The 48549-nt window shown below is 65.0% G+C and carries 39 protein-coding genes and 1 pseudogene; 21 read left to right on the forward strand and 19 right to left on the reverse strand.

What is annotated here, in order from left to right; genetic code table 11:
- Positions 1–36: 36 nt before the first annotated feature.
- The 8 genes from L6D77_RS18215 to L6D77_RS18250 all read left to right on the forward strand — a co-directional run bounded on the left by L6D77_RS18215 (position 37) and on the right by L6D77_RS18250 (position 11298).
- Positions 37–702, forward strand: coding sequence for a response regulator (locus tag L6D77_RS18215; RefSeq protein ID WP_232884553.1), 666 nt, complete (start codon positions 37–39; stop codon positions 700–702).
- Entirely contained in the window at positions 678–2021 is a 1344-nt protein-coding gene (locus L6D77_RS18220; protein ID WP_232884552.1) for an ATP-binding protein, read from the forward strand. The genes L6D77_RS18215 and L6D77_RS18220 overlap by 25 nt, the downstream gene beginning before the upstream one ends.
- 298 nt (positions 2022–2319) lie before the next feature.
- A complete protein-coding gene (locus L6D77_RS18225) occupies positions 2320–2643 on the forward strand; it encodes a hypothetical protein (protein WP_232884551.1) in 324 nt (107 codons plus the stop codon).
- A 36-nt stretch (positions 2644–2679) separates the two neighbouring features.
- A complete protein-coding gene (locus L6D77_RS18230) occupies positions 2680–4377 on the forward strand; it encodes a phosphoethanolamine transferase (RefSeq protein WP_232884550.1) in 1698 nt (565 codons plus the stop codon).
- 209 nt (positions 4378–4586) lie between these two features.
- Entirely contained in the window at positions 4587–6773 is a 2187-nt protein-coding gene (locus L6D77_RS18235) for a TonB-dependent receptor (protein ID WP_232884549.1), read from the forward strand.
- Positions 6774–6912: 139 nt separating this feature from the next.
- Positions 6913–7425 carry a sigma-70 family RNA polymerase sigma factor gene (locus L6D77_RS18240; RefSeq protein ID WP_232884548.1) on the forward strand — a complete coding sequence of 171 codons (513 nt, stop codon included), beginning with the start codon at positions 6913–6915 and terminating at the stop codon, positions 7423–7425.
- Positions 7426–8403 carry a FecR domain-containing protein gene (locus L6D77_RS18245; RefSeq protein WP_232884547.1) on the forward strand — a complete coding sequence of 326 codons (978 nt, stop codon included), beginning with the start codon at positions 7426–7428 and terminating at the stop codon, positions 8401–8403. It abuts the gene before it with no gap.
- A 465-nt stretch (positions 8404–8868) separates the two neighbouring features.
- Entirely contained in the window at positions 8869–11298 is a 2430-nt protein-coding gene (locus L6D77_RS18250) for a TonB-dependent receptor (protein WP_232884546.1), read from the forward strand.
- A gap of 18 nt (positions 11299–11316) precedes the next feature.
- Here the strand turns inward: L6D77_RS18250 and L6D77_RS18255 are convergent, their stop codons facing one another.
- From L6D77_RS18255 to L6D77_RS18280, 6 genes are read right to left on the reverse strand one after another with little or no spacing between them, the layout of a single operon-like run.
- Positions 11317–12279 (reverse strand): SdiA-regulated domain-containing protein, encoded by a 963-nt coding sequence (locus L6D77_RS18255; RefSeq protein WP_232884545.1) that lies wholly within the window; start codon positions 12277–12279, stop codon positions 11317–11319.
- Positions 12276–13832, reverse strand: a complete 1557-nt coding sequence (locus L6D77_RS18260) for an ArnT family glycosyltransferase (RefSeq protein ID WP_232884544.1) — start codon at positions 13830–13832, stop codon at positions 12276–12278. Before L6D77_RS18260 ends, L6D77_RS18255 begins: the two co-directional genes overlap by 4 nt.
- A 3-nt stretch (positions 13833–13835) precedes the next feature.
- A complete protein-coding gene (locus L6D77_RS18265) occupies positions 13836–14108 on the reverse strand; it encodes a lipid-A-disaccharide synthase N-terminal domain-containing protein (RefSeq protein WP_232884543.1) in 273 nt (90 codons plus the stop codon).
- On the reverse strand, positions 14105–14848 hold the full coding sequence (locus tag L6D77_RS18270; RefSeq protein ID WP_232884542.1) for a glycosyltransferase family 2 protein: 744 nt from the start codon (positions 14846–14848) through the stop codon (positions 14105–14107). The genes L6D77_RS18265 and L6D77_RS18270 overlap by 4 nt, the downstream gene beginning before the upstream one ends.
- 35 nt (positions 14849–14883) lie before the next feature.
- Positions 14884–15858: an NAD-dependent epimerase gene (locus L6D77_RS18275; protein WP_232884541.1), complete on the reverse strand. Its 975-nt coding sequence runs from the start codon at positions 15856–15858 to the stop codon at positions 14884–14886.
- The gene (locus L6D77_RS18280; RefSeq protein WP_232884540.1) at positions 15846–17183 is read right to left on the reverse strand and encodes a UDP-glucose dehydrogenase family protein; all 1338 of its coding nucleotides are present in this window, start codon (positions 17181–17183) and stop codon (positions 15846–15848) included. The genes L6D77_RS18275 and L6D77_RS18280 overlap by 13 nt, the downstream gene beginning before the upstream one ends.
- A 231-nt stretch (positions 17184–17414) precedes the next feature.
- Between L6D77_RS18280 and L6D77_RS18285 the strand changes: the two genes are divergently transcribed.
- Together L6D77_RS18285 and ku are read left to right on the forward strand one after the other, a co-directional pair.
- A complete protein-coding gene (locus tag L6D77_RS18285; protein WP_232884539.1) occupies positions 17415–17552 on the forward strand; it encodes a PSPA7_2676 family Cys-rich small protein in 138 nt (45 codons plus the stop codon).
- Positions 17553–17561: 9 nt separating this feature from the next.
- A complete protein-coding gene (ku, locus tag L6D77_RS18290; RefSeq protein WP_232884538.1) occupies positions 17562–18398 on the forward strand; it encodes a non-homologous end joining protein Ku in 837 nt (278 codons plus the stop codon).
- 16 nt (positions 18399–18414) lie between these two features.
- Here the strand turns inward: ku and L6D77_RS18295 are convergent, their stop codons facing one another.
- From L6D77_RS18295 to ligD, 5 genes are read right to left on the reverse strand one after another with little or no spacing between them, the layout of a single operon-like run.
- Entirely contained in the window at positions 18415–19068 is a 654-nt protein-coding gene (locus L6D77_RS18295; RefSeq protein WP_232884537.1) for a glycosyltransferase, read from the reverse strand.
- Entirely contained in the window at positions 19065–19664 is a 600-nt protein-coding gene (locus L6D77_RS18300; protein ID WP_232884536.1) for an SAM-dependent methyltransferase, read from the reverse strand. The genes L6D77_RS18295 and L6D77_RS18300 overlap by 4 nt, the downstream gene beginning before the upstream one ends.
- 11 nt (positions 19665–19675) lie before the next feature.
- Positions 19676–20431, reverse strand: coding sequence for a PIG-L deacetylase family protein (locus L6D77_RS18305; RefSeq protein ID WP_232884600.1), 756 nt, complete (start codon positions 20429–20431; stop codon positions 19676–19678).
- Positions 20428–21468, reverse strand: coding sequence for an acyl-CoA dehydrogenase family protein (locus tag L6D77_RS18310; RefSeq protein WP_232884535.1), 1041 nt, complete (start codon positions 21466–21468; stop codon positions 20428–20430). Before L6D77_RS18310 ends, L6D77_RS18305 begins: the two co-directional genes overlap by 4 nt.
- 55 nt (positions 21469–21523) lie before the next feature.
- A complete protein-coding gene (gene ligD / locus L6D77_RS18315) occupies positions 21524–23986 on the reverse strand; it encodes a DNA ligase D (RefSeq protein WP_232884534.1) in 2463 nt (820 codons plus the stop codon).
- A 231-nt stretch (positions 23987–24217) separates the two neighbouring features.
- Here ligD and L6D77_RS18320 point away from each other — a divergent pair, with 231 nt between their 5' ends.
- From L6D77_RS18320 to pgm, 3 genes are all read left to right on the forward strand, one after another.
- Positions 24218–25867 carry a VRR-NUC domain-containing protein gene (locus tag L6D77_RS18320; RefSeq protein WP_232884533.1) on the forward strand — a complete coding sequence of 550 codons (1650 nt, stop codon included), beginning with the start codon at positions 24218–24220 and terminating at the stop codon, positions 25865–25867.
- Positions 25864–28119: an ATP-dependent DNA helicase gene (locus L6D77_RS18325; RefSeq protein WP_232884532.1), complete on the forward strand. Its 2256-nt coding sequence runs from the start codon at positions 25864–25866 to the stop codon at positions 28117–28119. Before L6D77_RS18320 ends, L6D77_RS18325 begins: the two co-directional genes overlap by 4 nt.
- Before the next feature lie 79 nt (positions 28120–28198).
- Positions 28199–29836 (forward strand): phosphoglucomutase (alpha-D-glucose-1,6-bisphosphate-dependent), encoded by a 1638-nt coding sequence (pgm, locus tag L6D77_RS18330; protein WP_232884531.1) that lies wholly within the window; start codon positions 28199–28201, stop codon positions 29834–29836.
- 167 nt (positions 29837–30003) lie between these two features.
- On the opposite strand, the gene L6D77_RS18335 is transcribed toward pgm, so the two are convergent.
- From L6D77_RS18335 to L6D77_RS18360, 6 genes are all read right to left on the reverse strand, one after another.
- Complete coding sequence (locus L6D77_RS18335; RefSeq protein ID WP_232884530.1) at positions 30004–31584, reverse strand: aldehyde dehydrogenase (NADP(+)); 1581 nt, start codon at positions 31582–31584, stop codon at positions 30004–30006.
- Between the two features lie 186 nt (positions 31585–31770).
- The gene (garD, locus tag L6D77_RS18340; RefSeq protein ID WP_232884529.1) at positions 31771–33324 is read right to left on the reverse strand and encodes a galactarate dehydratase; all 1554 of its coding nucleotides are present in this window, start codon (positions 33322–33324) and stop codon (positions 31771–31773) included.
- A gap of 82 nt (positions 33325–33406) precedes the next feature.
- Entirely contained in the window at positions 33407–34762 is a 1356-nt protein-coding gene (locus L6D77_RS18345) for an MFS transporter (RefSeq protein ID WP_232884528.1), read from the reverse strand.
- 136 nt (positions 34763–34898) lie between these two features.
- On the reverse strand, positions 34899–35816 hold the full coding sequence (kdgD, locus tag L6D77_RS18350) for a 5-dehydro-4-deoxyglucarate dehydratase (protein ID WP_232884527.1): 918 nt from the start codon (positions 35814–35816) through the stop codon (positions 34899–34901).
- A 433-nt stretch (positions 35817–36249) separates the two neighbouring features.
- On the reverse strand, positions 36250–37059 hold the full coding sequence (locus L6D77_RS18355) for a gamma-glutamyl-gamma-aminobutyrate hydrolase family protein (RefSeq protein ID WP_232884526.1): 810 nt from the start codon (positions 37057–37059) through the stop codon (positions 36250–36252).
- A gap of 289 nt (positions 37060–37348) precedes the next feature.
- On the reverse strand, positions 37349–38224 hold the full coding sequence (locus tag L6D77_RS18360) for a helix-turn-helix domain-containing protein (RefSeq protein WP_232884525.1): 876 nt from the start codon (positions 38222–38224) through the stop codon (positions 37349–37351).
- A 133-nt stretch (positions 38225–38357) separates the two neighbouring features.
- Here L6D77_RS18360 and pobA point away from each other — a divergent pair, with 133 nt between their 5' ends.
- From pobA to L6D77_RS18390, 6 genes and pseudogenes are all read left to right on the forward strand, one after another.
- Positions 38358–39545 (forward strand): 4-hydroxybenzoate 3-monooxygenase, encoded by a 1188-nt coding sequence (gene pobA / locus L6D77_RS18365; RefSeq protein WP_232884524.1) that lies wholly within the window; start codon positions 38358–38360, stop codon positions 39543–39545.
- A 491-nt stretch (positions 39546–40036) separates the two neighbouring features.
- Positions 40037–40540 carry a type VI secretion system contractile sheath small subunit gene (gene tssB / locus L6D77_RS18370; protein ID WP_232884523.1) on the forward strand — a complete coding sequence of 168 codons (504 nt, stop codon included), beginning with the start codon at positions 40037–40039 and terminating at the stop codon, positions 40538–40540.
- 33 nt (positions 40541–40573) lie between these two features.
- Positions 40574–42112 carry a type VI secretion system contractile sheath large subunit gene (gene tssC, locus L6D77_RS18375; protein ID WP_232884522.1) on the forward strand — a complete coding sequence of 513 codons (1539 nt, stop codon included), beginning with the start codon at positions 40574–40576 and terminating at the stop codon, positions 42110–42112.
- Positions 42113–42135: 23 nt separating this feature from the next.
- Positions 42136–43008 (forward strand): annotated as a pseudogene (gene tssK / locus L6D77_RS18380) (type VI secretion system baseplate subunit TssK); the annotation flags it as partial.
- 43 nt (positions 43009–43051) lie between these two features.
- Entirely contained in the window at positions 43052–43417 is a 366-nt protein-coding gene (gene tssE / locus L6D77_RS18385) for a type VI secretion system baseplate subunit TssE (protein WP_232884521.1), read from the forward strand.
- Positions 43418–43442: 25 nt separating this feature from the next.
- Positions 43443–44543, forward strand: coding sequence for an OmpA family protein (locus L6D77_RS18390; protein ID WP_232884520.1), 1101 nt, complete (start codon positions 43443–43445; stop codon positions 44541–44543).
- A gap of 97 nt (positions 44544–44640) precedes the next feature.
- Here L6D77_RS18390 and L6D77_RS18395 read toward each other — a convergent pair whose 3' ends face one another.
- Entirely contained in the window at positions 44641–45291 is a 651-nt protein-coding gene (locus L6D77_RS18395; protein WP_232884519.1) for an ankyrin repeat domain-containing protein, read from the reverse strand.
- A gap of 158 nt (positions 45292–45449) precedes the next feature.
- Here L6D77_RS18395 and L6D77_RS18400 point away from each other — a divergent pair, with 158 nt between their 5' ends.
- Positions 45450–46331, forward strand: coding sequence for a LysR substrate-binding domain-containing protein (locus L6D77_RS18400; protein WP_110996210.1), 882 nt, complete (start codon positions 45450–45452; stop codon positions 46329–46331).
- 10 nt (positions 46332–46341) lie between these two features.
- Here the strand turns inward: L6D77_RS18400 and L6D77_RS18405 are convergent, their stop codons facing one another.
- The gene (locus tag L6D77_RS18405) at positions 46342–47166 is read right to left on the reverse strand and encodes an aldo/keto reductase (RefSeq protein ID WP_232884518.1); all 825 of its coding nucleotides are present in this window, start codon (positions 47164–47166) and stop codon (positions 46342–46344) included.
- Positions 47167–47379: 213 nt separating this feature from the next.
- Between L6D77_RS18405 and L6D77_RS18410 the strand changes: the two genes are divergently transcribed.
- On the forward strand, positions 47380–48258 hold the full coding sequence (locus L6D77_RS18410) for a DMT family transporter (RefSeq protein WP_232884517.1): 879 nt from the start codon (positions 47380–47382) through the stop codon (positions 48256–48258).
- The last annotated feature ends 291 nt before the right edge of the window (positions 48259–48549 follow it).

The raw sequence follows: 48549 nt of genomic DNA on the forward strand, positions 1-48549 counted from the left end.
TATCGTTCCCTCACTCGCCTCACCTAGGGAATCGCGATGCGAATATTGTTGGTCGAGGACGACAGCATGATCGCGCAGGCGCTGCATTCGGCACTGGAAGCGGCAGGTTACGCCGTTGATTGGGTCGACAACGGCTTGACTGCCGAATCGGCCTTGCGCACGCAAACTTATGATCAGGTCCTGCTCGATCTTGGGCTGCCGGGGCAGGATGGCCTGCAACTGTTGCAGCACCTGCGCGCCGCGGACAACCCGGTGCCGCTGCTGATCATCACCGCCCGCCCCGGGCTGGATGACCGCTTGCGCGGGCTGGACGGCGGTGCCGACGATTTTTTGCAAAAACCCTTCGAGATGGCCGAATTGTTGGCCAGGATGCGCGCGGTCATGCGCCGTAAAGGCGGGCGCGCCGCCCCGGAGCTGGGCAATGGCACCGTCAGCCTGGACCCCGCCTCAAAATGTGCGCGGGTGCTCGATCAGCCAGCCGTGCAACTGTCCAACCGCGAATTCACCTTGCTGCAGGCATTGCTGGTCAGGCCTGGGGCGATCCTCTCCCGTGCCGAGCTGGAAGACCGCCTTTACGGCTGGGGCAACGAGGTCGAGAGCAACGCCGTGGAGTTTCTGATCCACGCCCTGCGGCGCAAGTTGGGCAAGGATGTGATCCGCAATGTCAGGGGGTTGGGATGGATGGTCTCAAAAGGCGCCTGAGCCATTCGCTGCAACTGCGCCTGTCGCTGGCGCTGTCGGTGGCGATCCTGCTGGTGGCGACCCTGACTGGCATTTTCAGCTACGTCTCGGCCTACGATGAAGCGTTGGAGTTCCAGGACAACAGCCTGCGCCAGGTGGCGGCGTTGTATCTGCGCCAGGGCATGGGGTTCCACTATGCTGGCAGCCAGCCAGCTGTGGTGGAGGATGACGAGGAAACCCGTATCGTCATTCAGTACCTGGCTGACGGTAACAGCGCCAGCCACGGCGATGACAGCCGGCTGCCGTTGCCCATACCCGTCACGGTGGCCGATGGCCTGTCGACCGTGGCGGTGGGGGACGAGCCCTTTCGTGTGCTGGTAGGCAAGGATGGCGCCGGTGCCCGTTTCGTCGTGGCCCAGGAAATCGGCAGCCGCAACCGTGATGCGCGGGAAAGCGCCTGGCGCGCGTTGCTGCCGTTCGCCATTCTGTTCCCGGTCCTGTTGCTGGTGGTTGCCGACCTGATCCGTAAATTGTTCAGGCCTGTTGCGACCCTGGCGGCGATGCTCGACAGCAGGGAAGACCAGGACCTGCGCCCGATCGATGACCAGGCGTTGGCCAGTGAGATTCGCCCGTTCGTGCAGGCGATCAACCGTCTGCTCGAGCGTGTCGCACGCACGCTGGAAGGGCAGCAGCGCTTCGTCGCCGATGCCGCCCACGAACTTCGCACGCCGCTGACGGCCCTGTCGCTGCAGGCCGAGGGGCTCGAGGCCGAGCCCATGTCCGTACGTGCCAAGGCCCAGCTGATGCAACTGCGTCGGGGGATTGGCAGGAGCCGTAAGCTTGTCGAGCAGTTATTGGCGTTGGCGGGCGCCCAGCTTGGTGCGCAACCTGCCGGCAGTGTGTCGCTGCACGGGGTATGCCGATTGGTATTGGAGGACCTGATGCCGCTGGCAGAGCTCAAGCACCTGGATATCGGCATAGAAGGCGAGGATGTTCACCTGGCTATCCGCGAAGTCGAACTGCGCGCGGTGATCAAGAACCTTGTGGAAAATGCCATTCGCCATGCGCCGCCAGGAGGGCATGTCGATGTGCAGATGGTGAGGACCCAAGGCGGTGTTGAGCTTTGTGTACGCGACGATGGCCCCGGCATATCCCCGCAGGAGTGGGAGCGGGTGTTCGATCCGTTCTATCGCGGTCAGGGCAATCAGGAGGACGGCTCCGGGTTGGGCTTGTCCATCGTGCGGACCATCGTTCAGCGCACAGGCGGGTCCATCGATGTAGGTTTCGTAGATGTCATCCTGCGCCGTGGCTGGCAGGTACGTTTGCGCTGGCCTGTGTGAGAAATGTCTGCGCGTTGCTGGCGGATGGCCACTGACCCGCTAGAGTATCGATAGCACTTTCTCAAACCTGGACAAGGACTGTCTGCCCATGCTCGCTACTTTCAGCTTTTTACAACCCCCCCCCCCGTGCCAACCGTTCTCGCGGTGCAATGACCGCTTGCGCTGTATTGCTCATTGCCCCCACCGACCTGCTTGGCAAACGAGCCCGGCATAAATATTCCCACTAGATTTTTTTAACAAGTTTTTCATCTTGGGAACTTTATAACGATGGCCGTGCGCCCCTAGGGGTATTTGTGTCGTGCCTGATTCTATGTTCGGTTACCGCCTTTTGTTTCTGATGCTGTTCATGGCGTCGATCATGACCTGGGTCTTTCTGTGGCTGGTGGGTTATATCCGCCACCATCCGCTGACACGTGCACACCCTGGTAATCCAGGCATGGTTGCGGCAACCGGTCTGGCTCTGGTGCTGGGCTGCGCGGTGCTGGACTTTATGCGGCTTGCCGAACGCAACACCTTGTTGTTCGCATTATCCAGCATCGGCCTGGTCATTCCGTGGGGCACGGTGCTGATCAATAAATGCCATGCACTTATTTGTAGGCAAAAACTTACAACACATCATTAAATCGACAGTGCCAAGCTGTTTTGGAGTAGTGGGTTCATGAACAAGGAAAGTGTACTTTCCCAGGTTTTGTCGCGGCTAAAAAAGGGTGTAAACCCATTGTTTGCCATTGCCTTGGTCGCACTCTGGATGACCGTGGTGGTCAACGCGGTGTTCTGGTCCACCGTGTGGCGGGCGATCGATGGCTTCGACAACGGTAATCCGCTGTTTCTGATCAGCCTGCCGCTGTTCGTGTTCGCCTGGCATTTCATCATTCTGTGGGCGCTGTGCTGGGGGCGGCTGTTGCGCCCGGTGCTGGCGGTGCTGATCGTTGTCGCCTCGGCGGCCAGCTACTTCATCGCCCGTTACGGCATTGTCATCGACGCCTCGATGCTGATGAACATGCTGCAGACGGACACCGCCGAGGCCATGGACCTGCTCAGCCCCGGCCTGGTGTTCTGGCTGCTGGCGACCGGTGTCTTGCCGGTGCTGGTGCTCTGGCGTCTGCCGCTGGCCCGGCCGCGCTGGCGCAAGCAGGCCCTCTGGCGCCTGGGCAGCCTGGCGATGGTGCTGGCCATGGTCGGGGTGATCCTGGCAACCCAGTACCAGTCGTATGCCTCGCTGCTGCGCAACAACCGTGAAGTGCGCCTGATCCTGGTGCCCTCGAATGTGCTGGGCGCGGTGCACAGCTACGCCAAGCACGCCCTGGACGAGCCCGAAGCCTTCGTTCAGGTGGGCCTTGATGCACATCAGCGTGCCGACGCCGGCGTGGGCGGGCGCAACAAGCTGCTGGTCGTGGTGGTGGGCGAAACCGCCAGGGCCATGAACTTCTCGCTCAATGGCTATGAGCGGGACACCAACCCTGAACTGGCCCGTCGCGACGTGCTGAGTTTCACCGATGTCAGCTCCTGCGGCACCGCCACGGCAGTTTCCGTGCCCTGCATGTTCCAGGACCTGGGGCGCAAGGACTGGAAGAACTCGTACGCAAACCACCGCGAAGGGCTGCTGGACGTGCTGCAGCGTGCAGGCGTTTCCGTGTTGTGGCGCGACAACAACTCCGGCTGCAAAGGGGCCTGTGATCGCGTGCCGAACGAGGACCTGTCCCATGCCGGCATCGCCCAGGCATGCAACACCAGCGAGTGCTTCGATGAAGTGCTGCTGTCGGGCCTGCAGGCCTACCTCGATGAGCGCACCGGCAATACCGTGGTCGTGCTGCACATGAAGGGCAGCCATGGCCCGGCCTACTACAAGCGTTACCCGGCGGCCTTCGAACGCTTCACGCCGGTGTGCCGCGACAACCAGCTCGACCAGTGCGACGACCAGGCGATCCGCAACGCCTACGACAACACCTTGCTCTACACCGACCATGTGCTGGGCCAGGTGATCGATGTGCTCAAGCGCAACGCCAACCGCTTCGACAGCGCGATGCTGTACGTGTCCGACCACGGCGAATCGCTGGGGGAGAAGGGCGTTTACCTGCATGGCCTGCCGTACGCCATGGCGCCCAAGGAGCAGACGCATGTGCCGATGGTGCTGTGGATGTCGCAGCAACTGGCCGCCAGGCGGGGTGTGTCCATGGGCTGCATGGCGCAGCGCAGCGGGGCTGAATTGTCCCATGACAACCTGTTCCACTCGGTGCTGGGGCTGATGGATGTGCAAACGTCGATCTACCAGCAGTCGCTGGACATGTTCCAGCCGTGCCAGCCCGGGCAGCTTGCCGGGGAGCTGCCAGCGCTGGGTTCGGTAGCTGAACACTAGGGCGGTTTGCGAACGGGCGGCAAGGTCATGAAAGCCTTGTCGTCACTGTTCTGAGGGGGGCGCTAAGTGTTACCCAGTATATGTAACTAAACATATGTAACTTAATTTGTGACATATAAAGTTACTTGGCGTAAATTTTGTAAATGAACTTTGTTCAATAATGCATCGCAAATAGGATTGCGCATCATTTCTCAGGTGATGGCAATCAAATGGCAAGCACTCCAACAACAACCCGCCGCGCGGAATCTCCACATCTTTACACGGCGCTCGGTCTGGCCCTGGCATCCTGCTCGACCGCGAGCCTGGCGCAAACCGCCGAGGCCGGCAAAACCAAGCCGGACTCGATCCTTGAACTGGATGCGACCGATGTAAAAGGTGTGCATCAGGCCGAGACGTTCAAAGTGGATGAAATGTCGTCGCCGAAGTTCACCGCACCGCTGCGCGAAGTGCCCAAGTCGATCACCATCATCAACGAAGCCCTGATCAAGGAGCGCGGCGCCACCTCGCTCACCGACGTGTTGCGCACCACCCCCGGCATTACCCTGGGCGCAGGCGAGGGCGGTACGCCACTGGGCGACCGGCCGTTCATCCGCGGCTTCGAAGCCAGTACCGATATCCAGATCGACGGTCTGCGCGACCTTGGCCGCATGTCCCACGAGGCGTTCAACGTCGAGTCGGTCGAGATCGTCAAGGGGCCGGGCTCGGCCTACAACGGCAGGGGCTCCACCGGGGGCTCGATCAACCTGGTGAGCAAGGCCGCCAAGGCCGAGGATTTCATCGCCGGCAGCGTCACGATGGGTACCGACCAGCTGTGGCGCAATACCCTGGACATCAACCAGTACCTGCCTGAGCAGGACCTGGCGTTTCGCCTGAACGCCATGAAGCACGAAGCCGATACTCCCGGCCGCGATGACGTCGAGGTCAAGCGCTGGGGCATCGCCCCGACCATCACCTGGGGCCTGCAGGGCCCGACGCGGGTCACGGCCAGCTACTACCACCAGGAAACCGACGACATTCCCGACCAGGGCCACCCGATTTCGTTGATCACCAACAAGCCTGTGAACGTCGACCGGGACAACTTCTACGGGCTGGTTGACCGTGACTTCCGCAAGACCTCCGCCGACCTGGCCACCCTGCTGATCGAACACGAGTTCACCCCAGAGCTGACCGTGCGCAACACCCTGCGCGGTGGGCGCAGCATGCAGAACTACGTGATGAGCCGCCCGGTGTTCGCCAACGTCGCGCAGGAGCAGGACGGCCTGGTAGGCCGGGGTTTCCGCCCGCGCAACGTAGTCAACACCTCGGTGCTCAACCAGACCGACCTGTTCGGCAGCTTCCATACCGGCGGCATCAAGCACAGCTATTCCGCCGGCCTGGAAGTCAGCCGCGAGACCATTACCGACAAGGACAAGCACGCTGGCAACAACGGCCGACCGGGTGACCTGTACAACCCCAATCCGCACGATGGCGGCTGGACCTTGCTGCCAGGGACGGGGCTTGTGACCAGCAAGTACCAGACCGAGGTCAAGTCGCTGCACGCCTTCGATACCCTGGCGCTGCATGAGCAGTGGGACCTGAACCTGGGGCTGCGTTATGACGACTACGACGTCAAGAACCGGGTAGAGGGCGGCGCCTCGTCTTCGAGCGAGCTGTGGAACTACCAGGTGGGCGTGGTGTTCAAGCCGATGCCCAACGGCAGCATCTACCTGTCCTACGGCACCTCGTCCAACCCCTCGGGCGAGAACACCCAGTCCGGCGGCGCCGACGGTGCCGGGGCCGGCAACCTCAATGGCAACAAGGCCAACCTCGACCCGGAAAAGTCGCGCAGCATCGAGCTGGGGACCAAGTGGGACGTGTTCAACGAACAGCTGTCGCTGACCGCTGCGGTGTTCCGTACCGAGAAGACCAACGCCCGGGTGACCGACCCGATCACCGGGCTGGTGGCCCTGGACGGCGACCAGCGCGTGACCGGCATCGAGTTCGGCGTGACCGGCCGCATCACCGACGCCTGGGCGGTCTGGGGCGGCTACACCTACCTGGATGCCGAAGTGGTCAAGTCGGGCGGCGATGGCAGCAACGACGGTAACCGCTCCAAGTTCATCGCGCCGAACAGCTTCAGCCTGTGGTCGTCCTATGACCTGGATGATCGATGGACCGTGGGCGCGGGGGCCAACTACATGGACCAGCGCTACATGAACGATGCCAACACCGTCAGCATCGATGACTACTGGCGCTACGACGCGATGCTGGCCTACAAGCTCAACAAGAACCTGGACCTGCAGTTGAACGTACTCAACCTGACCGACGAGACCATCTACGATGCCTCGCACGTCGGCCTGTTCGCCACGGTCGCACCTGGGCGCTCGGCGGAGCTGACCGCCAACTTCAGGTTCTGACCTCGGCTGCATTGGCAGCAATACCCTCAAGGCGCCCGGTTGTAGACCATCGGGCGCCTCTGTTTTCGGGCCTTGCATTGTGGTCTGGGTGTCACTTAGCATTGCTAACAATTCTCAGTTACATAAAAAGAATCGCCCAATGCGCGAAGCCCAGCCCGCACAAAACCATCACCTGGCTACTGTCGAAGCGCTGTACATCGACCATCACGGATGGTTGTACAACCGCTTGCGGCGGCGCCTGGGCAACGCGATGGATGCAGCGGACCTGGCGCAGGACACCTTCGCGCGCATCCTGGCGTCCAAGGTCACGGTGTTCAACGAGCCCCGCGCGTACTTGAATTGCGTCGCCGGTGGCATCCTCGCCAACTGGTGCAAGCGCAAGTCACTGGAGCGGGCGTACTTGGCCGCGCTGGAGCAGCTGCCAGCCCCCGAGGCGCCGTCGCCGGAAACGCGCTTGGTGATCCTGGAAACCCTGCATGAAATCGATGCGATGCTCGACACCTTGCCGGCACTGGTCAGGCGGGCGTTCCTGCTGTCGCAGCTGGCCGGGATGAAGTACGAGGACATCGCCGGGCAGCTCGGCGTCTCGCTGATTACCGTCAAGCGCTACATGAAGCAGGCATTTCTCCAGTGCCTGAAGTTGGTTGACTGAATGAGCGCCGAACATCCCCGCGTCGAGCCTGACCCCGAAGCACTGGCGGAGGCTGCCGAGTGGCTGATGTGCCTGAGCGACAGCGAAGTCACGCCAGGGCAGAAGGCTGAATGGGTGGCCTGGCGCAGCAGCAGTGCCGAACGTGAGCAGGCCTGGGCGCGTGCCGAATTGCTGATGGGTAAGCTGGGTGGCCTGCCGCCGGCACTGTCGATGTCGGCGCTGGATCGCCCAAGCGATCCGGGCCGGCGCCAGGCAATTACCCGCCTCGCAGTCTTGCTGGCCCTGGCTCCTGCCAGCTGGGCCGGTTGGCGTATGTACGAGCAGGCGGGATGGGCGGCGGACTATCGCTCGGCGGTTGGCCAGCGTCGCGATGTCACACTCGCCGACGGCACTCAGCTGATCCTCAATACCGACTCCGCCGTTGATGTGCGTTTTGATGGCAACGAGCGTTTCATCCGCCTGTACCGCGGGGAGATGCTGGTGCAGACCGCGCCGGATATCGTCGTCCCGCCGCGGCCACTGCGGGTAGGGACCGGGGAAGGGATGATGCAGGCGTTGGGCACACGGTTCACCGTGCGTGAACGGGCAGGGCGCACCTATCTTGCGGTGCTTGAAGGGGCTGTGCGGGTGCAGCCGGCCAGCGCCGGGCAGGGGCTGGCCCGGGTCGTGACGGCTGGCGAGCAGGCCGATTTCGATGGCCAGGCAGTGGGCCCGAGCCAGGTGCTGGACAGCGCCGGCACGCTCTGGACCCAAGGCATGCTGTTGGCCGACAACATGCGCCTGGACGAGCTGGCGGGTGAGTTGGCGCGCTACCAGCGCGGGTTCATCCGCTGTGACCGGCAGATCGGCGGCTTGCGGGTGTCGGGTGCGTTTCCGATCAGTGACAGGGGCCGCACATTGGGCATGCTGCAGGCGACTTATGGGCTGGAGGTCGAAGAGCGCATGGGCGGGTATTGGACGTTGATTTCTGCGCGGTAGGGCGGTGGGGCTGCAAGGTGTTCGACGTTGGATGTTCTGCGCCTATGAGATCGAGCGCCGCCCGCGCGGCGCATCGCTGGCAAGCCAGCTCCCACATTTGTTTCGGGCCAGTTACTCCTGGCCTATCTCCACTGTCCGCCTTGTTGGCATGACGCGGTATTGAAGTGGGCACCCCTGGCGCCCCACCTGACTTAAGACATGCACCAAGGCGGGCAGCGGTACCCTCACAGGCATGATTGGCCCGAAACAGATGTGGGAGCTGGCTTGCCAGCGATGCGCCGCGCGGGCGGCGCTCGATTTCATGAGCGCTGCAAACCTTCAGTCCTGCCCATGGCCCTCAAATACAAAAGGGATGTGTTTCAAACCGCCCCAGGAAAATCTTTAAACCCAAGCTGATACTTTTCCCCATCTCGATTGGCAACAGGAGTGAACCCCTCCTTATCCGGTCACAAGGACCCTCCTGTCATGCCTGTTGCAAGCCGTCCCCACGCTGAGCGTGCGCTCGCCACCGCAGTCCGTAACGCCCTGTTGAGCCTGGCCCTGGTGGCCGGCGCCGCAGGCACCCAGGTGGCACTCGGCCAAGCCGAAAGCGCCGTGGCCACCCAGGCCTATGCCATCAGCCCTGGCCCGCTGGGCCGCGTGCTGTCCAGCTTTGCCGTGGCGTCGGGGATCGCCTTGTCGTTCGAACCGGCGCTGACCGACGGCTTGCACAGCGCCGGCCTTGACGGCAGCTACTCGCTGCAGGATGGCGCCGCCCGCTTGCTGGCCGGCAGCGGCCTTGAGCTGGTGGCCCTGGGCAACGGCAACTACACCCTGGTCAAGCTGGCGCAGCAAGGCGATGGCCTGACGCTCGCCGCCACCAACATCGAAGCCAACAGCCTGCGCCACGACAGCTTGCCGGAAGCCTTTGCCGGCGGCCAGGTGGCCCGCGGCGGCCGGCTGGGGATGCTGGGCAACAAGGACGTGATGGACACCCCCTTCAGCGTCACCAGCTACACCGCCAAGACCCTCGCCGACCTGCAGACGGTGACTGTGGCCGACGCCCTGGAGCGCGACCCGTCGGTGCGCTCCACCGGGCAGACCGGCGGCATTGTCGACTCGTTCTTCATCCGTGGCTTTCCGGTGGGCGAGGGCAACCTGGGCGAGCTGGCCTTTGACGGCGTCTACGGCGTTGCGCCCAACTACCGGGTATTCACCGAGTACGCCGAGCGGGTCGAGGTGCTCAAGGGGCCCGGTGCACTGATGTACGGCATCTCGCCCAACAGCGGTGTCGGCGGCGTGATCAACATCGTGCCCAAGCGCGCCCTGGCCGAGGACCTGACGCGCTTCACTGCCAGCTACAGCTCGGACAGCCAGGCCGGTGGTCACCTCGACATCAGCCGTCGCTTCGGCGAAGAAAAGCAGTGGGGCGTGCGCTTCAACGGCAGTCTGGCCCAAGGTGACACGGCCATCGACAACCAGCAGCGCGCCCTGGATATCGGTGCCATCGCCCTGGACTACAAAGGCGAGCGTCTGCGCCTGAACCTCGACTTCATCAGCCAGAAAGAAAAATGGGACGCCGCATCGCGACCCTTCACCGTAGCCCCAGGTATCGACGTGCCTTCGGCTGCCAATGGGCGCACCAACCTGCCGCAGGACTGGGGCTGGTCCAGCACCCGCGAGCAGTCCGCTTTGCTCGGCGGCGAATACGACCTGAATGATTCCTTGACGGTCTTTGCCCATGCCGGCGGCGGCAAAGCCGATGTGAAGCGCATGTCCGACCAGGTGCCAAGAATCCTCAACGAGGCCGGCGATACCAGCAATATCCCCGGTTACTACAAGTTCAACGTCGACCGCTCCACCGCCGATGTGGGCCTGCGTGGTTTGTTCGAGACAGGCCCGGTGAACCACACCGTGACGATCATGGCCACCCGTTATCAGGACGAGATGTCCCGCGGCATCAACAATGGCACGGCCATCCTGTCGAACATCTACCACCCGGTCGATGTGCCCAAGCAGCACATCAATGCGCCCAAGGTGCTGCGCATTTCCGAGTCCGAGCTGACCGGCCTGGCCGTGACCGACACCCTGGCGGTGCTGGATGACCGGCTGCAACTGACCCTGGGCGTGCGCCGCCAGGACATCGAATCGCGCAACTACAACGCGGCCGGCGCGGTGTCGTCGCGTTATGACGACAGCGCCACCACACCAGTGGTCGGGGTAGTGGTCAAACCGTGGGAAAACGTTTCGCTCTACTACAACTACGTCGAGGGGCTGAGCAAGGGCGACATCGCGCCCGCTACCGCGGCCAACGCCGGTGAAGCCTTCGCACCCTATACCAGCAAGCAGCATGAGCTGGGGGTGAAGTTCGAACGCGACAGCTTCATGACCACACTGGCGCTGTTCCAGATCGAGAAGCCCAGCGGCGAGCTGGGCGCCGGCAACCAGTTCTCGGTACAGGCAGAGCAACGCAACCGTGGCGTCGAGCTGAGCCTGTTCGGCGAAGTCAGCCCGGGTGTGCGCCTGATGGGCGGCGTGACTGGGATGGACGGCAAGCTGACCGACTCGGCCACCGCCGCCAACAAAGGCAACAAGCCGGTGGGCGTGCCTGAACTGCAGGCCAACCTGTGGGGCGAGTGGGATACCCCATGGATCGAAGGCTTCACCCTGACCGGTGGCACGATCTACACCGCCAGCCAGTACATCAACCAGGCCAACACCCAGGAACTCGACGCCTGGACTCGGTTCGATGTCGGCGGCCGCTACACCACCCGTATCGACGGTCGCCCGACCACCCTCCGGGCAACGGTGCAGAACGTGTTCGACCGCGAGTACTGGTCTGGCGTCGCCTCCTATGGCGCGATCTCGCCCGGTTACCCGCGCACCCTGCAACTCTCTGCCACGGTGGATTTCTGAGCCGGCGGCGAGCCGGTCTCAGGGCTTGTCGAACCTGTAGAACAGGTTCGGCTCGCTGACCACATACAGGTTGCCGTCGCTGTCCATGGTCATGCCCTCCGGCTGTGGTGCATCGTGGGCCAGGCCACCGAACGCCGCGCGCAACGAGCGGATGCTGACGAAACCCCCGTCGCCGTCGAGCTCGGTGATGTTCTTCGACTGGTCACTGAGCACCAGCAGGTGGCCGGTCACAGGGTCGTAGTAGCCGTCGGACAGGTCGGTGGCGAACACGCTGCGTTTGACCCAGCTGCGCCGGTCGCTGACGGTGAGCTGCAGTGGTCCGCCGTTCAGCGCCTTGAGCAGGCCGGTGACCTCGAACAGTTGGCGCGGCTCACGTTCCTTGATTGCGTACAGGCGGTCGTGAACGGCGTCATAGGTGACGCCCTCGAAGCCCTTGTTGCGCAGGGTCGGGTTGATGTCCAGGGTGATCCACTGGGCTTGGCTGGCGTTGATCGGCTGTGGGTGGTCGGGCAGGGTGATCACGTCCAGCCGTTGCAGGGTTTCATCGGCGATCGCCAGGCGGCCATTGCCCAGGTAAGTGAGGCCTTCGGTGTCCTGGAAGCCCAGCAACGGGTAACGGGCCTGGATGTCGCCGCTTTTGCTCAGCTCCAGCAGCTCCATGGGCACACCGTTGGTGATGGCCAGCAGCCGGTCGCGGTCGTAGTCGTAGGTGATGCCGGACAGGTTGTTCAGGCTCTGTTCCACCACCTTGGCATCGATCGCCACCCGGTAGGCCGGCAGCCAGACGTTCTTACCCGGTGCGGTGTCGCCGGTCCAGCGGTTGCTCAGGTGGGCGTAGACCTGCTGGGGCCAGAACGAACGGGCGGCCTCGATGCCGGTCAGGCTGATGCCCACCAGCAGCGTCAGGCCACCGACCTGGCTCCAGCGGTTCAAGCGTTTCCACCAATGCCGGCGTTGCAGTGGCAGGGTCTGGGCGGTCATTTGCGTGGGCTCTCCTGAGCGGCTTGCAGATTCCCGGGCCTACCGCCCCAGGCAAATTGGTAGACCTGTTTGGGGGTGGCCGGCTGGCATTGGCCGGTGTCGGCATCGGCACCCACCACATACCACTCGGCGCGCGAGGTATCGCCCAGCTTGCGCGCCTTGTCGGCACTGAAGCAGCGGCCCAGCTCGGTCGCCGGCAGCAGGGCGAATGCGCCAGGGTGCTGGCGCAACCAGTAGGCGGCATTGTCGGCAGAGGAGTGGCTGCCGAAACCGAAGTGCACGATCGGCTGGCGGGCGAACAGCCAGTGCCCTTCGCGCCAGTTGACCAGCACCAGTTCGGCGCCGCCGGTGGCGCGGGCGGCATCGGCCATCAGGGTTTCGTGGGGGTTGCGGCCCTCCTTGATCGGCTCGACCAGGCCGCGCACGAACCACAGGCAGAACCACACCATGGCGACCACGGTGAATACCTTGCGCCAGGCCGGCCGGCGCTGGAACCAGCGTTTGAGCAGCCAGGGCAGCAGCGGCGCGATGGCCAGCACCAGGCCGGGCAGCGCCGGGAAGATATAGAGCTTGCGCTTGCCGCTGCTGAGGCTGAAGAACAACAGCACCAGTGCCACCCAGCCGAGCAGTACCAGCAAGCGCCCGTCATGCTTGAGCAGTTGCCGACGCCAGGCCGGTACCAGCCAGGGCAGCGCAAGCACCAGCGGCAGCCAGTACTTGGGGATGACCTTGGCGAAGAAGTACCAGAACGGCTCGCGGTGGTCCCAGGCATTGGCATAGCGGTTGGCGGTCTGGCGCAGCAGGATTTCTTTCAGGTACGCAAGCTCCGCCGCGCCGCCACCCTGGGCGATGGTCAGCAGCAGGGGCAGCAGCCACACCGCGCAACCGGCCAGCAGCCACAGCAGCCCCAGGCTCCAGCGCCAGCCCTGGCCGGGCATGGCCACCACGCCCCGCCAGCGCCGGTGCACCGCCCAGGCATAGGGCAGCAGCATCAGCGCCGGGACAAAGCCCACGCCTTTGCTGATGATGCCCAGGCCCATGGCCGCGCAGCCGGCATAGAACCAGCCCCAGGCCGGACCCAGCAGCAGGTGGCGAATCAAGCCGTAGAAACCCAGCGCGACCCACAGGGCGAGGAAACTGTCGATCTGCCCGGTGCGCAGGATGCTGTAGCTTTGGTAAGTGGCCAGGAACAGCAGGGCGGCGATGCAGCCGACGCGCTTGTTCCACAGGCGCCGGCCCAGGTCATACAGCACCGCGGTGGTGGTGGCTGCCGAGAGCAGGCCGGGCAGGTACAGGGCGACCTTGGGCAAGCCGGTCAGGGTACTGAACAAGGCCACCGTCCACATGAACAGGGGTGGCTTGTCGCCGTAGATTTCGGCGGCACGGTGGGGGATGAACCAGTTGCCGCTCTGCAGCATTTCCAGTGCGACGCCGAGAAAGCGTTCCTCGTCGACGTTCATCGGCTGGCGCCAGCCGATGCCGGCACCGACCAGCAGCAGCGACAGGGCGACCAGCGCCAGGCATTGGGCTCTGGGGGTTGTGAACCTGGGCAAGGGCTATTCCTTCTGCTCTTTGAACCGGGCGATCAACTGCAAATTGCGCAGGTAGACCAGGAAACCGAAGGACTGGCCGATGATGAACACCGGGTCCTGGCGGTAGATGGCATAGATCAGCAGCAAGGCGCTGCCGAGCATGCTCAGGTACCAGAAGCCCACCGGGATCACGCTGCGGCGTTTGTACTCGCTGTACAGCCACTGCAACACGAAACGGCCGGTGAACACGGCCTGGCCGGCGAAGCCGACGATCAGCCAGAGGGTTTCCCGGGTCATCCTTCGAGCTCCTGCGGGCGGGTGTCCAGGCGGGTGCGGCGGATCAGCCACCAGACCCCGGCCAGGTCGAGAATGCCGACCAGGGCGCGATCCAGGTTGCCGTACTTGGACGTGCCGGCATGGCGTGGCCGGTGGTTCACCGGGTGCACCAGCATGCGGCCGTTGTGGCGCAGGATCAGCGCCGGGATGTAGCGGTGCATGTGGTCGAAGTAGGGCAGGCGCAAGAAGGCGGCGCGTTCGATCAGCTTCAGCCCGCAACCGGTGTCCGGGGTGGCATCCTTGAGCAGGCGGCTGCGCAGGCCGTTGGCGAAGCGCGAGGCCCAGCGCTTGCTGGCGGTGTCGCGGCGATTGACCCGGTGCCCGGCCACCAGCTTGATGCCGCCGGCCAGGTCTTCGCTGGCACGCACCAGGGCGAGCATGCCGGGGATATCCGCCGGGTCGTTCTGGCCATCGCCGTCCAGGGTGGCCAGCCAGCGGCCACGGGCCGCCTGGGCGGCGTGCCAGAGCGAAGTGCTCTGGCCCAGGGAGCGTTCATGGTGAAGGATGCGCAGTTGTTCAAAGCCCTGGGTACGCAGCTGTTGCAGCACGACCAGGGTCGGGTCGCTGCTGCCGTCATCCACTACCAGCACTTCGTAGCGCTCGCCTTGCAGCGCGTTGCGGATTTCCGCCAGCAGCGCCGGCAGGTTTTCGGCTTCGTTCTTCGCCGGAATCAGTACCGAAAGGTCAAGCTGTTCAGTCATCGGGCCTACCTGTGTTCTTGTTGTGAGTACGTGGATCAGATCCGGTAGAAGTCCCGGTACCAGCTGACGAATTGGCTGACGCCCTGTTCGATCGAAACCCTGGGGGTGTAATCGATCCACTGCGCCAAAGAAGCAATGTCTGCCCAGGTTTCATGCACATCACCGTCCTGCAACGGCAGGTAATTGCGGGTTGCCTGGATGCCCAGAGCCTGCTCCAGGCACTCGACGAAGTGCAGCAACCTGACCGGTTGGCCGCGGCCGATGTTGAACAGCTGGCAGGGCGGTTGCCCCTCGGCCGGCCGGGGCGGTTTGCCGCGCAGGCGCTGGATGCTTTCGACGATGTCGTCGATGTAGGTGAAGTCCCGTGCCATCCGCCCGTGGTTGTAGACTTCGATGGGCCGGCCTTCGAGCATGGCCTGGGTGAACTTGAACAACGCCATGTCCGGGCGGCCCCAGGGGCCATAGACGGTGAAGAAGCGCAGGCCGGTGGCGGGGATGCGGTACAGGTGCGCGTAGCTGTGCGCCATCAGCTCATTGGCGCGCTTGCTCGCGGCGTACAGCGAGACCGGTTGTTCCACCGGGTCCTCGACGCTGAACGGCAGCTTGGCGTTGGCGCCATACACCGAACTGCTGGAGGCATAGATCAGGTGGCCGGTGGGGTATCGGCGGCAGGCTTCGAGCACGTTGAGAAAACCGACCAGGTTCGCCTGGCCATAGGCCCCGGGGTTGTCCAGCGAATAGCGCACCCCAGCCTGGGCCGCCAGGTGGATCACCTCGCTGAAGGGCTGCTTGGCAAACAGTTGGAGCAAGGCGTCCGGCTCAGCGATGTCCAGGCTCTGGAAGCGGAAGTTCGGCCACCGGGCCAGCTGTTGCAGGCGCGCCTGCTTGAGCTCGACGCTGTAATAGCCGTTGAGGTTGTCGATGCCGACAACCTCCAGCCCTTCCTGGCACAGACGCTGAGCCAGGTGAAAGCCGATGAAGCCAGCAACGCCGGTGATCAGTACGGGCATGGCGGCTGCACCTGGCCACGGCCGATGCCGTAGTACGTCAGGCCGGCGGCGGCCATGTGCTCGGGCTCGAACAGGTTGCGCCCGTCGAACACCACCCGGTCGCTCAGCAACTGCGGCACCTCGTCCAGGTTCAACACCCGGTAGTCCTGCCACTCGGTGACGATCACCAGGGCGTCGGCGCCCTGCAGCGCATCGTCCTTGCAGGGCACCAGTTGCAGGTCGGCCCGCTCGCCGTAATGCCGCTGGATTTCCTCCATGGCCTGCGGGTCGTGGGCCTGCACCCGGGCACCTGCGGCCCACAGGGCTTCGAGCAGGACCCGGCTGGAGGCCTCGCGAATGTCATTGGTATTGGGTTTGAACGACAGCCCCCACAGCGCGAAGACCTTGCCGCGCAGGCCATCGGGGTAGTGCCGGGCGATCTTGGCGAACAGCCGGTTCTTCTGCCGCGCGTTCACCGACTCGACCGCGCGCAGCAGTTGCGGCTCGAAGCCTTCGGCTTCGGCGCATTTGCTCAGGGCCTGCAGGTCCTTGGGGAAGCACGAGCCGCCAAAGCCGCAGCCAGGGTAGATGAAGTCGTAGCCGATGCGCGGGTCCGAGCCGATGCCACGGCGGACCATCTCGATATCCGCGCCCAGGTGCTCGGCCAGGTTGGCCATTTCATTGATGAAGGAGATCTTCGTCGCCAGCATGCAGTTGGCGGCGTACTTGGTCAGCTCGGCGCTGCGCGCATCCATGACCATGAGTTTTTCCCGGTTGCGGCTGAATGGCAGGTACAACTCGCGCAGCAGCTCGAGCTCGGCCGGCCCGGCGCCGCCGATGATGATGCGCTCCGGGCGCATGCAGTCGTCGACCGCCGAACCTTCCTTGAGAAATTCCGGGTTGCTGATCACCCGATACTGCTCGGCATTGGCGACCGCCTGGCGGATGCGTGCCTTGATGCGGTCGACCGTGCCGACCGGCGCGGTGGACTTGTTGACGATGACCTTGGGGCCGTCGGCATGTTCAAGGATGTTGTCGACCACCGCGAACACGTGCCGCAGGTCAGCGCTGCCGTCGGCCAGGGGCGGGGTGCCGACCGCGATGAACTGCAGTTGCGCGAAGTGGCTCGCCAGGCGGGCGTCGGTGGTAAAGCTCAATCGGCCGCACGCCAGGTTCTTCTCCAGCAGCGCTGGCAGACCGGGCTCGAACAGCGGGCAGTGCCCCTGGCTCAGGGCGGCGACCCGTTCGGCGTCCACATCCATGCACAGCACCGAATGCCCCACCTGGGCCAGGCAGACTGCCTGGGTGAGGCCAACGTAACCCGTACCGAAAACCGTAACCTTCATCTAGCGACTCCATGATCGAATCTGGGCAGGCCGTGCACAAGGCAGCGCACGGCGTGAAGGCGCCCCGATCCTTGGTGAGCAAGCTGAAAATAGATGTCACAGTTCTGTTTAAAAATTGTTAACGCTCCTGAGGGCGGGCGCGGATCAGGCTGCATCCCGAATAAACCTTCGCAGCGCCGCGCAGTCAGTTTGAGTAAGGGCCCGGATAACCCAGGGCCAGGGAGGTGGCTGATGAAACTCGTCTGCCTGTTGCGTGGCTGCGTTTGGCGCAGCCAACTGGCCCGTGAAATCGCCGGGCTTCAATGCCAGTGCTGCGAACGCTGTGGTGCGCTGCGTTACCGCCAGCCCGGCCAACCTTTGCACGCGTAGGAGCCGACCATGCCCCGGGCAATCTGGAAAGGTGCGATCAGCTTTGGCCTCGTACACATCCCCGTCTCCCTCAACACCGCCGTGCGCACCGAGCGCGTGGATTTCGACTGGCTGGACAAACGCAGCATGGAGCCGGTGGGTTACAAGCGGGTGAACAAGGTCACCGGCCAGGAGATCGACAAGCAGAACATCGTCAAGGGCGTGGAGTATGAAAAGGGCCGCTATGTGGTGATCAGCGAGGAGGACATTCGCAAGGCCCGGCCTGAGGCGACCCAGACCATCGAGATCTTCTCCTTCGTCGATGCCGGAGAAATCCCGCTGCAACAGTTCGACACCCCTTACTACCTGAGCCCCGACCGTCGTGGCGGCAAGGTCTACGCCTTGTTGCGCGAGACGCTGCGCAGCACTGGCAAGGTGGCCCTGGCCACCGTGGTGCTGCATACCCGCCAGCACCTCGTGCTGCTGCGCCCCCTGGAGGATGCACTGGTGATGATCACCTTGCGCTGGCCCGACGAAGTGCGCGGGCTGGATGCGCTGGAGCTGGACAAGAGCGTGACCGACTGCAAGCTCGACAAGCGCGAGCTGGACATGGCCAGGCGCCTGGTGCAGGACATGAGCGGGCCATGGTCGCCCGAGCAATACCATGATGCGTTTCGCCAGACCATCCTCGACCTGGTGGAGGAAAAGGCCAGCAAGGGCAAGATCGAGACCGTGGACAAAGGCGAGGGCGCGTCGGCGCAGAAGGGCGCGGACATCATCGACCTTACCGAGCTGCTCAAGCGTAGCCTCGGCGGCAAGGCCAAGGCGAAGAAACCGGCGACCAAGCGGCCGCGCAAGGCCTCATAGCCAGCCCCCCAGACCGCTAGGGTAGCTGCGCCTCCAGCCCCCTCAGGTAATCCCCGAAACCCTGGCGAACGCGGCTGTCCCGCCGGCTGCTGGTAGCCACACTGTGCGCCGCAGTCCAGACGATCTGCGCGCCACTGGCCTCGAGGGCAAGCACCAGTTGCACATCTTCATGGGCGGGCAATGGCTGGAATCCGCCGACCCGTTCATAGGCCTTCGCGCACACGCCGAGGTTGGCGCCATGGATGTGCCGGTGCCCCTCCCGGGCCTGGTATAGGCTTTGGTACAGCTGGCGCAGGGCGGCGCTCTGCCAGCGCTCGATGTGCACCGTGCCGCAGACCGCATCGGCATGCCACTGCAGCTGCGATACCAGCCAGTGCCCAGGCACGCGGCTGTCGGCATCGGTGAAGGCCAGCCACTGCGCGCCGCGCTCGATCATCCACGCCGCGCCCAGGCGCCGGGCGAGGCCGACGTTGCCGGCCTGCAGCGCCAGGGTATGCACGCCATGGCGTTGGGCGATGCGCGCGCTGGCATCGACGCAGCGATCGAGCACCACCAGCACCTCGACCGCCAGGCCCGTCGCCTCGGCGCGTGCCACCGCCACCTTGACGGCCGCCAGGCAGCGCCCGAGGCGGCGGGCCTCGTTATGGGCGGGAATGATGACGGCAATCATCGGCAGGTCTCGTCCAGGTTCACGGCATTGGGCTGGCACGACCAGTATTCGAGCAGGAAGTCCGCCTCCTCGTGGCGCAGCAGTGGGTACAGCGGCAGGTGCCGGGCCAACAGCGCATGCACCTGGCGGCCATCCTGCGGGCAGCCGTCGATGGGATGACGCCAGTGGCAGGCGAGCAGGCCGCCGTCATGGGCCAGGCTGGCCACCGATTGCTCGATCACCCCCAGCCAGTCGGTAGGGGCCAGGTAGTAGCCGATCTCGCTGAGCACGATCAGGTCGAACTGCCCGCCTGGCCAATGGCCCGGCAGGCGCCCCTGTTCGACGCGGGCATGGCTCACGCCTGCAAGGCGCTGGCGCGCCAGCGCCACGGCGGTGGCATCGATGTCCTGGCACAGCAGGCCGGCACAGCGCTCGGCCAGCGCGATGCTCAACTCGCCATTGGCGCAGGCCGGCTCGAACACGCGCTCGTAGCGCTGGCGAGGCAGGCAGGCCAGGGTCAGGTCGCGCTTGCGCCGTTCATACCAGCGCGTGCGAAAGGCCCATGGGTCATCGCTTTCGGCATACAGATCGGCGAAATGCTGCGCGTCGAGGCTCATGGCGGCTCCATTTACAGGAAGATCAGTTCGAAGGGTTGCAGCAGGCAGGTCTGCAACTGTTCGGGGAGCACGGGGGGACGATCACCATCGGGCTGCAGCTGGCTGGCATGGGCGGCCAGCGCTTCGCGCTTGCGCGCCAGGCGCGATTCGTCGAGCGGCAAGCGATGTGCCTGCGGCCAGGGCAGCCGCGGGTCGTCGGCTGCGGCCCAATGCCAGGCCCACACCGGCACCTCGGCCAGCTGCGCGCGGCGCGACTGGGCTGCCCGGGCGCTGGCGCGGCCGGCCGCCTCGTGATCGCAGTGGCCGTCGCCGCGCCAGGTGGTCAGCAGCAGGTCGTCGGGCTGCAGCAACTGTTCCAGGTGGGTGACCAGGAAGGCTTCATCGCGGGGCAGGGCGCCGTCCTTGAGGTTGAGCCGTCGCCAGTCGAGCCGGTTGAGGTCCAGCCCCAGCAGTTGCAAGGCATGGCGGCTCTCCAGCGGGCGCTGATGGCGAAGGCGGTGTTCGGTCCACTGGGTGGAGTGCGGGTGGCTGGCCTCGCCGTTGGTGGCGGAAATCAGCACCAGGTCCTGTTCACGGCCAGCAAAGTTCGCCAACAAGCCGCCGGCCATGAGGATCTCGTCGTCCGGATGGGGCGCCAGCAGCACCAGGCGCCTGCCGGGCGGGCACAGTTGTGCTGGTGTCAGCCAGGTGGCACGGGCCAGGTGCGCGGACTGTTGCCAGGCGCTCCACGGCGTTCCCGTAGCGGCCTGTATCAGGTTCGGTTTCATAATTGCCATGCTCCCTCCGGCATGCCGGTCAGTTGCCTGCCGAGCTCGGCCAGGTCGCGCTCGGCATGGCTCTGGCGCAGGTACACCGGCAGGTCGGCGCTGAGCCGGGCGAAATGGCTGCTGCGACAGAACGGCGTGGCGCCCAGCGCCCGGCCGACATGCTGGATGACCTGCTCGACCGCCTGCTCGACCTGGGCGCGAGTGCGCCGTACCTGGAAACTGGCGTCGCCGTGCGGGTGGCGGTCGATCCACGCGGCGCATTCGCGAAGGGCCGCGCGGGCGCCGTACAACGCGGCATCGACCGCGCCCAGGTGCGCATCGGCGTGCGGGTCGGGCCGCGGTTTGCGGCACTGTTCGCGCAGGTAGCCCGCCAGGGCCTCGGCGGCGCCATACCAGCAGGCCGCGATGCCTGCGCCGCCTTGCCAGAAGCCTGGGCGAGAGAGGTACTCGCCCGGTGCACCGATGGCCAGCCCCGGCGAGTTGTCGAACGCGATGGCGACACTGGTGGTAGCGGCCATGCCGACGGCCTGCCAGTGGTCGGCCTGGATGCGCTGGCCGGGATGGGGCAGCTCGATGGCCACCAGTTGAGGCTGGTCGTCCTCCCAGGCGGTCAGCAGCGCGCGGTCGATCTGCAACGCACCGGAGCACCAGGCCTTGCGGCCTTGCAGGCGAACCTGCTGGCCGACCCGCTCGACGATGCGGGTGCGGGCATCCGGTGGCTCGGCGGCCCACACCCCCCAGATCCCTGCGCAGGCAACGTGGGCGGCGCCGCATTCGGCCAGGATCGCCAAGGCGTCGGTGTGCCCCTCGTAGAGCTTGGCCAGGCTCAGGTCGCAGGCGGCCACTCGGGCCAGGGTCTTCCAGCGTTCGAGCGTGTGGCCCTGGCCTGGCAGGGGCAGCAGGTCGAGGTGGCCGGCCTGCAGTGCTTGCAGAAGCTTCGGCAACAGGGTGTCGAGGTCGATGGCCTGCGGTCGCGTAGCGAAACTGCGCAACAGGTGGTCAAGGTGGGGCAGGTCGATGTCCTGGATGATGCTCATGGGCGAGGCGCTCCTAGAACCGTGGCGGGTGAATGCAGAGTCAGTACTGGCGCCATCAGTCGATCCCCAGCTGTTTTCGCATACCTACGGTGATCGACTGGCGGGTCCTCGCCATCCCGGACCACGGGTCGTCGACCTGCCCAAGCCGCTCGTGCAGGTTGCCGATATGCCATTGGTTGGCGCCCTTGAGCTGGCCGAGCTCCTCGCGCCAGATCGGCACCGACACCGGCAGGCCTTCGCGGGCGCGCAGCGAGTAGGCCGCGACGGTGGTGGCGCCTTTGCCGTTGCGCAGGTAGTCGATGAAGATCCGCCCGACCCGGTTCCTTGGGCCGGACACGGCGCTGAGGCGGTCAGGGAACAGCCCGGCCATGTGCGTGACCAGGGCATGGCTGAAGGCCTTCACCTCGTCCCAGCCGGCACGCCGGGTCAGCGGCACGACCAGGTGCATGCCCTTGCCGCCGCTGGTCTTGAGGAACACCTTCAGGCCCAGTTCGTCGAGCAGGGTGAGGGTCAGCTGGGTGGCCTCGACCATGGCCTTCCACGGCAGCGCCGGATCGGGGTCGAGGTCGAGGATGAAGCGATCGGGCCGGTCGAAGTCCTTGTCGGTGGCGTTCCAGGTGTGCAGTTCGAGCATGTTCATCTGCACCGCGCCCAGGAGGCTGTCGGCGCGGTTGAACACCATGGCCGCCTGACCTGCCTCGGCCTTGCTGTAGCTGCGCACGTGGGGAAGCTGCAACTGGCCGGCGTTCTTCTGGAAGAACAGCTCGCCTCCCAGGCCGTCCGGGGCACGGACCAGCGCCACCGGCCGGTCCTTGAGCTGCGGCAGTAGCCACTCGGCGACCTGGGCGTAGTAGTGCGCGACCTGGCGCTTGGTGGTGCCGGTGGTCGCGTCGATCACGCGGTCGGGGTGGGTCAGGTGCAGGTTGCTCAGGGCCTCGGGCTGCGCCCTGGCTGCGGTTTTGCCGGGCATGGCTCGCTCCAGGTCGATGCTGCTGGCGGGTTTGTCGTCGCGCAGGCCGTGGAACACCGCGTGGCGCACACTGCCTTGGCGGGTCATCTGGGCATAGGCGACCTCCGCCAGCAGCTGCGGCTCGATCCAGTGCACCCCGCGGGCCTCGGCGCCGGTGGGCGGCTTGGCCAAGGGCGGTGTGTCAGTCTGCAGCGGTTTGAAACGGGCGAGGAGGCTGTCCAAGGTGGCGGCGCTGAAGCCGGTGCCGACCTTGCCGGCGTAGCGCAGCTGGCGGCTGTCGGGGTCGTGCAGGGCCAGCAGCAGGGCACCGAAGCCGTTGCGGCTGCCTTTGGGGTCGGTGTAGCCGACGATCACGAACTCCTGGCGCTGCTTGCACTTGAGCTTGATCCAGTCGCTGCTGCGCCGGCCCACGTAGGGACTGTCGGCACGTTTGCCGATCAAACCCTCGAGCGCCAAGCGGCAGGCGCTGTCGAGCAGCGAATCGACCGGCTCGTCGAAATCGGCGGAGTACCTGAGCACCTGCGATGCGTTATTTTCCAGCAGCCGGGCCAGGGTGCTGCGACGCGCCTGCAGCGGTAGCTGAGTGAGGTCCTCGCCACCCAGGTAGGGCAAATCGAACAGGTAATAGGTGATGTATTCGTCATGTTCGGTGTCGAAGGCATTCTGCAAGGCCTGGAAGTCGGCCACGCCGTTGTCGTCCACCACCACCATCTCCCCATCCAGCCAAGCCGAGTCGAGCCCCAAGGCCTTCAGCGCCTTGACCTGACGGGGCATCTTCGCGCTCCAGTCGTGGCCATTGCGGGTGAACAGGCGTACGTCGTTGCCGTCGATGCGCGCCAGGATGCGGTAACCATCGAACTTGACTTCGTAGCGCCAGTCGCCGCTCGGGGGGGAATCGACCAGGGTGGCCAGTTGCGGCTGGAGCATGTCCGGCAGGGCTTTGGGCTTGGCCTTGCGCGAGGAGGCACTCACCTTGGCCGGGCGGCGCGCCAGCACAGTGCGATCGCTCAGCACGCTGTCCGGCAAGGCCTCGACGATGCTGTAGTCGGTTTCACTGCGCGCATGGCCGTCATCGGACTTGACCAGCATCCATTGCTCCTGCTTGCCGGCCAGGTGGGTGCGGAACAGGTTCCACACCCCCGACAACTTCTCGCCTTGCAGGCGAAAGCGCAGCTTGCCCTTGGCATAGGCCTGGTGCGGATCGCCTTCGGGTTCCCAGACGCCCCGGTCCCAGACGATCACATCGCCGGCGCCGTAGTGGCCTTCGGGGATGTGGCCCTCGAAATCGGCGTAATCCAGCGGGTGGTCCTCCACATGCACCGCCAGGCGCCGCACCTTGGGGTCGAGTGAGGGGCCCTTGGGGATTGCCCAGCTCTTGAGGGCGCCATCGAGTTCCAGGCGAAAATCGTAGTGCAGGTGGCTGGCGTGGTGCTTCTGGATGCAGTACTGCAGCGCATGGGCCGAGCGTGGGCGGGCGCGTTTACCCGCAGGCTCGGGCGTTGCGTTGAAGTCGCGCTTGCGCTGGTACTCCTGCAGAGGCTTGGCCATGGCGGGCTCCGGGACGGTTCGCGGGTCTCAAGATTGGGAGGTGACGGCGGTGCGCGGAGTTCAAAAAAGCGTGATCAAGCGGACTTCACGAAACCCCGTATCAATTCCCGTGGGGGTGAGCCAACCGAGTGAACCCCGCTCTGATGACCGTCGACGCGACCCACGGCACTTGCCCGGTGGCGGGGTCTGTATGTATAACCAGTGTCCATTTCCCGCGCCCGATCCCGCACCGTGATTGCCCATTCCGTCGATGACCCGTTCTACTACCTGCACAACTTCCGCCAGGTGCTGAACTGGGTCGAACAACGTTACGCCGACCTGCTCGATGCCCACGAGCACGGGTTCATCCGCGCCTTCGCCGGCTTGCCGGCGCCTGCCCAGGCGCTGTTGGTGCGCATGGTCATGCGCAAGGGCGAGCTGTTTCGCAGTGACAAGCTCAGTTACGACGAGATCGGCGATACCGACAGCGCCCTGGCTCCCTTGCTGGCCCTGGGCTGGGCCGATGCCCAGGCACCGCTGACGCTGGAACAGCTGTGGCCACTGCTGCGCAAGGAGGAAGTGCTGCAGTGTTTTGCCGGGCAACTCAGCCGGCCCAAAGCCGGCAAGGCCGAGCTGCTGGAGCAGTTGCAGGCGTTGCAGTTGGCCCCGCGTTCGCTCGACACGTGGTACCCCGGTTTCCCTGCACGGATCATCCACTGGCGCTTGCAGCCGCTGTGCGACCGCCTGCGCCTGCTGTTTTTTGGCAACCTCTATCAGGACTGGTCGGAGTTCGTCCTCGCCGACTTGGGCGTGCTGCGCTACGAACAGGTGGCGTTTGCCGAAGACTCCCGGGCCCTGCGCCAGCGCAGCGAAGTTGAGCTGGCCATGGCCCTGCACCAGTGCGCCGAGCGCCTGGAGCAGGGCGAGGCGCCCGCCACGCTGCTGGCGACCCTCGACGGGCTGGGCAGCGACAACCCCTGGCTGGCGCGGCGGCGTGCGCGGTTGCTGTTCAACCTCGGGCAGCACTGCGAGCGCCTGGGGGATTGGGACCTGGCGCTGCAGGTGTATGGCGAATGCGCTCACCCCGAGGCACGTATCCGCCAGGTGCGGGTGTTCGAGCGCAGCGAGCAGTGGCCGCAGGCGCACGCGCTGGCGGCGAGCATGGCGGCGGCGCCGGCCAACCCGCTGGAGTGCCAGGCCCTGGAGCGCATGCTGCCGCGCCTGGCGCGCAAGCTCGGCGGGCCGCCGCAACCTCGTCGGCGCAGTGATGCGGTACAGGTGATCGAGCTGGAGCTGCCGGCCGAGCTTGCGGTGTACGGGGTGGAGGAGGCGGTGCGCCGGCACCTGGAGCAGGGCGGCGGGGTCGCCCACTATGTCGAGAACACGCTGTTCAACAGCCTGTTCGGCCTGCTCTGCTGGGACGCCATCTTCGCCCCGTTGCCGGGTGCGTTCTTCCACCCGTTCCAGAGCGGGCCGCAGGACCTGCACGATGGCGACTTCCAGCAGCGCCGTGCGGCGCTGTTCGAGCAGTGCCTGGGGCGGCTCGACGATGGCAACCATGGGCAGGCGATCCGCGCCTGCTTCAGCGCCAAGCAGGGCCTGCAGTCACCTTTCGTGTTCTGGCAGATGCTCGATGAGCCGCTGCTCGACCAGGCCCTGGCGTGCCTGCCCGCTGCCCACCTGAAAGCGTGTTTTGTGCGTCTGCTGCAGGACATCCGCAACAACCGCGCCGGCATGCCCGACCTGATCCAGTTCTGGCCCGACGAGGGGCGTTATCGCATGGTCGAGGTCAAGGGGCCGGGCGACCGCTTACAGGATAACCAGCTGCGCTGGCTGGCGTTCTGCAAAGAACATGGCTTGCCGGTGGTGGTCTGCCATGTGCGCTGGCAGGCGGCGCCATGAGCTATACGGTAGCGGTGCGCGCCCTGTGCGAGTTCAGCGCCAAGGTGGGCGACCTCGACCTGCGTTTCACCCCGTCACCGACCGCCCAGGAAGGCATTGCCGGCCATCGCCGGGTGGTAGCCCGGCGCGCTGCCGGCTACGAGGCCGAAGTGGCGCTGGAGGGCGAATACCAGGGCCTGCGCGTGCGCGGTCGCGCCGATGGCTACGACCCGGCGGGCAACCGCCTGGAGGAGATCAAGACCCACCGTGGCGACCTGGCCCGACAGCCCGACAACCACCGCCAGCTGCATTGGGCCCAGGCCAAGGTGTATGCCTGGTTGCTGTGCCAGGCGCGGCAACTGGCGGACATCGAGGTGGCGCTGGTCTACCTGGATATCGACAGCGACAGCCAGACGCTCATCCACGAGCGCCACAGCGCCGCCGAACTGCAGCAGTTCTTCGAAACCCAGTGCCAGCGCTTTCTCGCCTGGGCAAGGGCCCAGGAGCAGCGCCTGGCCGAACGCAACCGCGGTTTGCAGGCGTTGGCGTTCCCATACCCCGAGCTGCGCCAGGGCCAGCGGCAATTGGCTGAAACCCTGTACAAGGCGGTGAGCACCGGCCGCTGCCTGATGGCCCAGGCCAGTACCGGCATCGGCAAGACCCTGGGCACCCTGTTCCCGCTGCTCAAGGCCGTGGTGCCCCAGCAGTTGGACAAGCTGTATTTCCTCACCGCCAAGACCCCAGGCCGCGCCCTGGCTCTGGATGCCTTGCGCCAGCTCACCGCTGACGGCATCCAGCCGGCCCTGCGCACCCTGGAGCTGATTGCCCGTGACAAGGCCTGCGAGTACCCGGAAAACGCCTGCCATGGCGAGTCCTGCCCGCTGGCCAAGGGCTTCTACGACCGCCTGCCTGCCGCCCGTGAGGCTGCTGCGGCAGTGCCATTGCTCGACCGCACGGCCCTGCGTGAAGTGGCCCTGGTGCATCAGGTGTGCCCGTACTACCTCGGCCAGGAAATGGCGCGCTGGGTCGACCTGCTGGTGGCCGACTACAACTATTACTTCGACGCCCATGCCTTGCTGTTCGGCCTGGCCCAGGCCAACCAGTGGCGCACGGCGGTGCTGGTGGACGAGGCGCACAACCTGGTCGAACGCGGCCGGCAGATGTACAGCGCCAGCCTCGACCAGGGCCAGTTGCAGGCGCTGCGCCAGGCCAAACCGGCGGGCCTGACCAGTGCGCTGGATCGGCTCAACCGCCAATGGAATGCGCTGTACAAGGCCCAGGTGGCGCCGTACCAGGCCGTCGAGCAGTTGCCCGAGGCGTTTTTGCGTGCGTTGCAGCAATGCATCGGGCTGATCCAGGAGCGCATGAACCAGGCGCCCGCCGAGGTGGAGCCCAAGGTGCTGGAGTTCTTCTACCAGGCGTTGCAGTTCAGCCGTATCGCCGAGCTGTTCGACGAGCACTTCCTGTTCGATATCAGCCAGCGCAATGGCCCGCGTGGCCGGCGGCTCGCCACTCTGTGCCTGCGCAATGTGGTGCCGGCCCGGTTGCTGGGGCCACGGATGAGCGCGGCGCGCAGCGTCACGCTGTTCTCCGCCACGCTCAACCCCCGGCACTACTACAGCGACCTGTTGGGCATGCCGGCCGACACTGCCTGGCTGGAGGTGGCCGCGCCGTTTCGCGCCGAGCAGCTGGAGGTGCGCATCGTCAGCGAGGTGTCCACCCGCTACCAGCAGCGCCAGGCGTCGCTGGCGCCGATCGTCGAGCTGATTGCCGCGCAGTACGCGCGCCAACCCGGCAATTACCTGGCGTTCTTCAGCAGCTTCGAATACCTCGAACAGGTCGCTCAACTGTTGGCCGAGCGCCACCCCGGGCTGCCCCAGTGGCGCCAGGCGCCGGGCATGGACGAGGCCGGGCGCGAGGCCTTTCTGGCGCGGTTCGTGGCCGACGGGCAGGGCATCGGTTTCGCCGTGCTCGGCGGTGCCTTCGGCGAGGGCGTCGACCTGCCGGGTACGCGGCTGATCGGCGCGTTCGTCGCCACCTTGGGGCTGCCCCAGGTCAACCCGGTCAACGAGCAGTTCAAGCAGCGCCTGGGCCGGCAGTTCGGTGCCGGTTTCGACTACGCCTACCTGTACCCCGGCGTGCGCAAGGTGATCCAGGCCGCCGGCCGGGTGATCCGTGGCGACCAGGACCGTGGCGTGCTATTGCTGATCGACGAACGCTTCGCCGAACCCCGGGTGCGGCAGATGTTCCCCAGTTGGTGGCAATACGCCTGAACGCGCCCATCGCCTGGCATTGAAACTCCCAGTACACTCCGCGTTCCAACCCCAACATTTGTTGCTTTCGAGGTTTTGCATGACGCTCAGTCCTTTGGCAGGCAAGCCGGCTCCGGCCAGCGTGCTGGTCGATATCCCCAAGCTGTTGACCGCCTACTACACCGGCCGCCCCGACGCCGCCGTGGCGGCCCAGCGCGTGGCCTTCGGCACCTCGGGCCACCGGGGCAGCTCGTTCGAGCTGAGCTTCAACGAGCATCACGTGCTGGCGATCACCCAGGCCATCTGCCTGTACCGCCAGGAAAAGGGCATCGACGGCCCGCTGTTCATCGGTGCCGACACCCATGCATTGTCTGCCCCGGCCGCTGCCAGCGCGCTGGAAGTGCTGGCCGCCAATGGCGTGCAGGTACGGCTGAGCAAGGATGACGAGTACACCCCGACGCCTGCGGTGTCCCACGCCATCCTGTGCCACAACCGTGGCCGTCAGCGGCAACTGGCCGACGGCATCGTCATCACCCCGTCGCACAACCCGCCGCAGAGCGGCGGCTTCAAGTACAACCCACCCAATGGCGGCCCGGCCGACAGCGACGTGACCAAGTGGATCGAGGCCAAGGCCAACGAACTGCTGGCGGCGAACCTGGCCGGGGTCAAGCGCATGGATTACCAGCAGGCCCTCGAGGCCGCGACCACCCAGCGCCATGACTATGTCAGCAGCTATGTCGCCGACCTGGAAAACGTCATCGACTTCGACGTGATCCGTAGCGCCAACCTGCGCCTGGGCGTGGACCCGCTGGGTGGCGCCGGGGTGCGCTACTGGTCGGCCATCGCCGAGCGCTACCAGCTGAACCTGGAAGTGGTGAACACCGAGGTCGACCCGACTTTCCGCTTCATGTGCGTCGACTGGGACGGCCAGATCCGCATGGACCCATCCTCGCCCTACGCCATGCAGGGCCTGATCGGCCTGCGCGAGCGCTTCGACGTGGCCTTCGCCTGCGACCCGGACCACGACCGCCACGGCATCGTCACCGCCGACGGCCTGCTGCAACCGAACAACTATCTGGCCGTGGCCATCGACTACCTGTACCGCAACCGCCCGCAGTGGCGCAGCGACGCCGCTGTGGGCAAGACCGTGGTGTCCAGCGGCCTGATCGACCGCGTGACGGCCGCGCTGGGCCGCGAGCTGTACGAAGTGCCGGTGGGCTTCAAGTTCTTTGCCCCGGGCCTGTTCGACGGCTCCCTGGGCTTTGGCGGCGAAGAAAGCGCGGGTGCGTCGTTCCTGCGCAAGGACGGCACGGTCTGGGCTACCGACAAGGACGGCCTGATCCCGGCCCTTTTGGCCGCCGAGATGACCGCGCGCACTGGCCGTAATCCGAGCCAGATCTACGCCGACCTGACCGCCAAACTGGGCAAGCCCTACGCCACCCGTGTCGAGGCCAAGGCCGACCTGCGGCAGAAGGCGGCGCTGAGCAAGCTGGCGCCAGAGCAGGTCAAGTCCACGGAGCTTGCCGGTGAGCCGATCGAGCAGATCCTTAGCCATGCCCCGGGCAACAACCAGGCCATCGGCGGCCTGAAAGTGATGACCGCCAATGGCTGGTTCGCCGCGCGGCCGTCCGGCACCGAGGACATCTACAAGATCTACGCCGAAAGCTTCATCGACGAGGCGCACCTCAAGCGCCTGGTAGAGGAAGCCCAGGTATTGGTGGATGCGGCGATCGCCTGATCGTCAGAGCTGGCAAACCTTCTTAGCAAATGGGGCTGCTCTGCAGCCCATCGCGGGCAAGCCCGCTCCCACAGGATTTGCGCTTGTCGTGGGACTTGCGCAGTACCTGTGGGAGCGGGCTTGCCCGCGATGGGCCGCAGAGCGGCCCCTTTTTACTCATGTGCAAATCAGATCGCCGCATCACTCCACTGGCCGTTCACCAGCCGGCGCAGCCCCAGCGGGTTGCCGTCGCGCAGAGCTGCCGGCAGCAGCGCCTGCGGGTAGTTCTGGTAGCACACCGGGCGCAGGAAGCGGTCGATGGCCAGGGTGCCGACCGAGGTGCCTCGGGCGTCGGAGGTGGCCGGGTAGGGGCCGCCGTGGACCATGGCATCGCACACTTCGACACCGGTCGGGTAACCGTTGACCAGAATGCGCCCGACTTTCTCTTCCAGCAGCGGCACCAGCCAGGCGAAGGCTTCGAAGTCCTCCGCCTCGCCAATCAGCGTGGCAGTGAGCTGGCCGCGCAGGCCGAGCAGGGCGGCGCGCAGTTGCGCGTGGTCGCTCACTTCCACGGCCACGGTGGTTGGGCCGAACACTTCCTCTTGCAGCAGCGGGTCGGCGTCGACCAGCAGGCGCGCATCGGCCTTGAACAGTTGGGCGCGAGCCTGGCTGCCTGCCTGGGCCTGGCCGGCCAGGTGCTGGATGCCGGCGTGGGCGTGCAGGTGCTCCAGGCCGCCTACGTAGCTGCGCAGGCCACCGGCGTTGAGCAGGGTTTGCCCGGCCTGCTGGTCCAGATGCTGGCCAAGGTCGCTGAGCAACCGGTCGAAAGCCGGCGACTGCAGGCCGATGACCATCCCCGGGTTGGTGCAGAACTGCCCGGCACCCAGGCACACGGAGCCGGCCAGTTCACGGGCGATGGCCTCGCCACGCTTGGCCAGCGCGCCCGGCAGCACGATCACCGGGTTGATGCTGGACATCTCGGCGAACACCGGGATTGGCTGCGGGCGCTCGGCGGCCATGCGGCACAGGGCATCACCGCCCTTGAGCGAGCCGGTGAAGCCCACGGCCTGGATAGCCGGGTGCTTGACCAGCCACTCGCCGACACCGCCACCGAAGACCATGTTGAACACGCCTTTGGGCATGCCGGTGCGCGTGGCGGCGCGTTCGATGGCGCAGCCGACCAGGTCGGCGGTGGCCATGTGGCCGCTGTGGGCCTTGAACACCACCGGGCAACCGGCGGCCAGGGCGGCGGCAGTGTCGCCACCGGCGGTGGAGAACGCCAGCGGGAAGTTGCTGGCACCGAACACGGCTACCGGGCCGACGCCGATGCGCATCTGGCGCAGGTCCACCCGTGGCAACGGCTGGCGCTCGGGCAAGGCGGTATCGATGCGCGCACCGAGGTAGTCACCGCGGCGCAGCACCTGGGCGAACAGGCGCATCTGGCCGCTGGTACGGCCACGTTCGCCCTGGATACGGGCGGTGGGCAGGGCGGTTTCACGGCAGACGATGGCGACGAAGCTGTCGTCCAGCTCATCCAGTTCGGCGGCGATGGCGTCGAGGAACTCGGCGCGACGGGCCGGGGGCAGTTGGCGGAACTCGGCGAAGGCAGCGGCGGCGGCCAGGGCGGCCTGGTCGACTTCGCTTTCGGTTGCTTGGGCGAAGCTGTAGGGCAGGGCTTCGCCGGTGGTGGCGTCCAGGCTCTGCAGGCGCTGGGTGCCGGCGGCGCTGCGCTGGCCTGCGATGAAGTTGTGGCCGAGGATCTCAGGCATGGGATGCTCCTGTTGGCAGGGTGAAAAGGACTGATCGTGATCTGAAGGTTGACACGGCCCCTGTGGGAGCGGGTTTACCCGCGAAGCAGGCGACGCGGTGCATGGCACCGGCTTCGCCGGTGTTCGCGGGTAAACCCGCTCCCACAGGGATCGCAATACACGGGGAAACCGGGCCAGCCCTTGGCATCAGGTAATCGGTGCCGGGTTGAACAGGGTGATGTCGTTGTGCAGCCCGTGCTTTTCGGCCCAGGTCTGGTTGCGGCCGCTGGCCACGTCCAGGTAATAGCGGAACAGCTCCCAGCCCAGCTCCTCGATGCTCGAGCGCCCAGTGGCGATGCGCCCGGCGTCGATGTCGATCAGGTCGGGCCAGCGCTGGGCCAGCTCGGTGCGGGTGCACACCTTGACCACTGGCGCCATGGCCAGGCCGTACGGCGTGCCGCGCCCGGTGGTGAACACATGCAGGTTCATGCCAGCGGCCAGTTGCAGGGTGCCGCAGACGAAATCGCTGGCAGGGGTGGCGCAGAAGATCAGGCCCTTGCGCGTCACCCGCTCGCCAGGGCCGAGCACGCCCTGGATGGCGCCACTGCCGGACTTGACGATCGAGCCCAGGGACTTTTCGACGATGTTCGACAAGCCGCCTTTCTTGTTGCCCGGCGTGGTGTTGGCGCTGCGGTCGGCGGCGCCCTGTTGCAGGTAGCGGTCGTACCAGTCCATCTCGCGCACCAGCGCTTCGGCCACCTCGGGCGTTTCGGCGCGGGAGGTGAGCATGTAGATGGCGTCACGCACTTCGGTGACCTCCGAGAACAGCACCGTGGCCCCGGCGCGCACCAGCAGGTCGGCGGCATAGCCTAGTGCCGGGTTGGCGGTGATGCCGGAAAACGCGTCGCTGCCGCCGCACTGCATGCCGAGGATCAGCTCGCTGGCCGGCACGGTCTCGCGGCGGCGCTGGTCGAGTTTTTTCAGGCGGGTTTCGGCCAGTTGCATGATCTGCTCGATCATCTCGACGAAACCGAGCGAGGCATCCTGCAGGCGGTACAGCCACGGCTCGCTGAGGTCCACCGACGGGTCGCCGTCGTGCATCACCTGGCCGGTCTGGAGTTTTTCGCAGCCCAGGCTGATCACCAGCGCTTCGCCGCCCAGGTTGGGGTTGCGCGCCAGGTTGCGCACGGTGCGGATCGGGATGTAGGCATCGCGGGCGTTGATCGCCACGCCGCAACCGTAGCTGTGGGTGAGGGCGACCACGTCATCGACGTTGGGATACTTGGGCAGCAGTTCGGCGCGGATGCGCTTGACCGCGTGGTCGAGCACGCCGGTCACGCACTGCACGGTGGTGGTGATGCCGAGGATGTTGCGGGTGCCGACGGTGCCGTCGGCGTTGCGATAGCCCTCGAAAGTGAAGCCGTCGAGCGGCGGCAGGGCGGCGGGCACGGCATCGCAGCGTGGCAGGCTGTCGAGCTCGGGCGCGGCCGGCATGTCCAGCTGATCTTCCTTGACCCAGCTGCCTTGTTGCAGCAATTCGCGGGCATAGCCGATGACCTGGCCGTAGCGACGCACAGGGGCGCCGGGTTGGATATCGACGGTGGCCACCTTGTGGCTTTGCGGCACGCCTTCGACCAGGGTCAGGCCGTCGGCGAAGCGGGCGCCTTCGCCCAGGCCGCCGTCGTTGACCACCACCACGACGTTGTCGTCATCGTGCAGGCGGACGTAGCGGGGCGACTCGGAATGTTCGATCAACTGCATGGTCAGGCCCTTCTGGTTATTTCTCTCAGGCTTTCATACGGCCGCCGGCGCCGCGTGCATGGGCGCCGGGGCTTTCACTCACTCAGCGGCGCGAACCTGCCAGCTCAGCGGTTGGTGCGGGTTCTTGCTTTGGGCCGTCCTTGAGCTCGATACGCTTGATCGGGCCGACGATCACCAGGTAGCTGAACACCGCCACCAGGGCGTTGGCGCCGACGTACACCAGCGCCCACTTGAACGAACCGGTAGCACTGATGATGTAGCCGATGACGATCGGCGTGGTGATCGAGGCGATGTTGCCAAAGGTGTTGAACAGGCCACCCGACAGCCCGGCGATCTGCTTGGGCGAGGTGTCGGCCACCACGGCCCAGCCCAGCGCACCGATGCCTTTGCCGAAGAAGGCCAGGGTCATGAAGCCCACCACCATCCACTCGGCGTCGACGTAGTTGCAGAACACCATGGTGGTCGACAGCAACAGGCCACAGACGATCGGCAGCTTGCGCGAGAAGGTCAGCGAGTTGCCGCGGCGCAGCAGCCAGTCCGACAGCACCCCGCCGAGCACGCCACCGATGAAGCCGCACACCGCCGGCAACGAGGCGATGAAACCGGCCTTGAGGATGGTCATGCCGCGTTCCTGCACCAGGTATACCGGGAACCAGGTGAGGAAAAAGTAGGTGATGGCGTTGATGCAGTACTGGCCCAGGTACACGCCCAGCAGCATGCGGCTGGTCAGCAGCTGTTTGATGTAGCCCCATTTCGGGCCGTCGTTGCCGCGCTTCTGGTCCATGTCCACCAGGCCGCCGTTCTGCTCGATGTGCTGCAGCTCATCGGCGCTGATGCGCGGGTGCTGGCGCGGGTTGTAGATGGTCTTCATCCACACCCCGCTGAACACGATGCCCAGCGCACCCATTACCACGAATACATGCTCCCAGCCGAAGCTGAACACGATCCAGCCCATGATCGGCGCGAACAGGGCGGTGGCAAAGTACTGCGCCGAGTTGAAGATCGCCGAGGCGGTGCCGCGCTCCTGGGTAGGGAACCAGGCCGCGACGATCCGGGCGTTGCCGGGGAACGACGGGGCTTCGGCGAAACCGACCAAAAAGCGCAGGGTGAACAGCGTGACCACGGCCCAGGCCACCGGCAGGCCGCCGACGAAGCCCTGCAGCAGGGTGAACAGTGACCAGGTGAAGATGCTGAAGGCATAGACCTTCTTCGAACCGAAGCGGTCGAGCAGCCAGCCGCCGGGGATCTGCCCGGCGACGTAGGCCCAGCCGAAGGCGGAGAAGATGTAGCCGAGGGTGACCGCGTCGATGCCAAGGTCTTTTTGCAGGCTGGAGCCGGCAATGGCGATGGTGGCGCGGTCGGCGTAGTTGATGGTGGTCACCAGGAACAGCATCAACAGAATCAGGTAGCGTACATGCGTCTTTTTCGTCGCTTGCATGCTGCGTACTCCCACTAGTTATTTTTGTGCGGGCTATCAGATTGTGTGTTGGCGCCAGGGCAGGGCGCTGGACCGCGTTGCGGTCCATTGCCGGCAATCCAGCTCCTGTGGGAGCCGGTTTGCCGGCAATCGGGGTTTACAGTGTCTGTGGCCCCATCTTGTCCATCAGCGCGGCGAGCATCTCGTACTCCTGCGCGGTCAGGTCGGTCAGCGGCGTGCGCACCGGGCCTGCGTCGTAACCGGCGAGCTTGGCACCGGCCTTGACGATGCTCACGGCGTAGCCGGCCTTGCGGTTGCGGATGTCCAGGTACGGCAGGAAGAAGTCGTCGATCAGCTTGCCGACGGTGGCGTGATCGTCACGGGCGATGGCGTGGTAGAAGTCCATCGCGGTCTTGGGTACGAAGTTGAACACCGCCGAGGAGTACACCGGCACACCGAGGGCCTTGTAGGCGGCAGCATACACCTCGGCGGTGGGCAGGCCACCCAGGTAGCTGAAACGATCACCCAGGCGGCGACGGATCGACACCATCAACTCGATATCGCCCTGGCCGTCCTTGTAGCCGATCAGGTTCGGGCAGCGCTCGGCGAGCTTTTCCAGCAGGTCGGCGTTCAGGCGGCAGACGTTGCGGTTGTAGACCACCACGCCGATGTTTACCGCCTTGCACACCGCCTCGACATGGGCGGCAACGCCGTCCTGGCTGGCCTCGGTCAGGTAGTGGGGCAGCAGCAGCAAGCCTTTGGCGCCCAGGCGCTCGGCCTCTTTAGCGTATTCGATGGCCTGGCGGGTCGAGCCGCCGACACCGGCGAGGATCGGTACCGAGGTGGCGCAGGTATCGACCGCGGTCTTGATCACCTGGCTGTACTCGCTGGCGGCCAGGGAGAAGAACTCACCGGTGCCGCCGGCGGCGAACAGTGCGCTGGCGCCATAGGGGGCCAGCCATTCCAGACGCTTGACGTAGCCGGCAGGGTTGAAGTCGCCCTGGGCGTCGAAGTCGGTGACCGGGAACGACAGCAGGCCGTGGGAAAGGATGGATTGCAGTTCTTGTGGAGTCATTGTTGTAGGCATCCTGTGGCGCTTGGGGGGAGGTGGTGTACCAAGGTGAGAGATAAGTTATCGTACAACTTGTACGATGACTAGTCCCCGTGCGCAGAAATATTTCAGGATGTGGATGAGCAGGTCAGACGCTATCGCTGGCAAGCCGGCGCCCACAGGTTATGCGCATAACAAGGGATATGGGCTGTGCTCCGTGTGGGAGCTGGCTTGCCAGCGATTGGCAGAAACAGGGGATTGTGGATGAAAGCCCATACGACTGATCCTTTTCAGGTTGTCGTATCTCTTTAGGGGAAGGAAAAAAAGATCGCGGAGACAGGCACAAGCCCGCCGCCCGCTTCCACGGGAAGTGTTCTGGGACCAGCAGAGGGTGACCGTGGGAAACGGGGGCGACCTTGCGCCGCCCCGCGATCAAAGCTAACGAAGCTTTGCTCGGTCAGGCTGCCTGATGGCGCTTGACCTGGGACTTGCGGACCTGGGCGCGGCACGCGTCGCCAAAGGCCTGGAACATCTTGATCGAGTCAGGGTTCTTCGCCGCCTGCCACTCCGGGTGCCACTGCACCGCGAACAGGAAGGGCGAAATGCTCGGCGCGTGGATCGCCTCGACCAGGCCGTCTTCGGCATGGGCAATCGCCTCGATACCGGCACCCAGCTTGCGCAGGCCCTGGCCGTGCAGCGAGTTGACGCGGATTTCGTCGGTGCCCAGGGTGTCGCGCAGCCAGCTGCCCGGCTTGATCTTCACCCCGTGCACCTGGGCGTATTGCACCTCGACCGGATCTTCCGGGTTTTCCCGGTGGTCGTTGAAGCCAGGCTCGGCGTAGACCTTCTGGTAGATGTCGCCGCCCAGGGCCACGTTGATTTCCTGCATGCCACGGCAGATACCGAAGATCGGCAGGCCACGCTTGATCGCCGCCTTGACCAGCGGGATGTCGAACAGGTCGCGGTTCTGGTCCTGGCCCTTGCCGGGGGTCTGGTTTTCCTGGCCGTACAGGGCCGGGTCGATGTTGCTGCCGGCACCGGTCAGGTACACGCCGTCGGCCATGTCCAGGTACGTCTCGAGGTCGTCGCTGCCACAGCAGGTAGGGACCAGCACCGGGACGCAACCTGCGAACTCGACCAGCGGGGTGATGTATTTGTGGGTCATGACCTGATAGTCATGGCCTTTGCGCTCTTGGCTGCCCATGGTCATCAGGACGACGGGTTTGCGCAGGGAAGGTTGCTTGTTGCCAATGTTGCTGTTGGACATATGTCACCTTGGGACAGGTCTTGCCTGTCGTTGTTGTGCAGGTGCACGGCCGGGGCCATGGGTGCAGCCTGTCGCCCCGAGCACTGCCGGCTCGCATTGAGGGCGATGCCGGTCGGGGCATGACTGATAGCTTGCCAGAGCCGTTCGATATGTCAAACGAGTGGCAGGGCGCCTAGGCGCCGTTTTTCGGGGGTTTGAAGCTCTCGGGGCCTTGGGCGACAAGGGTTTGACGGGGGTCTTGGTCAATAATATTTAACGACGCAGTTGGCTCTTTGCGTGGCTGCAATGATTATTCACTTTGCGTGGCGCGGCGGTAGGCGTTGGGTGTCTGGCCGCTCAAGCGTTTGAAGAAACGGGCGAAGTAGGTGGAGTCGCTGAAGCCCAGGCTGTCGGACAGCTGACCGATGCTCATGCGTGTGTACAGCAGGTTACGCCGGGCTTCGAGCAGTAGGCGCTGGTGCACCAGCTGCAGTGCGGTCTGGCCGGCCAGGGCGCGGCACAGCTGATTGAGCTGCAGGGTGCTGATGCCCAGGCGCGCAGCATAGGTTTCCACGGCCAGGTGCTCGCGGTAATGCGCCTCGACCAGGCGCAGATAGCGGCCAAGCAACTGTTGGTCGCGCTCGCCGCGGGTGCGTGGGGCGCGGTCGTGCTGCTGGCGGCTGATCCACACCATCAGCGCGGTGACCAGTGCCTGCAGCAGCGCCGCCCGCGCCGGGGCGTGGCCCTGGTATTCCTGTTGCAGCGTGTCGATCAGGGTGTGCAGGCGCAGGCGGTCCTGACCCAGCGGGTAGCAGCCGGGCGCGGCCAGTACGCTCAATGGTGCGCCCAGGCGTTGCTCGAGGTCGGCCACCAGCGCCGTGCCAAAGGTGAGCACATGGCCCTGGATATCGGCGCTGAAACGAAAGCCATGCACGGTCAGCGGCGGCACCACCTGGATCGCTGCCTGGCGGATCACGCTGCGCTCACCCTCGATCTCCACCTGCGCCTCGCCGCGCTGCACGTACAGCAGCTGGAACAGCTCGGCATGGCGGTGCGCCTTGATCTCCCAGTGGTGCAGGCGGCTGCGCGCCGGGATCGACTCGCAGTGCAGCAGGTCGGTGTCGGGCCAGGCGTGGTTTTCGCCGTAGAGCTGGAACAGCGGAATGCCGGAGAGAGGGCTGGGCATGGGGATGGCCTTGTCCGTTAATCGAACGTTTTTTGTAAAAGTGCAGTTTTTACAGTGGATAGCACACTTTTTTGCCAAGAATCGCTCGTAAAAATGCAGGGGAGAACCGTACCACCACACAGAGACAACAACAATGAAGACTCAGGTTGCAATCATCGGCGCAGGCCCGTCCGGCCTGCTGCTGGGTCAACTGCTGCACAAGGCCGGCATCGACACGCTGATCGTCGAGCGCCAGACCCCTGACTACGTACTTGGGCGCATTCGCGCCGGCGTGCTCGAACAGGGCACCGTCGACCTGCTGCGCGAGGCCGGGGTCGGCGAGCGGATGGACCGTGAAGGGCTGGTCCACGAAGGCGTCGAGCTGCTTGTAGGCGGCCGCCGCCAGCGCCTGGACCTCAAGGCGCTGACCGGTGGCAAGACGGTGATGGTCTACGGCCAGACCGAGGTCACCCGCGACCTGATGCAGGCCCGCGAGCAGAGCGGGGCGCCGATCATCTATTCAGCCAGCAAGGTGCAGCCCCATGGTATCGACGGCGCGCAGCCCTACCTGACGTTTGAGAAGGATGGCCAGTTGCACCGCGTCGACTGTGACTACATCGCCGGCTGCGACGGCTTCCACGGGGTCGCCCGGCAAAGCATTCCCGATGGTGTGCTCAAGGCGTACGAGCGGGTCTACCCGTTCGGCTGGCTGGGGCTGCTGGCCGATACGCCGCCGGTGAACCACGAACTGATCTATGCCCACCACGCGCGCGGTTTCGTGCTGTGCAGCCAGCGTTCCCAGACCCGCAGCCGCTATTACCTGCAGGTGCCGTTGCAGGAGCGGGTGGAGGACTGGCCGGATGCGCGTTTCTGGGGCGAGCTCAAGGCACGGCTGCCCGAAGAGGTGGCCGAACGGCTGGTCACCGGCACAGCCTTGGAGAAGAGCATCGCGCCGTTGCGCAGCCTGGTGGTCGAGCCCATGCAGCATGGAAGGTTGTTCCTGGTCGGTGATGCCGCGCACATCGTCCCGCCCACGGGTGCCAAAGGCCTCAATCTTGCAGCCTCGGACGTGAATTACCTGTACCGGATCCTGGTCAAGGTGTACCGCGAAGGGCGCACCGACCTGCTGGCCCAGTATTCACCGATGGCTTTGCGCCGGGTGTGGAAGGGCGAGCGTTTTAGCTGGTTCATGACCCAGTTGCTGCATGATTTTGGTGAGCATCACGATGACTGGGACCGCAAGATGCAGGAGGCGGACCGCGAGTACTTCCTCAGCTCGCAGGCGGGGTTGGTGAACATTGCCGAGAACTATGTGGGGTTGCCGTTCGAGGTGGTGGAGTAACAAGATCGATTGCGCTTACAGATGGTTTTGCACGCCCTGTGTAGGAGCGGCCTTGTGCCGCGAAAGGGCTGCACAGCAGCCCCAGCATCATGTGTCGCGCTGCTGAAACCTCGGTGCCGCTTCGCGGCCCTTTCGCGGCACAAGGTGCTCCTAAAAAGAGCATGCAGAGCCTTCAGCAAATCAACGCTCCAGCAATGCCACCATCTCCCCATACCCACGCTGGTGCGCATGCTTCAGCGTCGCCTTCCCCCTGAGCAAGTCGCAATTCGGAAGTTTCAGCGCGGAAAAATCCCAATCGACAACCTATTCCTTTTGAAGTGCGGTAGGCAAGTTACCCTTCCAATGTAGGAAAGTTCTTTACCTGTTAGCTGGGCTAGAAGTGCCAAGTTTTTTACGCAAAAGTTGCGCGGCATATGCGGAAAGGATTCTCCATGCACTCAATGGTGGCTTGTCGAAGTCGATCGAGCCGCTGCCCTGTTTCAGGAGGAATGATGGCTTCCAACAGTTTTCAGAATGAAGTGCCAAAGGCACGTGTCAATATAAAACTTGACCTGCACACTGGAGGCGCTCAGCGCAACGTCGAACTGCCACTTAAGTTGATGTTGATGGGCGATTACAGCAATGGCAAAGAGCAGCGTCCCTTGTCTGAGCGCGGTAAAGTCAATATCAACAAGAACAATTTCGACAGTGTGCTTGCAGAGTTTTCACCGCAGCTGAAGTTCGCCGTCGAGGACACCTTGGCCAGTGACGGCAGCGAAACCTGCGTCGAGCTCGACTTCAAGCGCATGAAAGACTTCGAGCCCGAGCAAGTGGCACGCCAGCTTCCGCAGCTGCGGGCGATGCTGGCGATGCGCAACCTGCTGCGCGAGCTCAAGGCGAACTTGCTGGATAACGCAACGTTCCGCAGTGAACTGGAACGAATCCTCAAGGATGAAGCGTTAAGCGACGCATTGCGCCGAGAGCTTGCCGCGCTCGCCCCGCACCACGAGCACTGATCCACTCCCGTCTGCGCCTACAGGAAGTTAACCATGTCCCAGGAATACTCTTCTGTGCAACCGCACAGCGGTACGGTATTGGCTGAAGAACGCCATGGCGTGTATCACGCGCTGTTCGAAAAGATCAACCTCACCCCCCTGCAAGCCTTGAGTGGCATCGAAGCCTTTCAAAGTATCGAAGTCTTGTCGGAGGCCACCGCCGATGAGCGCGTGACCGCTTCGGTCAGTGTTTTTCTCGACCTGCTCAAAAGTGTCGCGCCGAAGATCGAGCGGCTCGACAGGGCCTTGCTGGATGAGCATATCGCAGCACTCGACGCGCGCATCAGCCGGCAACTCGATGCCGTCATGCATCACCCGGAATTCCAGCGGGTGGAGGCGACCTGGCGCGGGGCCAAGTCGCTGATCGACCAGACCGATTTCCGCCAGAACGTGCGTATAGAACTGCTCGATATCAGCAAGGCGCATCTGGTGCAGGATTTCGAGGATGCGCCGGAAATCGCCCAGAGCGGCCTGTACCTGCATACATACACCCAGGAGTACGACACCCCGGGCGGCGAGCCCATCGCCGCGGCCATTTCCAACTACGAGTTCGACCGCAGCCCGCAGGATATCGCGCTGCTGCGCAATGTCTCGAAAGTGGCGGCCGCCGCGCACATGCCGTTCCTAGGCGCTGTCGGGCCGCAATTCTTCGGCAAACAGACCATGGAAGAGGTGTCGGCGATCAAGGATATCGGCAACTACATGGCCCGCGCCGAATACATCAAGTGGCACAGCTTTGCGGCCAGCGACGACGCCCGCTATGTGGGCTTGCTGACCCCGCGGGTGCTCGGCCGCTTGCCGTACGGCCCCGACACCCTGCCAGTGCGCGGCTTCAACTACGAAGAACACGTCAAAGGCCCGGACCACGGCAAGTACCTGTGGGTCAACGCAACCTTTGCCTTCGCCGCCAACATGGTCAAGAGTTTCATCGCCAATGGCTGGTGCGTGCAGATCCGTGGGCCGCAGTCAGGTGGCGCGGTCAGTGACCTGCCGATTCACCTGTACGACCTGGGCACCGGCAGCCAGGTCAAGATCCCTTCCGAAGTGATGATCCCCGAAACCCGTGAATTCGAGTTCGCCAACCTCGGTCTGATTCCGCTTTCCTACTACAAGAACCGCGATTACGCGTGTTTCTTCTCGGCCAACTCGGCGCACAAACCCGCGCTTTACGACACCGCCGAAGCCACTGCCAACAGCCGCATCAACGCCCGGCTGCCGTATGTGTTCCTGCTCTCGCGCATTGCCCATTACCTGAAGCTGATCCAGCGCGAAAACATCGGCACCACCAAGGACCGCCGCCTGCTGGAGCTTGAGCTGAACAAGTGGGTCGGCAGCCTGGTGACCGAAATGACCGACCCCGGCGACGACCTGCAAGCTTCGCACCCGCTGCGAGAAGCCAAGGTCATCGTCGAGGACATCGACGACAACCCGGGCTTCTTCCGCGTCAAGTTGTTCGCCGTGCCGCATTTTCAGGTCGAGGGCATGGACATCAACCTGTCGTTGGTTTCTCAGATGCCCAAGGCCAAGGCCTGAGCGCGGCAGCAGGAGTCATGAACGTGAATATTCACCGCCCCTTGTGGGCTGCGGGGGCGTTGTTGTCCCCGCAGCAGTTCCAGCAGCAGGGCCGCTATGAGGCGTGGGCCACGCGCTTCTGCGCTCAGCTGACGCTCGCACACCCTTGGGGTGTGCAGGCGGTCGGCTTTGACCAGGATGCGCTGCGCCTGGGCAAGCTCAAGGCCACCCGGCTGAGCCTTTGCCTGGCTGACGGCACTCCGGTCGATACCGGCCAGTTCGATCAACTGCCCGGCGCCCTTGAACTGTCGCGCTTGCTGGCGGACGAGGTGCAGAGCGTGGTGGTGCTGCTGGCGCTGCCGCTGGAGCAGGCCAATGGCAACAACTGCCTGTTCGCCGAGGGCAGGGCAGACCGCCCGCAGCGCTACCGCCAGGTCTGGCGTGAAGTACAGGACCTGTATGGCGATGAAGTGCAGTCGATCGGCGTGCTGGAACACGCGCTCAGCCTGCGGCTGGACAGTGACGACAACGCCGACTACCTGACCTGCCCGCTGGCGCGGTTGGTGCGCGCGACCCAGGGCGGTTGGGAGCTGGATAGCAATTTCATCCCGCCCTTGCTCAGCTTCGATGGCCACCCCGGCCTGCTGGCGATGCTCGAAAACCTGCTGACCCAGCTGTCGGCCAAGCGCGAGCGGCTGATGGGCATGCGCCGCGAGAGCAACCAGCGCATGGCCGACTTCGCCGTTGCCGATGTGACCTTGTTCTGGCTGCTCAATGCGTTGAATTCCTGCCACCCGCTACTGGTAGACCTGAAGGCCCATCCGGGCCGTCATCCCGAGCAGGTGTATCAGATGCTTGCACCGCTGGCCGGCAGCTTGCTGACCTTCTCGCTGGATCAGCGCATCGACTGCATCCCCGACGCTGCTGCAGAACTTCATCGGCGAGCTGGAACTGCACCGTGTGGCAGAGCACGAGCAGCACCTGCTGTCGGTGCTGGACAACCTGCAGCGCCTGCTCAACTGCCGGGCAGGCGCCTTGGCCCATCTGCCCGATTACGGTCTACCGGACATGGGCACGCTGCTGCAGGGCTTGCCCGCCAGCGCGCACGGACTGTCCGCGACCCTGGCCGAACGGCTGCTCAAATACGAGCCACGGCTGGCGGCGATCCAGGTCGAACTGCTGACGCAATCCTGCCCCGGCCACCTGGACTACAGGCTGGATGTGCAGCTCAAGGCGGGCGGTCAGGCCAGCTTCGGCGCCACGCTGGGTGGCGAGGGCAGGGTAGTGGTGCGCCACTTGAAACGGCAGCGGTTACTGGCCGAATAGTGAGCTGGGTAGCAGGGAGACACCCATGACAACGTTGTTCGAAAGGCGTATTCGACTGGGGGGCGACCCCCACGGTTTCGAGGCCTACAAGGCACTGGAGGCTGAGCTGGCCAAGCTGGGCCACCCGGCCTGCCCGGACGTGGACTGGGCGGGCGTCGAGGCACTCTGCGTGGCGCTGTTCGAGCGTAACGGCATTGAGTTGCAAAGTGCGGCGGCCTTCGTCATGGCGCGAGCCTGGCGTGCTGGCCTGATGGGCATGAGCGAAGGGCTGGGGTTGCTGACGGCACTGCTCGATCAATGGCCTCACCTGTGGCCGACCCAGGTGGCGTTGCGCATCGACCTGCTGGCCGGGCTGTGCGCACGCTTGCAACCTTTGGTGCGGGCTGCACAGTGGAGCCCGGCGTGTTTGGCGGCATTGCCAGTGCTGGCAAGCGAACTCGCGCGGCTGGAGCAGCAGTTGATGCGCTATGGCCAGGCCTGCCCGGCAACCTTGCAGGCGTTGCGCGGGCAGGTCGGGCTGCTGTTGCGCAGGGTGCCTGACGATCGCGCCTTGAGCCTGCCGGTCCAGGCCTGGAACATTGGGCCGCAAACGGCCTTTGTCAGCCCTGAGCCCTTGCAGCCGGCTTATACCTTTACTGTTGAGCCGCCCGCCAGGCGCCGCGGTGCCTCGTCATGGCTGCTGGCGCTCGGGGTGCTGCTGGGCGGTGTCGGTGGCGTTGCCTGGCAGCATTGGCAAACTCTCCAGGCACAGCCCGCAGCGATCCAGCTCGACAGCCTGAGCCTGTTTGAAGCCGGTAGTACGCAGTTCGGCTCCGACGCGACGCGGCAGCTGGTCAAGACGTTGGTGGACATCAAGGCTCGCCCTGGGTGGCTGATCGTGATTGCCGGGCACGCCGATGGCCGCGGTGGTGAGGCACAGAACCTCGATCTGTCACGTGCCCGCGCCACGGTTGTGCGTGACTGGCTGCAGCGCATGGGCGAGATTCCGGGCAGCTGCTTCGCCGTGCAGGGGCTTGCCGCCAGCCGGCCGCTGGCCAGCAATGGCACCCCATCGGGGCGGGCGGCGAATCGTCGGGTCGACATTCGCCTGGTGCCGCAGGTCGAGGCGTGCGGGCAGGGTGGCTGAGTTGAGCACTGCGCACCCCACAGGTCTTAGTCAAATCTATGGGGTTATGTGCAGTTGTGTGAGAGCCGGCTTGCCGGCAGTTGGGTCCTCCAGCGAATTAGCGCTCCAGCAATGCCACCATCTCCCCATACCCCCGCTGGCGCGCATGCTCCAGCGCCGTCACCCCGTCCTTGTCGGCAATCGCAGGATCTGCCCCGGCCGCCAGCAGCCGGCGCACGATCTCCATATGGCGCGGCCCGCCATCGCCGAGGATCACCGCCTCCAGCAGCGCGGTCCAGTGCAGGCGGTTGAGGTGGTTCACATCGACCCCGGCATCGATCAGCAACTGCACGGTTTGCACATGCCCGCGCTCGGCCGCCGGGATCAGCGCGGTGCCGCCGTAGCGGTTGGTACTGCCCAGGTCGGCGCCATGGGCGAGGGTGAGGCGCAGGATCTCGTTCAGCCCACGGGCACCGGCGTACAGGTAAGGGCTGTCCTGGATATTGTCCTTGGCGTTGACGTCGGCACCTGCCTCGATCAGTACCTGCGCCGCGGCGACCTGGTTGGCGTGGGTGGCCACCAGCAGCGCGGTCTGGCCCTGCTCGTCACGGGCGTCGAGGGGGGCGCCCAGGGCGAGCGCCTTGCGGAGGGCGGGCAGGTCGCCAAGGCGGGCGGCATCGAACAGGCGGTTATTCATGGGCAGGCTCTCGGCGTGGGCGGCAAGGCTGGTGAGCAGGGCCAGCAGCAGGGTGGCAATCGGCAGGCGCATGGTCTGGGTTCCTGGCAGGACGAGCGTTCATCCTAGGTAACTGCGCGCGGTGCCAGAAGTGAATTTTCTGGATGCCAACCAGTGGATTTACGCATGGTTGCCGGGGGTGGAAGGGCGTGATAGAAGTCAGGCTTGTCATTCAGAAGTCGAATACCCAGATGTCCATCAGCGTTAAATCGAATAGAGCCCTGTTCGACCTCGACCTGCTGCGCGCCATTGTGGTGGTGGCCGATTGCGGCAGTTTCACCACCGCAGCGGCGCGCCTGCACTCCACTCAGTCGACCATCAGCCAGAAGGTCCGTCGCCTCGAAGAGATGGTCGGACACCGCCTGCTGGTGCGCGGTAACCGCGACGTACTGCCCACCGATGCCGGCCAGACCCTGCTGGGTTACGCCCGGCACATGCTGGCGCTGAACGACCAGATGCTCGAAGCGCTGGCCGGGGCCATGGTCGGCATGACCGTGCGCCTGGGCGTGCCGGAGGACTTCGTTGGCGGGCGCACCACCAATGCGCTGTCGGCGTTCAGCCGGCGCCACCCGCAGGTCAAGCTGGAGGTCACCAGTGGGCTGTGCCGCGACCTCAGCCAGGCCTACGACAACGGTGAGCTCGACCTGGTGCTGCTCAAGCAGCGGCGCAACAGCCGCGAAGGGGTGGCCTGCTGGCCAGAGCGCCTGCAGTGGATCGACAGCGCCCGCATGCCAGCCTTCGAACTCGACCCGGTGCCGCTGGTGACCTTCCCACCCCGGGGCCTGTACCGCGACGACATGATCAGCGCCATCGAGGGCATGGGCCGGCGCTGGCGCATCAGCTTCACCAGCTCCAGCCTCAGCGGTATCCAGGCGGCGGTGGCCGATGGCATGGGCATCAGCCTGCTGCCACCGCGGGCGGCCACCCGCGAGCACCGCGTGCTGGGGGGCGAGCAGGGGCTGCCGGAGGTGGACAGCTACGAGATCGTGATCGTGCACCGGCCCACGGCCGATGTGATGGTCAAGGCGTTGGCCGAGGTGCTCACCGAGCTGCTGGCGGTGCAGGCGATCTGAAGGGGGTTGTTCAGCTGTTCCACTGCGGTGCGAAATCCGGGCTGACCAGGCGCCGGTCCTTCGCCAGTGCGCCGATCCGGGCGCGGTCCTCATCATCCAGTCGCAGGTTCAGTGCCGCCAGGTTGGCCAGTTGGTTCTCACGGCTGCTGGCCTTGGGGATCACTGCCACGCCGGACTGCTCCAGCAACCATGCCAGGGCCACCTGGCTGGGCAGTACGCCGTGCTTGTCGGCGATAGCGCGGATGGCCGGTTGTTCGGCAGCCTCGCCGCGTGCCAGTGGGGTGTAGGCAGTGAAGGCCAGGCCATGCTGCCGGGCGAAGTCGAGCAGCGGTGTTTGGTCGAGCAGCACGTGGTACTCGACCTGGATTGCCGACAGCGGGGCGCCCAGCTTTTCGATCACCTGGCGTAGCAACCCGAGCGGGAAGTTGGCCACGCCGATGCAACGCGCCTTGCCTTCATCGCGCAGGGCCACCAGGGTTTCGATGCTGCGCGCCAGGTCCCAATCCTTGCCCGGCCAGTGAATATGGAACAGGTCGACCTGTTCGGTGCCCAGGGCGCGCAGGCTGTCTTCCAGGGACTGGCGCATGGCCTGGGGGGCGAGGCGATCCCACCAGACCTTGGTGGTCAGGTGAATGGCCTCGCGCGGCACGCGGCTGTCACGCAGGGCCTGGCCGACCGCGGTTTCGTTGTCGTAGGCCGCGGCGGTGTCGATGTGCCGGTAGCCCAGCTCCAGCGCCTGGTGCACGGCGCGGGTGCAGTCGGCGCCGGTCATTGGCCAGGTGCCCAGGCCGATGGCGGGCAGGTCGAGGCCGTGGCGGGTGGTGAGCCTGTGCATGGAGGTACTCCTTGTACGGATTGATAGGTGAAAGGCCATGATCGGCCATCAACTCAAGGCTGGCAGTGGGGGCCGAGGAAAAGTGGTCGATCAGCGAACGAAATGTACCGGGCAGTTCAGAAGCCCTGGCCTGGGCAATGTTCATCGCCCTGGATCTCTTCTAGAATCCGCGGATGCCCGGGCGCAAGGCCGGGGCCACCGCCCGAGAGCCCCATGAGTTCCAGTACGCCGCTGTCCGGAGTCAACCAGCCGCTGCGCGGTATCACCCTGGTGGTGGTGGCCACCTTCCTGTTCGCCGGCCACGACGCGCTGTCGAAATTCCTCGGCGGTATCTACCCGATCATCATGGTGGTGTGGGCCCGTTACCTGGTGCATACCCTGCTGATGGCCGGGATCTTCCTGCCCAAGGCCGGTATGGCGGTGCTGCGTACCCGGCGCCCGTTGTTGCAGACGTTACGTGCCTTGAGCTTGCTCAGCACCAGCCTGTTGTTCACTGCCGGCTTGCAGTATTTGCCGTTGGCCGAGGCAACGTCGGTCAACTTCCTGGCCCCGGTGCTGGTCACCGCCTTGTCGGTGCCGCTCCTCAAAGAGCGGGTAACGGTGGGCCAATGGGCGGCGGTGGTGATGGGGTTTGTCGGGGTGCTGGTGGTGGTGCACCCGGGCGGGGCGATGTTTACCCCGGCGATCCTGTTTCCGCTGGGGTCGGCGCTGGGATTCTGTTCTTACCAGTTGCTGACGCGGGTGCTGGCGGCTCATGACAGTCCGACTACCAGCAACTTCTATGCGGGGTTGTGCAATACCTTGGTGCTGAGTGCGATGGTGCCGTTTTTCTGGCAGGTGCCGCAGTGGCCGCATGCGTTGTTGATGCTGGCGCTGGGGGGGTGTGGGATGACGGCGCATTTGCTGCTGACGCAGGCGTTTCGGTATGCGGCGCCGGCGTTGTTGGCGCCGTTCAGTTATTGTCAGATTGTGTTTGCGGGGTTGTTGGGGTTGGTGGTGTTTGGGCAGGTGCCGGATGGGATGAGTTTGGTGGGGATTTCGGTGATTTGTTTGAGTGGGTTGGGGGCGGCTTGGATGCAGCGGCGTAAGTAGGGGATGGGGTATTCAGGTTGTTGTGGCTGTTGCTTCATGTTTTCAAGTTTCAAGTTTCAGGTTTCAAGTTTCAGGTTTTAAGTTTTAAGTTTTAAGTTTCTTGGAGTGTTGTTTTTTTGTTGGTTTTGATAGTTGTATGCGCATTCATTTGTGATGTCGACGCTTAGTCACCTTTCCGCCCTTACGGCGGCTTACTTTGGTCTTGGCCAAAGTAAGCAAAGCCGCTCGCTCCCATCATACGGCCCCTGCGCTGCGCTCCGGGGTCCCTTCGCTCCGGCGTCCTCCGGGCCC

This window comes from Pseudomonas parasichuanensis, from assembly GCF_021601385.1.
Classification (GTDB): domain Bacteria; phylum Pseudomonadota; class Gammaproteobacteria; order Pseudomonadales; family Pseudomonadaceae; genus Aquipseudomonas; species Aquipseudomonas parasichuanensis.

Bases quoted from the DNA above. Each gene is read 5' to 3' on its own strand.
- L6D77_RS18215 (WP_232884553.1), top strand. From the start codon at position 37: ATGCGAATATTGTTGGTCGAGGACGACAGCATGATCGCGCAGGCGCTG.
- L6D77_RS18220 (WP_232884552.1), top strand. From the start codon at position 678: ATGGATGGTCTCAAAAGGCGCCTGAGCCATTCGCTGCAACTGCGCCTG.
- L6D77_RS18230 (WP_232884550.1), top strand. From the start codon at position 2,680: ATGAACAAGGAAAGTGTACTTTCCCAGGTTTTGTCGCGGCTAAAAAAG.
- L6D77_RS18235 (WP_232884549.1), top strand. From the start codon at position 4,587: ATGGCAAGCACTCCAACAACAACCCGCCGCGCGGAATCTCCACATCTT.
- L6D77_RS18240 (WP_232884548.1), top strand. From the start codon at position 6,913: ATGCGCGAAGCCCAGCCCGCACAAAACCATCACCTGGCTACTGTCGAA.
- L6D77_RS18245 (WP_232884547.1), top strand. From the start codon at position 7,426: ATGAGCGCCGAACATCCCCGCGTCGAGCCTGACCCCGAAGCACTGGCG.
- L6D77_RS18250 (WP_232884546.1), top strand. From the start codon at position 8,869: ATGCCTGTTGCAAGCCGTCCCCACGCTGAGCGTGCGCTCGCCACCGCA.
- L6D77_RS18255 (WP_232884545.1), bottom strand. From the start codon at position 12,279: ATGACCGCCCAGACCCTGCCACTGCAACGCCGGCATTGGTGGAAACGC.
- L6D77_RS18265 (WP_232884543.1), bottom strand. From the start codon at position 14,108: ATGACCCGGGAAACCCTCTGGCTGATCGTCGGCTTCGCCGGCCAGGCC.
- L6D77_RS18270 (WP_232884542.1), bottom strand. From the start codon at position 14,848: ATGACTGAACAGCTTGACCTTTCGGTACTGATTCCGGCGAAGAACGAA.
- L6D77_RS18275 (WP_232884541.1), bottom strand. From the start codon at position 15,858: ATGCCCGTACTGATCACCGGCGTTGCTGGCTTCATCGGCTTTCACCTG.
- L6D77_RS18280 (WP_232884540.1), bottom strand. From the start codon at position 17,183: ATGAAGGTTACGGTTTTCGGTACGGGTTACGTTGGCCTCACCCAGGCA.
- L6D77_RS18285 (WP_232884539.1), top strand. From the start codon at position 17,415: ATGAAACTCGTCTGCCTGTTGCGTGGCTGCGTTTGGCGCAGCCAACTG.
- ku (WP_232884538.1), top strand. From the start codon at position 17,562: ATGCCCCGGGCAATCTGGAAAGGTGCGATCAGCTTTGGCCTCGTACAC.
- L6D77_RS18295 (WP_232884537.1), bottom strand. From the start codon at position 19,068: ATGATTGCCGTCATCATTCCCGCCCATAACGAGGCCCGCCGCCTCGGG.
- L6D77_RS18300 (WP_232884536.1), bottom strand. From the start codon at position 19,664: ATGAGCCTCGACGCGCAGCATTTCGCCGATCTGTATGCCGAAAGCGAT.
- L6D77_RS18305 (WP_232884600.1), bottom strand. From the start codon at position 20,431: ATGAAACCGAACCTGATACAGGCCGCTACGGGAACGCCGTGGAGCGCC.
- L6D77_RS18310 (WP_232884535.1), bottom strand. From the start codon at position 21,468: ATGAGCATCATCCAGGACATCGACCTGCCCCACCTTGACCACCTGTTG.
- ligD (WP_232884534.1), bottom strand. From the start codon at position 23,986: ATGGCCAAGCCTCTGCAGGAGTACCAGCGCAAGCGCGACTTCAACGCA.
- L6D77_RS18325 (WP_232884532.1), top strand. From the start codon at position 25,864: ATGAGCTATACGGTAGCGGTGCGCGCCCTGTGCGAGTTCAGCGCCAAG.
- pgm (WP_232884531.1), top strand. From the start codon at position 28,199: ATGACGCTCAGTCCTTTGGCAGGCAAGCCGGCTCCGGCCAGCGTGCTG.
- L6D77_RS18335 (WP_232884530.1), bottom strand. From the start codon at position 31,584: ATGCCTGAGATCCTCGGCCACAACTTCATCGCAGGCCAGCGCAGCGCC.
- garD (WP_232884529.1), bottom strand. From the start codon at position 33,324: ATGCAGTTGATCGAACATTCCGAGTCGCCCCGCTACGTCCGCCTGCAC.
- L6D77_RS18345 (WP_232884528.1), bottom strand. From the start codon at position 34,762: ATGCAAGCGACGAAAAAGACGCATGTACGCTACCTGATTCTGTTGATG.
- kdgD (WP_232884527.1), bottom strand. From the start codon at position 35,816: ATGACTCCACAAGAACTGCAATCCATCCTTTCCCACGGCCTGCTGTCG.
- L6D77_RS18355 (WP_232884526.1), bottom strand. From the start codon at position 37,059: ATGTCCAACAGCAACATTGGCAACAAGCAACCTTCCCTGCGCAAACCC.
- L6D77_RS18360 (WP_232884525.1), bottom strand. From the start codon at position 38,224: ATGCCCAGCCCTCTCTCCGGCATTCCGCTGTTCCAGCTCTACGGCGAA.
- pobA (WP_232884524.1), top strand. From the start codon at position 38,358: ATGAAGACTCAGGTTGCAATCATCGGCGCAGGCCCGTCCGGCCTGCTG.
- tssB (WP_232884523.1), top strand. From the start codon at position 40,037: ATGGCTTCCAACAGTTTTCAGAATGAAGTGCCAAAGGCACGTGTCAAT.
- tssC (WP_232884522.1), top strand. From the start codon at position 40,574: ATGTCCCAGGAATACTCTTCTGTGCAACCGCACAGCGGTACGGTATTG.
- L6D77_RS18390 (WP_232884520.1), top strand. From the start codon at position 43,443: ATGACAACGTTGTTCGAAAGGCGTATTCGACTGGGGGGCGACCCCCAC.
- L6D77_RS18395 (WP_232884519.1), bottom strand. From the start codon at position 45,291: ATGCGCCTGCCGATTGCCACCCTGCTGCTGGCCCTGCTCACCAGCCTT.
- L6D77_RS18400 (WP_110996210.1), top strand. From the start codon at position 45,450: ATGTCCATCAGCGTTAAATCGAATAGAGCCCTGTTCGACCTCGACCTG.
- L6D77_RS18405 (WP_232884518.1), bottom strand. From the start codon at position 47,166: ATGCACAGGCTCACCACCCGCCACGGCCTCGACCTGCCCGCCATCGGC.
- L6D77_RS18410 (WP_232884517.1), top strand. From the start codon at position 47,380: ATGAGTTCCAGTACGCCGCTGTCCGGAGTCAACCAGCCGCTGCGCGGT.